Below are 56,383 nucleotides of genomic sequence, written 5' to 3'. Positions count from 1 at the left end.
TCCAGGACCCTTTTCTGTGCGAGGCCGGCCAGCATCACCAGGATGTCAGCTTCGATGACGGCCGGATCGGCGTCGTAGGTTTCGCCGAGAGTCCGGGCGATCTGCGACACGCTGCTGGTGCCGTCGACCAGCTTGAGGACCGCGACCGCGTTGTCGTCGAGGTCGAAGGTGCGCTCGGGCGCGAGCAGGACGTGCTTGTCGCGCACCTCATCGAAACGCAGGCGCACGCCCCGCGGCAGCCGCGGCACGTCGCCACCCTGGAAGGGAGCGGGCGCCCCTGCCGGGCTGCCCGCCGAGACGAGTCCCTCGCCCGGCTGCCACGCATCCGGCGGGATCATGCCCGGTGCCACGTAGGAGAAGTACAGGGCGTCGAGCTGCGTCCAGAGCACGTTGCACTTGAAGGTCAGCGCGGCCATGGCGGCGCGCTGCAGCTCCGGCGTGGTGGCGTGCCGCTTCACGTAGTCGAGGGCGAAGTCGGCGTCGCGCGGCGCCTGGGTGAGACGCTTGTCGAAATAAGCCAAGGTCTCCTTGGTGATGAAGTCGTAATTCTTCAGCATCCCGGCGACGCGCTCCGAGATGATCGTCGGCGAAAACATCTCGGTGAGCGAGGAGGCGATGGCCTCCAGCAGCGACCGCTCCGAGACGAAATGCACGTAGGCATCGACCGAGAAGCGCGTCGCCGAGAGGATGCCCTTCGTGGACAGGATGTACTCGCGTTCGAATCCCACCCCTTCCGCCAGCTTCAGCCAGCGCTCGATGCCGCCGTCGCCCTCGTGGTCGCCATCGTGATCGACGATGCGCTGACGCCAGATGCGGCGCAGCTGTGCGTCCGGCAGGCGGGCGAGCACCGCCGCGTCCTTCACCGGGATCATCGCCTGATAATAGTAGCGGTTGAGCGCCCAGGCCCGAACCTGATCCTTCGACAGCTTGCCGTCATGCAGCAGGCGGTGGAACGGGTGCAGGTTGTGATAGCGGCGGGCGCCGATATCGCGGAGCGCCGCCTCGAGCTCCTCGTGGCTCAACAGCCGCTGCTCGGCTTCAGGGACGGGGGGCGGAAATTGGGCGGTCATGGCGTCGGACTCTCCCCGGCTTGGTCGCGTTTCCTGGAGCTTTTTTAAAATGGGCAACCGGGTCCTCGAAGGACAGGACGGCCACCGCACGATTGTATCGTGCAAAATATATTAGGTCGGGGCCCAAACTTCCAGGCCCACCACCGCCCACTTCGGCTCAGAGGTCGAGCGTCAGACCGTCATGGGCTACGGTCCAGTCCCGTGCCTCGACGCTCGCGCGCTCGGGCGAATCTTCGACGAGGACCGGATTGGTGTTGTTGATGTGAACGAAGACGCGCCGCCCGATCTCGACATCGGCGAAGGACGCGATCGAACCGTTCTCACCGTTCATCTGGATATGGCCCATGCGCCAGCCGGTCTTGGTGCCGACGCCGGCGCGGATCATGTCGTCGTCTTCGAGCACCGTGCCGTCGAACAGCAGAGCATCGACCCCCGCGACGCGCGTCTTGAGATCGTCGGTCACCCGGGCGCAGCCGGGAATGTAAGCGAGGCGCTTGCCCCCGGCCTCGATCATCGTCCCCACGGTGGTCTCGGTCTCGGCCCCAATCTGCATCGAGGCATCCTCCAACCAGAGCGGCACCTTGCCCGGGACGGAGAACAGCGTGACCCTGAGGCCGGGCACCGGCTCGAAGGTCTCGTTGAGCGAGATCGTCTGCCGCTTCACCACGTCGGCAGCCATCACGTCGAAGACGCGGTTCTCGGAAACGGAGCCGAGGATGCCGGGCGTGGCGTAGAGGGTGAACGCTTGCCCCTCGCGCAGGGTGAGAAGACCCGCGACGTGATCGACGTCGCCATTGGTCAGCAGCACGGCGTGGATCGGCGAGTGGCGCAGACCCTCCCGCGGATGCATCTGCGGGTTCGCCTGGATCTGCTGGCGGATGTCGGGGGAGGCGTTCAGCAGGAGCCAACGTTCCCCGTCGGGGGAGACCGCGATGCTCGACTGCGTGCGAGGCTTGACCCTGGGATCACCGGCCCAGGCCAGGGAACAGATGGAGCAGCGGCAGTTCCACTGAGGAACGCCGCCGCCCGCCGCCGAGCCGAGGATCACGACATGCATGGTAGCTACCCGCTCGTCCGCGATCGCCCAGGCCCGGCTCCAACCTTCTTAGTTGAAGGTATCGATCTCAGCCGACTCGTAGCTCGTGACTTCCATGCCGACGCAGATCTCGGAAACGACCGGGGCAGCCCACTTCATGGTGTCTCTCCTCGAAAATTATAGGACGTCAGAGCCTCGCGATCACCACTCTAAGAAGATCGTAAGATACTGACGGTGCACCGATTTTCAGCGCGGGAGGTATATCGCCCAGTCCGGCTCCGCCCGCAAGACCCAAATTGCCGTTTTTTCCCAAGAAGACGTGAGCGATGTTGCCAATTCCCTTCTCGGACGCCCCTGTGCGGTTGCCGTTACGGGCGTAACATCACTCTCAGGGCATTGCCCCGCATCGGGTTTTTCAACTGACCCGCGGCCGCCCGCCGCAGGACGAACAAAAATGCCCACCGTCTCCGACGGCGGGCATGGGGAAAGGAAGCCCTGAGGGAGGCTGGGAGGGTGCGTGGACGGGGCGACGGCGTTACCCGTGCCGCACCTTCTCCGCGATGTGTGCCGGGCGATGACGGCGATCGGCGGCCACGAGGGCCAGGAAGCGCGGGATCGTGTGAATGTAGCGACCGGTCAGCCGGCGCGGCTCGCGCAGCAGGCGATAGGCCCATTCGAGGCCGATGACCTGGAATGCCTTCGGTGCCCGCGGCACGCGCCCCGTCAGGACGTCGAAGGCGGCGCCGACGCCCATCGCCACGGTGCCGGGCAGGTGCGGGGCATGCTCGGCCATGAACAATTCCTGCTTCGGCGTACCGAGTCCGATCCAGAGGATCTGCGCCCCCGAGGTCCGGATGCGCCGGTACATGGCGGCGGTCTCGACCTCGTCCAGCGGGCGAAAAGGGGGGGTCTCGACGCCGACGACCTGCAGTCCCGGCAATCGTGCCGCCATCGTCTCCGCGAGCGCGCCCGCGACGCCCTCGCCGCCGCCGAGGAAGTAATGGCGCCAGCCCGCCGAAAGGCCGGCCCGGCACACGGCCTCGACCGATTCGATGCCCGGCACCTGTCCGATGCCGTCGATTCCGCGCAGGCGACCGAGCCAGTAGAGCGGGCGCCCATCCGGGCAGACCAGCATCGCTGCCTCGTGCGCGGCGCGCAGGCGCTCGTCCTCGGTGGCGCGCACGATGCCGTGGGCATCGCGGAACACCACGAAGGTGCCGGGCCGCGTTCGCCCGCATTCGAGGCGGCGCCGGATCGAGGCGACCAGGCCCTTCATATCGATGGCGGAGATGCCGGTGCCGGCGAGGCGGAACCGGGCGACCGCGGGGTCGTGGCTCATCGGACGATTTCCAGAACGGACGGCGAGAGGGGGAGGGGAAGGGCGGCGCGGGCGGTGCAGGCGCGCCGGTAGATGGCCAGAAGCGAGGCCGTCGTCGCCTCTTCGGTCCAGTCGCGCAGATAGGCTGCCCGCGCGGCGAGGCCCATCCGGCGGGCCGCCGACGGATCGGCGAGGATACGGTCCATGGCCCGCGCCAGATCGACCGGGTCGCCGGGCGTGACGAGGAGGCCGGTCACGCCGTCCTCGATGAGGTCGGCGAGGGCGCCGATGCGCGAGGCGATCACGGGTGTGCCGGCGGCGTAAGCCTCGGCGACCACCATCGGCAGGCCCTCGTACCAGAGCGAGGGCACCACGAGGGCGGCAGCACGGGCCATCCGCGCCTGGATTTCGGCGCCGGGCAGGCTGCCGAGCAGGGCGAGGTTCGGTGCTCCGTCCAGCGTCCCGCGCAAGGGGCCTTCGCCCGCGACGTCGATGGTCCGTCCGAGCCGGGCCGCCGCGTCCTTCAGGATCTCGACGCCCTTCTCGCGGCTGAGCCGCCCGGCGAACAGTATCCTGTCCCGCGCGATCTCGGAGGGGGGGCCGGGATCGGGAAGACCGTTCGGCTTCACCACGATGCGCTCGGATGGCAGGCCCGCCGCGACGAAGCGGCCCCGTGCGAAGGGGGTCAGCGCGACGAAGGCGTCGACATCGCGGGTCCAGGTGCCGATGCGGCGGTGGCGGTCGATCATCCGCGCGACCGCGAGGCTGCCGAGGCGCGAGCCGCGGTAGCAGCGGTGGCGCACCGCCGCGTAGGGCGAACCGGTGACGCAGGTCTCGCAGGGCTGCCCGTCGCGCATCAGCATGGCGCCCGCGCAGGTCAGGCGGAAATTGTGCAGCGTCTGGACCGTGGCCACCCCCTCCGCCCGCACCGCGGCATGCATGCCGGGGGAGACCAGCGGAAAGGTGTTGTGGGCGTGGACCACATCCGGCCGGAAGCGCCGCACCGCTTCGACCACGCGCCGGATCCCGCGCCGGGCATGCGGTGCCTCGACGGCCGCACGCAGGCGATCGACCGGCCCCTGGATGTCGTCGTTGGAGAAGATCAGCGTCTCGACCGCGCAGCCCGCGCGGGCGAGGGCCGCGGCCTCGCGCTCCACCACGGCATCCTCACCGCCGCGAATCTGGTACTGATTGTGGACGATGAGGATGCGGGCGCTCATCGGTTCCGGCCTCCGCCCGAGACGAAGTCGGCATAGGCGCGGCGCAGGCCCTCCTCGAGACCGGTGCCGGCCCGCCAGCCGAGACCGGCCAGGCGCGACACGTCGAGAAGCTTGCGGGGCGTGCCGTCCGGCTTGTCGGCATCGAACACGAGCTCGCCCTCGTAGCCGACGACGCGGGCCACGGTTCGGGCGAAATCCGCGATCGTCACATCCGTGCCGGTGCCGACATTGAGGATGTCCTCGCTCGACCATTCCTTCATGGCGAAGACGCAGGCATCGGCGAGGTCGTCGACGTAGAGGAATTCGCGGCAGGGCGTCCCCGTGCCCCAGATCGTCACGCTGGGCGCTCCCGCCGCCCGCGCCTCGTGAAAGCGGCGCAGCAGGGCGGCGGCGACGTGCGAGTTCTCGGGGTGATAATTGTCGCCCGGTCCGTAGAGATTCGTCGGCATCACCGCGATGAAATCGCTGTCATGCTGCCGGCGATAGGCTTGGCACAGCTTGATCCCCGCGATCTTGGCGACCGCGTACCACTGATTGGTCGGCTCCAGGGGGCCGGTGAGCAGCGCGTCCTCGGTCATCGGCTGGGCGGCGTGCTTCGGGTAGATGCACGAGGAGCCAAGATAGAGAAGCTTCTCCACGCCCCGGTTGTGGGCGGCATGGATCACGTTCGCCGCCATGGCGAGATTGTCGTAGAGGAAGGTCGCCGGGTAGCGATCATTGGCCTGGATGCCGCCGACGGTGCCGGCGGCATGGAACACCGCCTGCGGGCGGGTATCCGCGAAATAGGCCTCGACCGATCCCAGATCGCGCAGATCGACGCGTTCGCGGCCGTGGTCGAGAACCTCGCAGCCTTCCTGCGCGAGACGGCGCACCAGGGCCGACCCCGCCATGCCGCGCGCGCCCGCGACGAAGACCCGCTTGCCCGAAAGTGCGTAGCGCATGGTCCCGCTCGCCATGGCTCGGCTCACTCGGCGGCCAAGCGCAGCGGCACGCCGTGATGACGCGGACGGCGCAAAGCCGTCTCGGCCTCGAACCGCGCCTCTTCCAGATCGGCTTCCACCATCTCGCGCACGAGTTCCTGGAACGTCGTACGCGGGGTCCAGTTGAGGGCCTCGCGCGCCTTGGTGCCGTCGCCGACGAGAAGCTCGACCTCGGTCGGGCGGAAGAAGCGCGGATCGATCCGCACCAGGGCGTCGCCGGTGCGGGCATCGCGCCCGACTTCATCCACGCCCGTGCCTTCCCAGACGATGGTGCGGCCGACCTCGGCGAAGGCCGCCTCGATGAAGCTGCGCACCGAGCGGGTCTCGCCCGTGGCGATGACGTAGTCGTCGGCCTTGTCCTGCTGCAGCATGAGCCACATCGCCTCGACGTAGTCGCGCGCATGGCCCCAGTCGCGCTGGGCGTCGATATTGCCGATCCAGAGGCAGTCCTGGTGACCGGTCTCGATGCGGCCGACGGCACGGGTGATCTTGCGGGTCACGAAGGTCTCGCCGCGGATCGGGCTCTCGTGATTGAACAGGATGCCGTTGGAGGCATGGATGCCGTAGGCCTCCCGGTAGTTCACCGTGATCCAGTAGGCGTAGAGCTTGGCCACGCCGTAGGGCGAGCGGGGATAGAACGGTGTCGTCTCGCGCTGGGGCACGGCCTGGACGAGGCCGTACAGCTCCGAGGTCGAGGCCTGATAGAAGCGGGTGGACTCGGTCAGTCTCAGCTGGCGGATGGCTTCGAGAATGCGGAGCGGGCCGACCGCGTCGGCATTGGCGGTGTATTCCGGCGTCTCGAAGCTGACGGCGACATGTGACTGCGCGGCGAGATTGTAGATCTCGTCCGGTCGCACATCCGCGATGATGCGGGTGAGGGCGGCCGAATCGGTCATGTCGCCGTAATGCAAGTGGAGGCGCACGTCCTCCTCATGCGGGTCCTGATACAGGTGGTCGATGCGACCGGTGTTGAAGCTCGAGGAGCGGCGCTTGATGCCGTGCACCTGGTAGCCGCGGCCGAGAAGCAACTCTGCCAGGTACGCGCCGTCCTGACCCGTGATGCCGGTGATGAGAGCAGTCTTCATCGTAGTCCTCGGTACGCGCCAACTCAGGATACTGCGAGCTCACCTGCTCGTCTCGGATCAGCGGGACGGGATGATGAGATGGATGACTCTTCAGCAAGCGGCGTGCCCTCGAACTCTGTGCCGAAACGGGATGTTTGGCTCATGAAAGGACGAGACCGACTACGGGAGACTCACCTGAGAGACGACGAGAGGGGAAGCGACCTGTTATGAGCCGCGAAAGCCCGCCTCACGCCGAAACATGAGACCGACCTTCGCAGTCTTGGACTAAATTACGGTGTAACAACAGCCTTTATCGACTCGTAATGAATTACATAGAACCGACCCGGCGGCGGAGACCCCTCGTCGACGATGCCGCGATGCAGTGCCGTGTTCGCCGCTCGTCGCGCACGTGCCGGATGGATCGCAGGGTTGAGCGGCGGGAGAGGATGTCGAGGATTGCGACCGGGTGCCGTCGCCGTCGCTCAGCGCTGGGCCAGGAAGGCGGCAGCAAGGGAGCGCACGAGGCGTGAGCGCCCGTAGAGCCAGAGCGGCGTGCTCTGGACGACGCGCCGGCTGATCCCGCGCTTGAAATCGAACACCCCGCGATCGCCCGCCGGATCGATGCCGCCGAGGTCGTAGATCGGGCAGCCCTCGTCCTTCGCCCGTTCAATCGAGCTCCAGACCGAGAGGGCGGCGGCGTTGGTGGCCCGTCCGCGCTCGTTGGAGGCTGCGAAAAAGTCGGTCCAGCGCGCGGCGGCCCGGTGGGCGATCCGGACCATGATCGGTGATCCGTTCTCGCGCACTTCGAGGATGACGAGGCGTGGGTCGGTGGCGGCGATGTCCCGGAACGCCTGCGGGTCGAAGGTGGTCGAGAAGCCCTTACGGTTCCGGAGCGCGGCATACATCTCGGTGAAGACGTCGAAGGCGCGCAGTCGCTCCTGTGCTCCGGTCAATATTCGCGTCTCGAGATCGGCATTGCGCCGGGCCCTGGCGAGCTTGCGCCGCCATTTCGGGTCGAGCTCGGCCTCAATCGTCGCGATCGGGCGGGTCAGATCGAGTTCGAGCGTGTGCTGGCGGGCGGAGACGACAGGGACGAAACCGAGTGCCAGCAAGGCCGACATCGCCTCGTTGTCCTGGAATTCCTGGAAATTGACGCCGAAGAGATCGAAGAGGCCGAGATCGAGGTGATCGCGCAGGGCGCTCAGCGCGGCTTCCGCCCGCGTTCTTCCGGCCGCGGTCAAAACGGGGCAGCCCTGTGCCAGGACGAAGCGCGCGGGCCCGATGCAGCGCTCTTGTACCTGCACGAAAGCGAGGGGACGTCCGATGCCGTCCTGGACCGCGATGCGCCGGACCGTCCAGTTCAGCCGAGCCTTGTACGTGCCCCAGGGCTTGGCGGCGTAGAAGTTGCCGCCCGACTCCGCGTCGATCCAAGCATCCCAGTCCGGTGCGTCGGTGTGATCGACGATCACGAGGCCCTCGGCGCTCTGGCGATGGCCGATGACGTGTGCGGGCGTCAGGCCGCGGCGGCTCTCCGGGCGGGACGAGGGTGGTCGGATTTTCGGCGCCGAAGCCACAGATCGTGCAGGGGGCGTGGCCTCCTCAGGCGCTGCGAACAGCGCGGCGATGAGTCGACGTAGACCGAACCGTTCTGCCAGCAACGCGCCGGGCTCCCAATGGCCCCGATAGGGGCGTGATCGTCGCCGCGCAGGCATGGTTGTGCCGAAAGTCGTTTCCGAGAATCGGCCCGCTGCTCTGTCGGCTTCGGTGCGATCTCGCCATAGCTGAACGCAACCGCGACGGGCACTATTCCCGATAAAATGCTGGCGCCGCCTCAGTCGATAGGAGCCGGGCGGCACAGCCCTTCTACGTTCCTGAAAGGAATCTCATCCATACCGGGACGTTGAGCCGCGCCACGGTTTCCCGGCGGCGCCGCGTTGTCGGTTTGCTTGGCACGCCGGATGGATGGCGCGATGCGGGGCACGAAGGGAAGCGGATGACGTCGCATCGATCGGTGGAACGGGCGGACCGCGAGGCCACGCTGGAGCGGCAGCGGGCGCTCAAGATGGCGAAATCGGCCCATGCCTATGTCCGCGGGAACACCCTGAAGTTCTATCAGTGGCTCGACGGCCTGCCCCGCGGCACGCTTCCCGAGGGACCGCCGATCTGGATCTGCGGGGATTGTCATCTCGGCAATCTCGGGCCGCTGGCCGATGCGGAGGGGGCGGTCGCGATTCAGATCCGCGACCTCGATCAGACGGTGATCGGAAATCCGGCGCACGACCTCGTCCGGCTGGGGCTCTCGCTGGCCAGCGCCGCCCGCGGCTCCAACCTGCCCGGCGTCGTCACCGCGCGGATGCTAGAGGAGATGGTGCGGGGTTATGCCGAGGGTCTCGCGGCGCCGGACGGCGACGGAGAACCGCCGGAGCCCGATGCGGTCCGCACCGTCCGCCGCCGGGCGCTCGGCCGGCACTGGAAGCACCTCGCCCGCGAGCGGCTCAGGGATGTGGAGCCGAGGATTCCCCTCGGTCGCCGCTTCTGGGCCCTCGATGCCGACGAGCGCGACGCCCTCGAGACCTTGTTTCGCGAGGAGGGGGTGCGGGACCTCGTCCTGTCGCTGAACGGCCAGGCGAGCGAGGCCCGCGTGCGCCTGCTCGATGCCGCGTACTGGATGAAGGGATGTTCCTCGCTGGGCTTCCTGCGCTACGCCGCCTTGCTGCGCATCGACGAGCGCGGCGAGAAGCCGAGGCTGGCGCTGGTCGATCTGAAGGAGGCGGTCGCCGCCGCGGCACCGCCGGCGCCCGGCGTCGAGATGCCGAAGAACCCGGCCGAGCGCGTCGTGGCGGGCGCCCGGGCGCTGTCGCCGAATCTGGGTGAGCGCATGCTGCCCGCGCGGATTCTCGGGAAGCCGGTCGTGGTGCGCGAATTGCTGCCGCAGGACCTGAAGCTCGATGTCGATCAGTTCGGTCGCGGCGAAGCGGTGCGGGCGGCGCGCTACCTCGCCCACGTGGTCGGTGCCTCCCATGGCCGTCAGATGAAGGCGACCGTTCGCACAAACTGGCGGCGCGACGTCACCCGCGGCATCTCGCAAGCCGAGGGCGCGCCCTCCTGGCTGTGGTCGAGCGTGGTCGATCTCGCTGGTCGCCACGAGGTCGGCTACCTCGAACATTGCCGCTCCTACGCGGATGCCGAGGCGGCCTGACAAACCTAGGACGAGGATGCGCCTGAATGCGCGCCGCCTCGTCCACGACGGCAAGCCGGCACGGCGCTGACCGAGCCGATGGGCCCGGTGCGTCTGGATAGAAGGCGTTCAGGCAAAAAATAAGCCCCGTCAGGGGCTTGTTCGACCGGTGGCGCTCCCAAGGGGAATCGAACCCCTGTTTTCGCCGTGAGAGGGCGACGTCCTAGACCGCTAGACGATGGGAGCTTCCGGGCCGGCGAGGGGTGCTATAGCGAGGCCTCCGCGCCCGGGCAAGCCGTTTCGGGCGCTGCAGCGAGAAAAGTTCGGTGACTCACGATACGACCGTCCGCAGCCTCGTCGTCGAACCGGGGGCCGCACCCGAGCGGCTCGACCGCGTCCTGGCCCGGGGCTTCGAGGATCTCTCCCGTGCCCGCCTTCAGGCGCTCGCCCGCGATGGCCACGTCCGCTGCGACGATGTGGAGATCCGCGACCCGTCGCGCAAAATCGCGGGTGGGAGCCGCCTCGAGGTTCTGGTGCCGGCGCCGCTTCCCGCCGAGCCCCAGGGCGAGGCGTTGCCGCTCGTCGTCGTCCACGAGGATGACGACCTGATCGTCATCGACAAGCCCGCGGGCCTCGTCGTCCACCCGGCGGCGGGGCATGAGGACGGCACGCTGGTCAACCGGCTGATCGCCCATTGCGGGGACAGCCTCTCGGGGATCGGCGGTGTGCGGCGGCCCGGCATCGTCCATCGGCTCGACAAGGATACGAGCGGGCTCCTTGTCGTCGCCAAGAACGATCGCGCGCATCAGGGGCTCTCCGCCCAATTCGCCGACCACGGCCGCAGCGGGGCGCTGGAGCGGGCCTATCTCGCCCTGGTCTGGGGCGTGCCGGAGCCCCGCGCCGGCACCATCACAGCGTCCCTCACACGGTCACGCCATAACCGCGAAAAAATCGCGGTGGTGCGGGACGGAGAGGGGCGCCATGCCGTCACCCATTACCGGGTCGAGGATCTGCCGGGCGGCGACGGGCTCACGGCCCTGGTGCGCTGCCGTCTGGAGACGGGGCGAACCCACCAGATCCGGGTGCATCTGAGCCATCGGGGCCATCCGCTCCTCGGCGATGCCACCTACGGCGCCGCTTTCAAGACCAAGGCGGCCCGGCTGAGCGAGGCGCCGCGGGCCGCCCTGGCCGCCCTGGACCGCCAAGCGCTGCACGCGGCCGAACTCGGATTTCTGCATCCGCGCACCGGCGAACGGCTGAGGTTCGAGAGCCCTCTGCCCGAGGATTTCTCAAATCTGCTCAGAGCGTTGGAGGCTTGATCCGGTCGAAGGCGAAAAGGTGCGTTTCGGCACCGCGATGGGTGCGCCCGCGTGACACGTTAAACCCGGACTCCGCTTCGCGCGTTGGACCCCGCGTGAACAGCGTTGGTCGCTACCGGGCATGGCGGAACCCGTCTAAGATGGGATGCGGCATGGCCGGCTCAAGAGGAGCGGCCGCGCTTGGAGCCCGCCCGACAGGGGGGCTGTTGAAGGAGGTGCACATGGCTGGCGCACTACCCGTGCTTGCCAACGAGGGAGGCCTTTCGCGCTACCTCGACGAGATCCGCAAGTTCCCGATGCTGGAGCCGGCGGAAGAATTCACCCTGGCCAAGACCTGGCGCGACCACGGCGACCGCGAGGCCGCGCACCGGCTCGTCACCTCGCATCTGCGCCTCGTCGCCAAGATCGCCATGGGTTACCGCGGCTACGGATTGCCGATCAGCGAAGTGGTGTCCGAGGGCAATGTCGGCCTGATGCAGGCGGTCAAGCGCTTCGATCCGGACAAGGGCTTTCGCTTGGCCACCTACGCCATGTGGTGGATCAAGGCGGCGATCCAGGAATACATCCTGCGCTCCTGGTCGCTCGTGAAAATGGGCACCACCGCCAACCAGAAGAAGCTGTTCTTCAACCTGCGCAAGGCCAAGGGTCGTATCTCGGCCCTCGACGAGGGGGATCTTCGCCCCGATCAGGTCAAGTCGATCGCCACTTCGCTCGGGGTGCCCGAGCAGGACGTGGTCGACATGAACCGTCGCCTGTCCGGTGATACCTCGCTCAACGCGCCCCTGCGCGAGGAGGGCGAGGGCGAGTGGCAGGACTGGCTGGTCGATAACAGCCCGAGCCAGGAGACGGTGCTGGCCCGCGAGGAGGAGGGGCGCAACCGCCTCTCGGCCCTGCGCGACGCTCTCGGCGTGCTCAATGCCCGTGAGCGCCGCATCTTCGAGGCGCGGCGGCTCGCCGACGACCCGATCACGCTGGAGGATCTGTCCGGTGAGTTCGGCGTCTCCCGTGAGCGCGTGCGTCAGATCGAGGTGCGCGCCTTCGAGAAGGTGCAGGAAGCGGTCAAGCGCAATCTCGCCACGCGCGAACTGCCCCGTACCGAGGCACGGGCGTAAGGTTTCGGGAAGGCGGGGGGCAACCCCCCGCCCCGCCAGCGGGGCGAGCCCTTCGGAAACCCGGACTTCTCAGTCCTTCCAAGCGTCGAACGCGGCCTGCATGGCGCGGGCGCCCGCGCTGCCCTTCTCGAAGGTCAGGATCGCCCGCGAGCCCGATGCGTAGGAGACAGGAAGGTCGAACCAGTTCCGGTGCAGCAACAGATCGGTGTTGCGGTCGACGTCGCTCTTGAGTGACGACAGGCCGATCAGGAACAGGTTCTCGCGCACCCGCACCGGAAGGCCTGACACAGGCGAGCCGCGGGCCGATTCCTCTTCCTTGGGCTGAAGCAGGCCGACATTCTGCACCGAACGCTTGGCGCCCGAGCCGTAATTGGTGAAGGCCAATTCGATCGTGTGCGAGGCCGGAAGGGTCGCGTCGCGGTTGCGCCGCAGGGTCATCGTCAGCGTGAGCCCGGCTTCCGGATACTCGATCGTGGCGCGCAGTACCGTTTGCAGCGGCTCACCCTGCTCGCCACTCACGGTGTCGAGCCGCCAGACCGCGTGGCCGCCGACGGCATTGGGCTGGGCGCGCGGATCGGCGGTGTTCTCCTCGTAGAGAACCGCGCGCTGCGAGACCGTCATCTCCGGCTGTGCCGGTGCTGCGCCGGGGGCCGCCGGCTTCGGACGCAACTCCGCCTCGCCGCCGACCCGGTCGGCGAATTTCGCGTCCGGCGTCTCGGCGGGGGTCCCTTCCTGGGTCTCGGCCGTGTTGCGCTGTAGCTCGGACGGCTGGTCGCGCAGGAAGAAGGCCGCGACGGCGATCAGGGCAATCACGCTGACCAGCACCGCGCCGACGAACAGATTGCGCAGGAGGCGCGATCGACCACCCGACGGCGCCACCACGTCGATACGCGGCCGCTGGCGGCCGTTCGCGGGATCGCTCGACGGGGTTTCGTCGCTCTCGGCATTCGCCGCGACGGGAATGAAGCCCGGCGTCTCGGGCCGCTCCTCGACCTTCGGTCGGCGCGGGGGCGGCACGAAGGGTTGCGCGTCGACCGGCGGGCCGGGCTCCGGCAGATGATCGGAGGTGAGCGCCGCCTCCGGCACCGGCTCGGGCGCGCGCAGCTCAGCGGGCGGCAGTATCGGCGTCGCGGGCTCGACAGAATCGGCCTGCAGCGGTTTCGCCTCGACGGGCTTGGGCGAAGCGGCCTCGGGCCGAGGCGGCGCAGCGGGCGCCACCGCCGGCATCTCCGCTCTGGGCTCGGGCCGACCCGACGGCTCTGCCGGAGCCGGTGCGGGCGCCGCCGATGGGGCCGCGGGCGTGGTGCCGTACTCGATCTCCAGCCGCCCGATCGCCGCGTCGAGCGCCTTGCGCTCCAACTCGATATCGGCTTCCGGCACCGGCGGATCGAGATTGCGCAACTGCCCGATCAAGGCGCTGCGGGCCCGGTCGTAGACCGCCTTGCGCAAGGCCGGCGTACGATCGGGCAGGGCTTCGAGCGCGCGCGCGAGCAACGGATAATAGTCGGCCATCGTGCCCGGATCCGCCTGTCCTGTCCGCCGGCTCTACCGGTCCAATCCTGCGCTCAATCCTCGAAGGGATTGTGCATGAGGATCGTGTCGTCGCGCTCCGGCGAGGTCGAGAGGAGCGCCACCGGTGCCCCGATCAACTCTTCGATCCGGCGCACATACTTGATCGCCTGGGCCGGCAGGTCCGCCCAGGACCGCGCGCCCGCGGTGGTGCCGGGCCAGCCGGGAATCGTCTCGTAGACCGGCACCGCGCGCTGCTGCGCGGCCTGGCTCGCCGGCAGGTGCTCGTAGCGTTTGCCGTCGATGTCGTAGGCGGTGCAGACCTTGATCTCGTCGAAGCCGTCGAGCACGTCGAGCTTGGTCAGCGCGATGCCGTCGATGCCCGAGGTCTGCACGGTCTGGCGCACGAGGCAGGCATCGAACCAGCCGCAGCGGCGCTTGCGCCCGGTCACCGTGCCGAATTCGTGGCCGCGCTCGCCGATGCGCTGGCCGATCGCGTCGTGGAGCTCCGTCGGGAAGGGACCTTCGCCGACGCGGGTGGTGTAGGCCTTGGCGATCCCAAGGACGTAGCCGATCGCCCGCGGCCCGAGCCCCGAACCGGTCGCGGCCTGACCCGCCACGGTGTTGGAGGAGGTGACGAAGGGATAGGTGCCGTGATCGACGTCGAGGAGCGCGCCCTGGGCGCCCTCGAACAGGATGCGGCTGCCCTTGCGGCGCGCCTCGTCGAGCAGGTGCCAGACGGTGTCCTGATAGGGCAGCACCCGGTCGGCGATGCCGGTCAGCTCGTCGAGAATCGTCTGTTCCGCGATCTCCTCGAGGCCGAAGCCGCGGCGGAGCGCATTGTGGTGGGCGAGCAGGCGCTCGATCTTCGGCGGCAGGGTCTCGGGCTCGGCGAGATCCATCAGCCGGATGGCGCGGCGACCGACCTTGTCCTCGTAGGCCGGTCCGATGCCGCGCTTGGTCGTGCCGATCTTGGTGCCCGGAGCCCCATCCTCGCGCAGGGCGTCGAGTTCGCGGTGAAGCGAGAGGATCAGCGTGGCGTTGTCGGCCACGCGCAGATTCTCCCGCGTGACCGTGATGCCCTGTCCGGCCAAGCGATCGATCTCGGAGGCGAGGGCGTAGGGATCGAGCACGACGCCGTTGCCGATGACGCCCAGGGTATTCTCACGAACCACGCCCGAGGGCAGCAGCGACAGCTTGTAGACCGCGTTGCCCACCACCAGCGTGTGGCCCGCATTGTGGCCGCCCTGAAAGCGCACCACGATGTCGGCCTGCTCGGAGAGCCAGTCGACGATCTTGCCCTTGCCCTCGTCGCCCCATTGGGCGCCTACGACGACGACGTTCGCCATGCGCGTGTGACCTGTCTCGTAATCGCCGGCGCCTCGCCCCGAAACGATTCCGGAACGGTGCCCCGGCCTGTCGATGCCTTGCCGCGGCCGTAAGCCAAGCCGGCAATCACCCTTCGGGCCGATATCGCCGCGCGAGCGCCAAGCGGGTGCGCCACGCGCGAAAACCCCGGCGTTGCGCCGGGGGATCAAAGATACGGGGCGTCTTCGGCGATCTGCGCAGGCCCGTCAAGCGAAGCGGCCCGTTCCGGCTGGGGACCGGCCCCCCGCTGCCCGCGGGGCTGCCGTGCTCGAATGCGTCTCCAGCGACTACTTGGCGTTGCCCGGCGGCTTGATGACCGGCGTCGAGTTCGGGGTCGGATCCGGCGCGATGGTCCGGATCTCGGGATCGACGCCGGCCGGCGGCTTGATCACGCCATCCGACTTCTCGAGCTTGTCGCTCAGCGTGGTCCCGGTCGTATCGCCCTCCGGCCGGACCTTCTCGGGGACCCGGTCGTTGGGGGCCGGCAGCTTGGGGTCGCTGTCCTGCCCGCGCTGGGGCACGGAGGGATCCTGTGCGAGCGCCACCGTGCCGGCGAAGGCGGCAAACAGGGCGGCGGCACCGAACATCGTCTTTCCGAAAGTCATAGCGTCCTCAGTCGATCCTACCCGGACCAACGGGGGCGCCCCCATGGACGTTCCTCTTCGCGGTCCTCTTCGGATCTCCGCACGCCTATCCCCCCCGGCCCTCGGCGAAGGCGAAGTAGAGCTCGCGCAGGCGCCGCGCCACCGGCCCCGGCCGGCCATCGCCGAGCGTGTGGCCGTCGATCTCGACCACCGGCATCACGAAGGCCGAGGCCGAGGTGTAGAAGGCTTCCGCCGCCTCGGTGAGTTCGCGGGCGTTGATGAGCCGCTCCTCGAACGCGAGGCCGGTCTCGGCGGCGAGGGCCAGCACGGCGGCCCGGGTGATGCCCGGCAGCAGCGCGTGCGAGAGCGGGCGCGTCACGATCGCGCCGGCCTTGGTCACGATGAAGACCGAGGAGGACGACCCCTCCGTCACCACGCCGTCCTCGACCATGAAGGCCTCCGCCGCGTCGGCCTCCGCCGCCTGCTGCTTGGCGATGACCTGCGCCAGCAAAGCCACCGACTTGATGTCGCGGCGCTTCCAGCGGAGATCCGGCACGGTGATCGCCTTCGCCCCGGTTTCGGCCAGGGGATTGGCGACGATGCTCTTGGCCTGGGTGAACATCATCACGGTCGGCGCGACGTCCTCCTTCGGGAAGGAGAAGTCGCGCTCGGCCACGCCCCGCGTGACCTGGATGTAGACGAGCCCCTCCGTGAGCCCGTTGCGGGTCGCGAGCTCCGTCTCCAACCGTTCCCATTCCGGTGCGGAATGCGGATTGCGGATGCCGATCTCCGACAGCGAGCGGTCGAGGCGGGCGAGATGCGCGGCGTTGTCGACGAGCTTGCCGCCGAGCACCGCCGCGACCTCGTAGATCCCGTCGGCGAACAGGAAGCCGCGGTCCATCACCGGAATGCGGGCCTCGTCGAGGGGCAGAAACTCACCGTTGAGGTAGGCGGTGCGGGTCATCGGAGGTCTCGGGCGTTCCGTCGTCGCGTGGAGAAGCAGATTCCGTGCTGGACAGCCCCGCTCAGGCCGCCCCGAACACGCGCGAGAAAATCGTGTCGACGTGCTTGAGGTGATAGCCGAGGTCGAAGCACTCCTCGATCTGCTCCGGCTTCAGCACCGCGGTCACCTCCGGATCGGCCTTGAGCAGCGTCAGGAAATCGCCCTCGCCGCGCCAGACCGGCATCGCGTTGCGCTGGACCAACCGATACGAATCCTCCCGCGAGACGCCGCCCTGGGTGAGGGCCAGCAGCACCCGCTGCGAATGGACGAGGCCGCCGAGCCGGTCGAGATTCTTCTGCATGTTGGCCGGGTAGATCAGCAGCTTGTCGATCACCCCCGTGAGCCGCGCCAGCGCGAAGTCGAGGGTGACGGTGGCGTCCGGACCGATCATCCGCTCGACCGAGGAATGGGAGATGTCCCGCTCGTGCCAGAGCGCGACGTTCTCCAGCGCCGGGGTCACGTAGCCGCGCACCATGCGGGCGAGACCGGTGATGTTCTCGGTGAGCACCGGGTTGCGCTTGTGGGGCATGGCGGACGAGCCCTTCTGCCCCTCGGAGAAGAATTCCTCGGCCTCCAGCACTTCCGTACGTTGGAGATGACGCACCTCGATGGCGAGCCGCTCCATCGAACTCGCGATCACGCCGAGCACCGCGAAGAACATGGCGTGGCGGTCGCGCGGGATCACCTGGGTCGAGACCGGCTCCGGCTGGAGTCCCATCTGTTCGGCGACGTATTCCTCCACCCGCGGATCGATGTTGGCGAAGGTGCCGACCGCACCCGAGATCGCGCAGGTCGCGACTTCCTTGCGCGCCGCGATCAGGCGCTCCTTCGCACGGTCGAATTCGGCATAGGCCTGGGCCAGCTTGAGGCCGAACGTGACCGGCTCGGCATGGATGCCGTGCGAGCGGCCGATGGTCGGGGTCAGCTTATGCTCGAAGGCGCGCCGCTTCAGGGCGGCGAGCAGCGCGTCAAGATCCTTGATCAGGATGTCGGCGGCCTGCGTCAGCTGCACGTTGAGGCAGGTGTCCAGCACGTCCGAGGAGGTCATGCCCTGGTGGACGAAGCGCGCCTCCGGCCCGACGATCTCGGCCAGGTGCGTCAGGAAGGCGATGACGTCGTGCTTCGTCACGGCCTCGATCGCGTCGATGCGGGCGACGTCGAAGACCGCGTCGCGGCCCTTCTCCCACACCTTGTCGGCGGCCTCCTTCGGGACGACGCCGATGTTCGCCAGCGCGGTGGTGGCATGGGCCTCGATCTCGAACCAGATCCGGAACCGGCTCTCCGGCGACCAGATCGCGGCCATCTCGGGGCGGGAATAACGGGGAATCATGCTGTTCGAGGCCTCGTCCGGACGCGCGATTTGCGACGGCGCCTAGCATGGGGCGGGAGGGAGCGTAAACGCGTTCCCCGGCGCCCCTGCCGTGCCCGCCGGACATTCACGGGACAAGTCGACAGGGCGACGCCATATGCGGCAGCATCCGCCGTGAACGCCCGCGAGACGCCGATGTCCGACTCAAAACCTGCCCGCTCCTTCATCCCCCTCTCGATCGCCGTGCTGACGGTGTCCGACACGCGCACGCTCGCCGACGACAAGTCCGGCGATACGCTCGCCGCACGGTTGACCGAGGCCGGGCATCGGTTGGCGGAGCGGGACATCGTGCCGGACGAGGTCGGCGCCATTCGCGAGCGGGTCGGGGCCTGGGTGCGCGATCCGGGGATCGACGTGATCCTCACCACCGGCGGCACCGGTTTTACGGGTCGCGACGTGACGCCGGAGGCCCTGGAGCCGCTGTTCGAGAAGCGGATGGACGGGTTCTCGGCGATCTTTCATCGCATCAGCTACGAAAAAATCGGCACCTCGACGCTGCAATCGCGGGCGACCGCGGGGGTGGCGGGCGCCACTTACATCTTCGTGCTGCCGGGCTCGCCCGGCGCCTGCCGCGATGCCTGGGACGGGATCCTGGCGAGCCAGCTCGATTACCGCCACCGCCCGTGCAACTTCGTCGAGATCATGCCGCGCTTGGACGAGCATCTGCGGCGGGGTGCGGCGGCCACGATCTGAGCGGCTCAGGGATGGGGCTCGCGCCGAATTCGTGTTGCGGCGCAGTGACAAGGCGGTCGGTCCGCGGGCGGAACCTCGGCCGCAGGACCTCGTTGTCGTTGCGGTTCGGAAGTCTGCAACGACAAATCGGGAGACGCCCCATGAAGCACGCCATCGCTCTCTCTGCCGCCATCATCCTCGGTGCGGCGGCGATCACCACCCCGGCTTCGGCCCAGAGCGGCAACACCGCACAGATGACCGGCTCCAACGCCACCGGCGTGCAGCCCGACAGCAAGATGAGCGGAAAGATGTCCGGCAGCGGCCCGATGAAGTCGAAGAAGATGAAGTCCAAGAAGAACCGCATGTGAGACGCGTCACCGTGACCGACACGACGATGTGATCGGTCCCGGTCTTGCGTTCGGGGCGCCCCAGGGCGCCCTTTTTGTTGCGGCGGCGCGGGCTGCCGGCACGAACCATCATCGTCCGGTCGCTCCAGACGGATGCGGCTGCCTCTTCCGATCGGCTCTATCGTTTCATTCTCACGGGCCGGCTTCGAGCCCGGCCGCCGGAGTGGTGTCGCGTGGCGTTCCGTTTTCTGACGCGCTGTTTCGTCCTGTCGCTCCTCGCGCTGCCGATGCCGCCCGCGGCGGCGGCACCGCGGGTCGATGCCAAGGCCCGCGCCTGGGTCGCCACCGTCGTCAGCCGCATCGGTGCGGCGGACCGGGTCGCGCCGGGGCGCGGCGGCCCGGTGACCCTGCGGGTGCGGATCGGCGCCGACGGCGCCCTCGACGGGGTGGCGATCGAGGAGGGGAATCCGGCCCTGGGCGAACGGGCGCGCCGTGCCGTCGAGGCCGCGGGTCCGTTCGCCCCGCCGCCGCCCGGCCTGCTGACGCTGGAAGGCTATACCGAGCTCAGCTTTCCGCTGACGCTTCGCTGAGCGTCCGGGCCGGGATCCGTCAGGCGACGTCGATGCGTCCGTCGAGACCGATCACCCGGCCGAGGCCGCGGACGCGGTTGAGAAGGCGCTCGCCGTTCAAGGCCTCCCATTCGCGCGGCAGCCGCAGGACGACCTTCCCGTCCTCCACTGCCACCGGCATCCGCGCGAGGGGACCGGCCATGCCGGCCGAGACCGGGAAGGCGACCCGCAGGAGCGCACCGATCAGCCGGGCGCGGTCGAAGAGGCGCGGCCCGGCAAGCCCGCGCAGCATCGGGCTCGCCTTTTCCGGGGCGACGCCCTCGTGGCGGAAGTAGCCGGAGAGGGCGAGGTAGGCCCGTCCCGGATGGTCGATGCCGGTGAAGGCGGCGTTGGCGATGACGTTGAGGCTCTGCTCGCCGCGATAATCGGGATGGGCGCGCCAGCCGATATCCGACAACAGGCAGGCGGCGTGGCGCAGGCGGCGCTCCCCCGCAGTCTCCGGCCCGTCGAGGGTCTCGACGAAGCGGTCGGTCCAGGCGCGCAGCTCCTCGCCGTGGCCGGGAGAGCGGGCGCGCTGGTCGTTCAGTTCCTGGGCCGAGACGATCAGCGGATCGAGGGCCCGGGCCTCGCGGTCGAGTTGCTCGAACAGGAGTCCCTCGCGCACGCCGCCCGCCGAGATCGCGATCTCGCGGGGCCGGCCCAGGCGGATGATCTCCTCCAGCACCACGGCACCGTAGGCCAGCAGCGGCCGGCGCGCCTCGGAGATGGTCTCGACTTCCTGGAGCGTCGCCGTATCGGTCGTCTCGACCATTTCGAGGAAGCTCAACTCGTCGGACGGCTCGACGGTGTAGCCGTGCATGACGTGGAGCGGGTAGCCGCGCGCCGCCTGATGCAGCCGCGCCAGAGCCCGCCACGTGCCGCCGACGGCGTAGAAGGTGCGGCCGCGCAGAGTCTCCAGCTGAGGCTCGGCCTTTCGCAGGTGGTCGCGGGCGATCTTCCGCGCCTTCTTGGGGGAGTTCTCGGACAGGTCCTGGAGCGCCAGCCCGCCGAGCGGCATGGTCACGCCCAAGCCGACGGTGACGCCGTGGACATCGACGAGTTCGAGCGAGCCGCCGCCGAGATCGCCCACCACGCCGTCCGGGGCGTAGAAGCCGGAGACGACGCCGAGCGCCGACAATTCCGCCTCGCGTCGGCCCGACAGGAGCTGGATCTCCTGCCCGAGCGCGGCGCGGGCCGCGTCGAGAAAGGCCGGACCGTTGGCGGCGTCGCGGGCCGCCGCCGTGGCGAGCACGAAGATGCGCGTGATCCGCATGGTGTCGCACAGGACGCGGAAGCGCCGAAGGGCGGTGAGCGCCCGCTGCACCGACTCGTCGTTGAGCCGCCCGGTGGAGAAGACCGCGCGGCCGAGGCCGCACAGGACCTTCTCGTTGTAGAGCGGCGTCGGGGCCCGCTGCAGCCCGTCATAGGCGACGAGCCGCACGGAGTTCGAGCCGATATCGATGATCGCGACGGGTGCGGTCATGGTGCTCGTCATGGGCCCCGGCCGTTCGGCATCGTGGGCGAGCGTCAGGTGCGAACGGGGCGGACCCATGCGATCCCCTTGCCAGGGAGGCACCCCGGGGCGAGCCCGGCGGCGCGCTCGTCGATGGTGACGCGCCGGGGCGTGGTTGCTCCGGCACGGAGCCTGTCGGTCACGAGCGATGTGCGCGGCGGCTGAGCGCCCGCGGGCTCGACTTCTTCGACGACTTGCCGCGCCCGGACAGGCTCGGATTCGTCATGAAATACTTGTGCGCGTTGAACGGCTCTTCCCCTTCGGCAGGGCCGATCCGCTCGCAGGCACCTGAGGCCAGTACACGCCAGCTCTGCCGGTTGTCGAGGAGGTTGGCCAGCATGATCTGGTCCAACACCTGCTGATGCACAGTCGGATTGGTGATCGGCAGCAAGGCCTCGACGCGGCGGTCGAGGTTGCGGCTCATCAGATCGGCCGACGAGATGTAGACGGTCGCCTTCGGATGCGGCAGCCCGGCGCCGTTGCCGAAGGCGTAGACGCGTCCGTGCTCGAGGAAGCGCCCGACGATGGATTTCACCCGGATCGTCTCGGAGAGGCCGGGGATGCCGGGGCGCAGGCAGCAGATGCCCCGCACCACGCAATCGATCTGCACGCCTTCCTGGCTGGCGTCGTAGAGCGCGTCGATGATCTGGCTGTCGACCAGCGAGTTGCACTTGATCCAGATCGCCGCCGGTCGCCCGGCCTTGGCGTGGGCGATCTCTTCCTCGATGTGCTGGAGCAGGCGCGGCTTGAGCGTCAGCGGCGAGACCGCCATGCGCTCCAGTTCGGCCGGCTCGGCATAGCCGGTGACGAAGTTGAAGATGCGCGACACGTCCCGGCCGATCGCCGGATCGGCGGTGAAGAAGGACAGGTCCGTGTAGATGCGTGCGGTGATCGGGTGATAATTGCCGGTGCCGACATGGCAGTAGGTGACGAGCCGGTCGCCCTCGCGGCGCACCACCATCGACAGCTTGGCATGGGTCTTCAGCTCGACGAAGCCGAACACGACCTGCGCGCCCGCCTTCTCGAGATTGCGCGCCCAGCGGATATTGGCCTCCTCGTCGAAGCGGGCCTTCAGCTCGACCAGGGCGGTCACCGATTTGCCGGCCTCCGCCGCCTCGGCCAAAGCCGCGACGATCGGTGAGTTCGAGGAGGTGCGGTAGAGAGTCTGCTTGATCGCCACCACGTTCGGATCGCGGGCGGCCTGGTAGAGGAACTGCACCACCGAATCGAACGACTCGTAGGGGTGGTGGACGCAGAAATCCTTCTGGCGGATCGCGGCGAACACGTCGCCGCCGGACTCGCGGATGCGCTCGGGGAAGCGCGGATTGTAGGGCTTGAACTTCAGGTCCGGCCGGTCGATCCCGACGATCTGCGACAGCTCGTTGAGCGCCAGCGTCCCCTCCACGAGGAAGATCGCGTCGGGGGCAATCTCCAGCTCGTCGGCCACGAAGGCGCGCAGCTCCTCGGTCATGCCGGCCTCGACTTCGAGGCGGATCACCACGCCGCGGCGGCGGCGCTTGATCGCCGATTCGAAGTGCAGGACGAGGTCCTCGGCCTCTTCCTCGATCTCGAGGTCGGAATCGCGCACGACGCGGAAGGCGCCCTGCGCCTTCAGGGTGTAGCCGGGGAACAGGCGCGCGGCGAACTTCACGATCACCTGCTCGATGGCGATGAAGCGCGCCGTCGCGTCGCCGTCCTGATCGGGCAGGCGGACGAATCGGTCGAGCACCGCCGGCATGCGGATCAGCGCCCGCAAGGTCCGCCCGTCGCGGGGGCGCACCAGCATGAAGGCGATGGTCGAGCCGAGATTGGGGATGAAGGGGAACGGGTGGGCCGGGTCGATGGCCAGCGGCGTCAGCACCGGGAAGACATGGGCCAGGAAGTAGTCTTCGAGCCAGGCGAGGAGTTCGGCCGACAGCTCCGCCGGCTCGGCGAGGTGGATGCCGTTGACGTTCAGCTCCGCGCGCAGCTGGCGCCAGCGTTCCTGCTGGTCGAGGGCCAGCCGCGACACCTCGTTGCCGATCCGCACGAGCTGCTCGGCGGGGGAGAGCCCGTCCTGCGAGGGCACGGTGAGGCCGGCGCGAACCTGATCATGCAGGCCGGCGACGCGCACCATGAAGAACTCGTCGAGGTTGTTGGCCGAGATCGAGAGGAAGCGCAGCTGCTCCAGCAGCGGATGGTTGGGGTTGGAGGCCTCTTCCAGAACCCGGCGGTTGAATTGCAGCCAGGACAGCTCGCGGTTGACGAAGCGCTCGGGCGAGTGCCGCAGGGCGCGGCCCGCCTCGATCACCGGTTCGCGGGCGGCCACGGTCGCCGTGGGATCGGTGCCGGCTTCCGGCTCCGGGGGCTTCTCGGCGGCCTTCTCGGCGGCAATGATGCGCGCGGCCCGCGCCGTGCGGGCGCGCGCCGTCTCGCTGCGAACGCCCCTCTCCGTGGCGAGGCTGGTCTCTTCGGCCTCCAGCGCCTCGGCGTCCTGCACCAGACCGTCCGTCTCGGCTTCCGACAACGCGCGGGCTCCTCTCCGTTTCGATCGCGGCCGGCTCCGTAGCATGAGCGGCCCGCGCTTGTTTGACAGTTTCGTGACGGCGGCGGCCGGACTGACCGGCGCGGCCTATTCCGCCTCGCGTCGCGCCTCCTCGGCGAAGATCGTCATGGCTGCGCCGAGATTGCGGGCCTTGATGCGGGGGCCGTTGACGTAGCTCAGATGGATCAGCGTCTCGCCGAGCAACGCCTTGAACCCCGGCGTCAGCGGCGCGGGCAGGCAGCGCGAGAACGGCGCGTAGGCCGCGTCCGAGAAGCGTTTCTGCGCATCCGCATCCCCGGTCAGGCGCTTGCCGACCACGCGAGGTGGACCCCGCATGCCGCCATCGGGGGCCAGCAGGAACTGGAAGGCGATCAGCGAGCCTTCGGTTCCTTTCGGGACCGTCCAGCATCGCACGAACAGGTTCCGCAGGTCGGACCAATTGTCGATGCCGCCGGGCGGCACACCCCCCGGAGCCGCTCGCGCGGTTGCCGGCCCGAAGGCCAGGAGCGCGAGCAGCAGGTGCGCCGCACGCCGCATCACGGCCCGTCCTCCTCCATCGCGGGCTCGCCGCCGATCCGGTCCAGTACGGCGAGCGCGAGCGGCTTCGAGATGCGGCGCCGACGGCCGAGGGCGTCGCGATCGAGCTCGGCCACCACCTCGCGGGCGCGGGCCAGCGAACGGTCGATGCGAAGCGCCAGGGCCTCGACCACGGACAGATCGACCACGAGCTGACGATCGACGAACAGCTTGACGATCACCGCCTTGAGCAGCGCGTCGTCCGGCGGACCGATCTCGGCACCCGGTGCGAGCCGCAGGCGCGAGCGCAGATCCGCGACCTTGAGTCCGAAGCCGTCCACGGGCCCGGAGGCGGTGAGGAGCACGGGGAAGCGCCGCTCGCGGGCCAGATTGAGCAGGTGGAACAGGGCGGCCTCGTCGCGGCCCTCCGCCCGGTCCACGTCCTCGACCACCAGGGCGCCGTTGGAGATCAGGTGGGCCACGTCGCCGCTCCCGACCGACGCGGCGGTCACGGTCCAGGCCTGGGCCCGGCTCGCCCAGATCGAGGCGAGATGACTCTTGCCGCTGCCCGGTGGGCCCTTGAGCAGGAACACAGTGTCCGGCCAGTCCGGCCACGCCTCGATCAGGCCGTAGGCCTCCTCGTTCGAGGGGCTGACCAGAAAATCCTCCGCGCCGTAGCGCGGGTCGAGCGGCAGGTCGAAGGTCAGCTGCTTCGGGGGGGCGGTATCGCGCATGGGGACAGCATATAGCGCGCCGGGCCGCACGCCGAGTGACGGACCTGTCAATCGCGGATCGGCAGACGGGCGGCCTCGGTCTCGCCGATCAGCACCGGCCCGTCGCCGCGATAGAGACGGCTCTCCAGGTAACGCTCGATGCCGAAGCGGACGAGCACGCCGAGGGAGGCGGCGACCGGCACGGCGAGCAGCAGGCCGAGGAAGCCGAACAGCGAGCCGAAGGCGAGCAGCGCGAACATCAGCCAGACCGGATGCAGGCCGACCGAGTCGCCGACGAGCTTCGGCGAGATGACGTTGCCCTCGAGGAATTGGCCGATGACGAACACGCCGACGGTCAGCCCGATATGCAGCCAGTCGCCGGTCGGCCACCATTGCGCCAGGGCGACGCCGACCGACAGCATGAAGCCGGTGAGCGTGCCGACATAGGGGATGAAGGTGAGGAAGCCCGAGATCATCCCGATCAGGACGCCGAAGTTCAGCCCGACGAAGAACAGGCCGATGGCGTAGAACGAGCCGAGGATCAGGCAGACGAGGCTCTGCCCGCGCACGAAGCCGGTCACGGCGCCGTCGATCTCGCCGGCGAGCCGTCGCACCGTCGGGCGGTGGCGCGGCGGCACCCAGCGGTCCAGCGCTGCGATCATCCGATCCCAGTCGTGCAGCAGGTAGAAGGCGACGACCGGCGTGACGACGAGGAGCGAGGCGATCGAGACCAGAGCTTGGCTGCCGGTCCAGAGCGACTTGAGGAAGGCGAGGAACCATGTCCCGCCCTGGCCGACCAGCGTGCCGACGGAGGATTGCAGCTCGCCCACCACCTCCTTGCCGCCGAGCCGCTCCAGCAGCGGCCCGGCCCTCTCGACCAGGATCGATTGCAGCCGCGAGACGGTGCCCGGCAGGGTGTTGACGAGGGCCGCGATCTGTCCCGCGGCGAGCGGCACCACGAGGATGAGCAGCACCACGAAGCCGACGACGAAACCCGCCAGGATGATGAGCGTGGCGGCGAGCCGCCCGAGGCCGAGCCGCTCCAGCCGATCGGCGAGGGGATCGAGCAGGTAGGCGAGCGCGAGCCCCGCCACGAAGGGCAGCATCACCTCGCGCAGCTCGTAGAGCAGGAAGATGAGGACCGCGAGAATCGAAAGCCCGATGATGGCCCGTGCGCGCATCGAGGCTCCCTACGTCTCGTCGCCGTGGCAGAAGTGTGGGAAGCGTGGCCCTGTGGGTCAAGGCGCCGCGTCCTGGCCACATCCGGTCGATGTCGGATCCGGTGCAGGATGCTGTGCCCGAATGCGGTGCTTTGCGCGCGCGGTAGTGGCCATTCGCGCCGCGATGTGGCAGCGCATGTCCATGAATCGTGGATGTGCGACGGGACGGCGATGACGGCGCAGGACGGGAACGGGCTCACCTACGCGCAGGCCGGCGTCGATATCGACGCGGGCAACGCGCTCGTGGAGACCATCAAGCCGCTGGTGCGCGCCACGCGCCGGCCGGGGGCGGATGCGGAGATCGGCGGCTTCGGCGGCCTGTTCGATCTCAAGGCCGCGGGCTTCAAGGATCCGATCCTGGTCGCCGCCAATGACGGCGTCGGCACCAAGGTGAAGATCGCCATCGAGACCGGGCGACACGCCACGATCGGCATCGACCTCGTGGCGATGTGCGTCAACGACATCATCGTCCAGGGCGCCGAGCCGCTGTTCTTCCTCGACTATTACGCCACCGGCAAGCTCGTTCCGGGCGTCGGCGCCGACATCGTGCGCGGCATCGCCGAGGGCTGCCGACAGGCGGGCTGCGCACTGATCGGCGGTGAGACCGCTGAGATGCCGGGCCTCTACGACGGCTCCGATTACGACCTCGCCGGCTTCTCGGTGGGCGCGGCCGAGCGCGGCACGCTGCTGCCGCGGCCGGGCATCCTGCCGGGTGATGCGGTGCTGGGACTGCCGTCGTCCGGCGTCCATTCCAACGGTTTCTCGCTGGTGCGCCGGATCGTAGCCAGGACCGGCCTCTCCTACGATGCCGACGCGCCGTTCGCGCCGGGCCGCTCGCTGGGAGAGGCTCTGCTGGAGCCGACGCGGATCTACGTGAAGCCGCTGCTGGCCGCCCTGAAGCGCGCGGGCGGCATCCGCGCCCTCGCTCACATCACCGGCGGCGGCTTCCCCGACAACCTGCCCCGCGTCCTGCCCGAGGGCGTCGGCATCGAGGTCGATCTGTCCGCGATCTCCGTGCCGCCGGTTTTCGGCTGGCTGGCACGAGAGGGGGGCGTCGCCGAGCCGGAGATGCTGCGGACCTTCAATTGCGGGATCGGCATGGTGGTGGTCGCCGCCGCCGATGCGGCCGATGCCGTCGCCGCCGCGCTCGCGGAAGCCGGCGAGGCGCCGGTGCGTCTCGGACGGATCACCGAGCGGGGGGCGGAGCCGGTGACGTTCACGGGGCGGTTGGCGCTGTAGCCGCGCAAGGCCGCCTGCTCCCATCCACTCACCTCGTCCTGAGGTGCCGTAGCGAAGCGGAGGCCTCGAAGGAGGGCTCCAAGAGTCCCGCGATTCCTGGATCCCGCCGTTGAGGCCGCTGACGCGGCACCTCAGGATGAGGGGGAATGATGGGATGACCGGAGATTGCCCGGAACGCCCATGTCCGCCCAAACCCAGAACACACGGAAACGCGTCGCGATCCTGATCTCCGGCCGCGGCTCCAACATGGTCTCGTTGATCGAGGCGGCCCGCGCTTCGGACTACCCGGCCGAGATCGTGCTCGTCCTGTCGAACCGCCCCGATGCCGCCGGTCTCGACCGTGCCCGGGAAGCCGGCATCCCGGCGCGTGCCATCGACCACAAGGCCTATCCCGATCGCGCGGGTTTCGATGCCGCCCTGCAACGGGAGCTGGAGGCTGCCGGCATCGAGCTGATCGTGCTTGCGGGCTTCATGCGCATCCTCACCGACGCCTTCGTCGAGTCTTGGGCCGGGCGGATGATCAACATCCACCCCTCGCTGCTGCCGCTGTTCAAGGGCACGCATACGCACGAGCGCGCCCTCGAAGCCGGCGTGCGGCTCCATGGCTGCACCGTCCACTACGTCGTGCCGGAGCTCGATGCCGGGCCGATCGTCGCCCAGGCGGCGGTGCCGGTTCTGCCCGGCGACGACGCGGACACGCTGGCCGCCCGCGTCATCGTGCAGGAACACCGGCTCTACCCGGCGGCGCTCGCCCTGATCGCGGGGGGAGGGGCTGTTCTGGATGGCGGCCGTGTGCGCCTCGCGGAGGCCGCGCGCGACGCGAGCGCTGCGCTGCTCTCGCTCTGACGACGCCACTCCCACCAGGGCCCTCATCCTGAGTTGCCGCGCAGCGGCCTCGAAGGGGGGCTCCAGGGATCGCATCGCGAGCTGGAGCCCTCCTTCGAGGCTGAGCTGACGCTCATCACCTTAGGATGAGGGGGTGTGAAGGGAGATGTCCTAGAAAAAGATCGGCCGCGCGCTCGCGTTGTGCTCCACGAGCACCGCGCCGCTCGCCGGGTCGACCTCCTTGAGCACCGCGTCGTAGCCCCATAGGTCGGCGAGGTGCTGGAGCACGCGCCGTGCGTCCTCCTTTTGCAGGGTGATGCGGTTGAGCGCCTTGTGGTGGAGGATGAGCTTGCGGTCGCCCTCCAGATCGACGTCCACCACCTCGATATCGGGATCGAGCCACGCCACGTCGTATTGCCGGGCGAAGGAGCGGCGCATCTTGCGGTAGCCGCGCTCGTCGTGGATCGCCTCGACCCGCATCTCCGGCTCGTCGGGGTCGTCCACCACGTGGAACAAGCGCATGTCGCGCATGAGCTTGGGCGAGAGGAATTGCGCGATGAAGCTCTCGTCGCGGTAATTCTCCCAGCAATCGCGCAGCACCGACATGGCATCGCCCGTGCCGGCGATGTCGGGGAACCAGTCGCGATCCTCGTCCGACGGGTTCTCCACGATGCGGGCGATGTCCTGCATCATCGCGAAGCCCAACGCATACGGATTGTGGCCGCCGAAGGAGCGGTCGTCGAAGTTCGGCTGACGGATGACGTTGGTGTGCGAGGTCAGGAACTCGAGATAGGCCGCCTCGCTGAGCTGCCCCTTCTGCGAGAGCGCGTTCATGATCCGGTAGTGGCAATAGGTGGCGCAGCCCTCGTTCATGACCTTGGTCTGGCGCTGCGGGTAGAAATACTGTGCCACCAGCCGAACGATCCGCAGGATCTCGCGCTGCCACGGCCGCAGGCGCGGGGCGACCTTCTCCAGGAAATAGAGGATGTTCTCCTGCGGCAGCTCGAGCAGCGCCTTGCGCCGCTCCAGGGCCGGGTCGCCCTTGGCCGCGCCGGTCTTGGCCGGCAGCGTGCGCCAGAGGTCGTTGTAGATCTGCTCGCCGTGCTCCTCGCGCTCGCGCTCGCGGCGCTGCTCGCTGGCGAGGTCCGGGCGCTTCTTGCGGGGATAGCGGTGGACGCCCTGGCTCATCAGGGCATGCGCGGCGTCGAGCACCTGCTCGACGGCCCCGTGGCCGTAGCGCTCCTCGCAACGGGCGATGTAGCTCTTGGCGAAATCGAGATAGTCGAGGATGCCCTCGGCGTCGGTCCACTGCTTGAACAAGTAGTTGTTCTTGAAGAAGTGGTTATGGCCGAAGGCGGCGTGCGCGATCACCAGCGTCTGCATCGTCGCCGTGTTCTCCTCCATGACGTAGGAGATGCACGGATCGGAGTTGATGACGATCTCGTAGGCGAGCCCCATCAGGCCGCGCCGGTAGCTCGCCTCCTGCTGGGCGAAGTGCTTGCCGAATGACCAGTGCTTGTAGAACAGCGGCATGCCGATCGAGGCATAGGCGTCGAGCATCTGCTCGGCGGTGATGATCTCGATCTGGTTCGGATACCAGGACAGGCCGAGTTCCGGTCCCGCCACCGCTTCGCAGGCGTCGTGGATGCGCCGGATGGTGTGGAAGTCCCAGTCATTGCCGGTGAACAGCAGCTCGCCCGGCTGAGGGGCGGCGGATTTCGTGCGGCTCAGGCTCGCGACCATGTCGGCCCTTTCCTCGACGCGTTCGTCCCTCCCCGCAAGGGGAGGGGACATAGCTCACGCTTCCGCCTTCGCGTCCTTGCGGCCGAACAGTTCGCGGAAGACAGGGTAGATGTCGCGGCGGTGATTCACCTTCCGCATGGCGAGCGGCTCGCCCGCCTTGGCCAGGGCCTCGTAGGTCCGCCACAGGGTGGTGCGGTGCTCGACGAAGCCGGCGCGCGGGCCGTTCTCGTCGCCGACCTCGAGATAGGCGAAGTGCTGGCAGGCCGGCAGGATGTGGGCCCGCAGCAATTCCGTCGAGGTCGGCCCGTCGGAGGAGACGTTGTCGCCGTCCGAAGCTTGGGCGGCGTAGATGTTCCAGTCGTCCGGCGAGTAGCGCTCGGCCACGATCCGCTTCATCTCCACCAGGGCAGAGGAGACCAGGGTGCCGCCCGTCTCGCGGGAGCCGAAGAACGTCTCCTCGTCCACCTCCGTCGCCCGGTCGGTGTGGCGGATGAAGACGATCTCGACATGCTTGTAGCGGCGCGTCAGGAAGATGTGCAGCAGGATGTAGAACCGCTTCGCCAGATCCTTCATGTGCTCGGTCATCGAGCCCGAGACATCCATCAGGCAGAACATGACGGCCTGGGCGATCGGCTTCGGATAGGGCTCGAAGCGGCGGAACCGCAGGTCGATCGGATCGACGTAGGGGATGCGCTTGGAGCGCTCGCGCAAGGCCTCCAGCTTCACCAGCAGATCGGGCAGGGCCGGATCGCCCGTTTCGCGGGCCTTCGCGACCTCTTCCTCCAGGGCGGTGACTTCTTCGAGCTTCGGCCGCTTGAGGGCGATGCGCCGGGACATCGAATTGCGCAGGGTGCGCGAGAGCGCCAAGTTCGCGGGCGACCCGGAGACGGTGTAGCCGGCCCGGCGCAGTCCCTCCGTCTCGACGATGGCGAGACGCCGCTTGGCGAGATCGGGCAGTTCGAGATCCTCGAGGAAGAGGTCGAGGAACTCCTCCCGCGTCAGCACGAAGTGGAAGGCATCCTCGCTGTTCTCCGACCCGTCGCCGCCTTCCCCCGCGCCGCCGCCCCCTCCGCCGCCGCCGGGCGGACGCTCGATGCGGTCGCCCTCCACGTAGGTCTTGTTGCCCGGCAGGATGTAGTCCTGATGGCCCGTGCCGGGCTGGCGCGAGAAGCGCGGTTCGCGCACGCCGTCGCCCGGCACGGTGATGCGCCCGTCCTTCCCGAGATCCTTGATATCCTTCTCGCGGGCGGATTCGCGCACCGCCCGCTGGGCGACGTCCTTCACCCGGCGCAGGAAGCGCTGGCGGTTCGGGAGGCTCTTTCCGCCTGGATTGAGCCGACGATCGACGATGTGCATCCGGTGTCGCTCAGCGCCTGGTGTCACGTCCCTGGTTCAAGGACAAAGGTGCGGGAGTGCGGCGGATGCGTGAGATGGGGCGGCCCGCCTCACCCCGCCTGTTTCACCCGCATGTACCATTCCACGAGACGCCGAACCTGACGCTCGGTGTAGCCCCGGTCGGTCATCCGGTCGACGAACTCGCCGTGCTTCTTCTCGGTCTCGCTGTCCTTCTTGGAGCCGAAGGAGATGACGGGCAGCAGCTCCTCGACCTGGGAGAACATCCGCCGCTCGATCACCTCGCGCAGCTTTTCGTAGGAGGTCCACGACGGGTTCCGGCCGCCGTGCTGCGCCCTGGAGCGCAGAGCGAACTTCACCACCTCGTTCCGGAAATCCTTCGGATTGGCGATTCCGGCGGGCTTCTCGATCTTGGTCAGCTCTTGGTTCAGGAGTTCGCGGTTGAGCAGCTGCCCGGTTTCCGCGTCCTTGAAATCCTGATCCTCGATCCAGGCGTCGGCGTAGTCGATGTAGCGATCGAACAGGTTCTGGCCGTAATCGTGATACGATTCGAGATAGGCCTTCTGGATCTCGTGACCGATGAACTCGGCGTAGCGCGGGGCGAGTTCCGTCTTGATGAACTCCATGTACCGCTTCTCGGTTTCCGGCGGCAGCTGTTCGCGCCGGATTGCCTGCTCCAGCACGTACATGAGATGCACCGGATCGGCCGAGACCTCGGTGGTGTCGTGGTTGAAGGTCGCGGCCAGCACCTTGAAGGCGAAGCGGGTCGAGATCCCGTCCATGCCCTCGTCGACACCGCCCGTGTCCTTGTATTCCTGCATCGAACGGGCGCGGGGATCGACCTCGCGGAGCGACTCCCCGTCATAGACGCGCATCTTCGAGAACAGGTTGGAATTGGCGTGCTCCCGCAGACGCGAGAGAACGGAGAAGCGCGCCAGCATTTCCAGCGTCCCAGGGGCGCAGGCCGCCTGCGACAGTTCGGAGCTCGAGATCAGCTTCTCGTAGATGCGCTGCTCCTCCGTGACGCGAAGGCAGTAGGGCACCTTGATGACGTAGATCCGGTCGATGAAGGCTTCGTTGTTCTTGTTGGTCTTGAACGATTGCCATTCGGCCTCGTTCGAGTGGGCCAGGATCACGCCGGTGAAGGGGATCGCGCCGATATTCTCGGTGCCGACATAGTTGCCCTCCTGCGTCGCCGTGAGCAGCGGGTGGAGCATCTTGATCGGCGCCTTGAACATCTCGACGAATTCGAGAACGCCCTGGTTCGCCCGGTTGAGGCCGCCCGAATAGGAATAGGCATCGGGATCGGCCTGGGAGAGGGTCTCGAGGCGCCGGATGTCGACCTTGCCGACGAGGGACGAGATGTCCTGATTGTTCTCGTCGCCCGGCTCGGTCTTGGCGATGGCGATCTGGCGCAGGCGCGAGGGCCGCACCTTGATCACCTTGAAGCGGGAGATGTCGCCGTCGAACTCGTCGAGCCGCTTGAGGGCCCAAGGGCTCATCAGGCCGGTGAGGCGGCGGCGCGGAATGCCGAAGCGTTCCTCGATCTCGCGGCCCATGACCTCGGGATCGAACAGACCGAGCGGGCTCTCGAAGACGGGCGAGACCTCGTCGCCGGCCTTGAGCACGTAGACCGGATGGACCTCCATCAGGGCCTTGAGGCGCTCCGCGAGGGAGGATTTGCCGCCGCCGACGGGGCCCAGCAGGTAGAGGATCTGCTTGCGCTCCTCCAACCCTTGGGCGGCGTGGCGGAAGAACGAGACGATCCGCTCGATCGTCTCCTCCATCCCGTAGAACTCGGAGAAGGCCGGGTAGACCCGGATCGTGCGGTTCATGAACACGCGGCCGAGGCGCGCGTCCTTGGCGGTGTCCACCATCTCCGGCTTGCCGATCGCATCGAGGATGCGCTCGGCGGCGGAGGCATACATCAGCGGATTGTCGCGGCACGCCTCGAGATATTCGGAGAGGGTCATCTCCGTGTCGCGGCGCGCTTCGTAGCCGCGCGCGAAGCTCTGGAACAGGTCGTTCGTCGAGTGCAGCGGCATTCGAACACCCCCTTCAGGCTGATGACAGCTTCATCCTGTCTCGCCTCGGATGCAACTGACATTGCGGGTTTTGTCGCAGCGCGAATATGCGTAGAGGCCAGCGTCGCAAACGGGTCACACTCTAACCCAGGCTACGAGTTAGCAGCCGACGAGCCTGTCCGTGATCGCCGCCGGCACCCCTCAAACCATGCCTGTCGGGCCGGCGGAGACCGCCGGCTTTTCGCGCTGCAGCATGCGCCACGTCACGGGACGTGGGCAGGATCACCTCACAGGTCGGTGGTGTCCTTCTTGTCCTTGGCCTTGTCGTCGCCCTTGCTGGATTCGACGGTGATGCGGATATCCCGCTTCTCGATCTCGCCGTCGGAGTTCTTGACCTCGACCACGACCGTATCGGGGCCGGTATAGCCAGCATTCGCCTGGTAGAAGATCGCCTGGGCCTCGGCGTCCTTGTTCGGACAACGGTACTTGGCCGGGGTCTTCAGCTTGCCGCCCTTGGTGATGAGCGAGCCGAATTTCGGTGGCGTCGTCACGCGAATCTCCGGCATGGGCCCGGTCGAGCAATCCTTCTTGAGGTTCGGCACGATCACGAGGCGGGCCCCCTTGCCGGCCTGGACCGTCTCGCTGCGGGTCACGGTGGTCTGCGCCGCGGCGGCTCCGGCAAGGCCGAGCGATGCCACGAGCACGAGGGCTCGGGTCGCGGCCGGAGCCGGGCGGAGGGCGGAGATCGTCGCAATCATCGGCGTTTCCTCGTCGTCGCGCCGCGCCCGATCCGGCATGCGGGGAATCCGGCCCGATGCGGGCGCAGGTTTGCATCGGCAAGGGCGCATGTGGGAATGGAAGCCGCTTGCGTCGAGGCTCCTCACGCAAAGGTTCGGGTGGAGCCGGCTCAGTGCTGGATCGCGGCGGCGACGGCACCCGCCACGCGGGCGATCTGGGCCGCGCTCAATTCCCCCGCCAGCGTCTGGGACAGCACGGCCTCGATCCGGGCGCGCTCGCCGAGGTCGGCTCCGGGCATCGCGGGTATGTCAGCGTCGGACAAATCGCAGGCCCGGCGAATCGTTTCCGCAGCCTTGAGAAGGGCTTCCCGGTCGGCCGGACCCATTTCCCAAAGGGGCGCCCGCAAGCGACTGATGACGCGGCGGGCGTCGCGATAGTCCCGGTCGACAGTGGTCGAGGCTTCGATCTGGCTGACGAGGAACATCAGCTCCAGCACCTCGTTGGCGGCCTCCGGGCAAGCGCGCACGATCCGCATCATGCGGGCGATCAGTTCCTGGGTCGGCGACATCCGGGCGCGTGGGGGCATGGCGCCTCAACGTCCCTGTGCCGATAAAGTTCGCGCAACATTGGCCGCGCGGACACAAAACCGCGAGATTCGGCAATAACTTGCGCACAAGGGAGTTGATCCGGGCGCCAGCCGCCTCGTTTCGAGCGCACGGGCTGGAATGGTAAGGCCTACGCCTCCGGAATCCGGCGATGTCTTGGATCGTTGTAGCGCACCCGCACCTGCCATCCGCCCACGTCGAGTCGCGCAGCCTTTCGACGAACCGGATCCGCTTCGTCGCAATGCGCCCTAGACGGCCTCGTGCGGCTCCGGATCGGCTTGGTCGAGGTCGGCCAGCAGCGCCCGGCAGGAGCGCAATTCCGACAGGACCGCCTCCAACGTGGCCCGGCCGGACACCAAGCCCACCGTAGCATCCTCGTCGCGATCCTGGGGCAGGGGCGGGCCGGGCTCGGCCTCGCCCCGGCCGATCGCTTGGACGAAGCGGACGCCGTGCTCCTTCAGGATGCGCTGCGCCCCCCGGATGGTGTAGCCCTGCCCATGCAGGATCCGGCGCACACCCTTGAGGAGATCGACGTCGTCGGGCCGGTAATAGCGCCGTCCGCCCGCCCGCTTGAGCGGCCGAATCTGGCTGAACCGGCTCTCCCAGAAGCGCAGGACATGCTGGGGTACGCCGAGTTCCTCGGAGACCTCCGTGATGGTCCGGAAGGCGCCGGGACGCTTCTCGGTGCGGTCGTCCTCGGATGCGAGCGGAAGCCCCATGGGCGGATCCCTGTGACGGCCTGGATCGAATGGAGTGCGGGATCGCGTCGGCAGCGGCGCCCGCGCGAACCACCGGGCTTCAACGAAGGGGTCAATCCTCGTCGGTGTCGTGACCGTTGACGGTCCCGCCATTGATGCGTGCCTTGAGCACGTTCGAAGGCTTGAACACCATGACCTGGCGCGGCTCGATCTCGACCTCGACGCCGGTCTTCGGATTGCGGCCGATCCGCTTGCCCTTCGAGCGAACGACGAAGGAACCGAAAGAGGAGAGTTTCACCGTCTCGCCCTGCGACAGACAGGTGCAGATCTCCGACAACACCGTCTCGACCAGCGCCGCCGATTCGGAGCGGGAGAGGCCGACCTGCTGGTAGACGGCCTCGCTCAGATCGGCGCGTGTGACCGTCCTTCCCGCCATGCGCTCCCCTCCCGGCCGTGTTTCGGCCTAACGCGTATCTCTATGATCGGACACGCTAATCGGCGAGTCGCCCAGGGTCAACCGAACCTTCGTCTTGACAGCGCTCGATCGCGCGAAGCGATCATGCCGTGTTCTGTCCCGCCCCCCGCCGGCGGCCGTATCCGCCGCCTCGGACGGTTCACTCCGCGAGACGCCTCGGCCAAAGCCGAGGCTCACCCCATCATGCGGTCTTGGCCGCGCTCTACGTGCCCGGCGATCCGGACATCTTGCCGGATCGACCGTGCGCCCCCGCCGAACCGCCCGCTCTACCAGCGGATCAGCGCCGCGCCCCAGGTGAACCCGCCGCCGATCGCCTCGATCATCACGAGGTCGCCCTGTTGGATGCGTCCATCGCGGCGGGCGGCAGCCAGCGCCAGGGGAATCGAGGCGGCCGAGGTGTTGCCGTGGCGATCGACCGTCAGGACCACCTTCTCGCGGGCGATGCCGAGCTTGTCGGCGGAGGCCTCGATGATCCGGCGGTTGGCCTGATGCGGCACGAACCACGTCAGATCGTCCGCCGTGGTGCCGGAGGCGCGGAACGCCTCCTCGATCACGTCGGTGACGGAGCCCACCGCGAAGCGGAACACCTCGCGGCCTTCCATGCGCAGCTTGCCCGTGGTGCCGGTCGAGCCCGGACCGCCATCGACGTAGAGCTTGGCGCGGTGGCGGCCGTCCGAGCGCAGGCAACTGGTGAGGACGCCCCGGTCGGACGCGTCGTTCTCGCGCGCTTCCAGAACGATCGCCCCGGCGCCATCGCCGAACAGAACGCAGGTGGTCCGGTCTTCCCAGTCCAGAAGGCGCGAGAAGGTCTCGGCCCCGATGACCAGCGCGCGCTTGGCCCCACCGGTGGAGAGGAAGCGATCGGCGGTGGCGACCGCGTAGACGAAACCGGCGCAGACGGCCTGGAGATCGAAGGCGAAGCCGCCCTCGATCCCGAGCGCTGCCTGGATCTGGGTCGCGGTCGAAGGGAAGGTGTGGTCGGGCGTCGAGGTGGCGCACAGCACGAGATCGATGTCGGCCGGCGACAGGCCGGCCTCGTCGAGGGCGGCCTGAGCCGCGCGGGTGCCCAGCACCGAGGTGGTCTCGTCGGGGCCGGCGATGTGGCGCTGGCGAATGCCGGTGCGCTGGACGATCCACTCGTCCGAGGTCTCGATCCCCCGCTCGGCGAGGGCCGCGTTGGTGACCACGTTCTCGGGCAGGTATGCACCGCACCCGACCACGACGGAGCGCAGAAGCGCCATCGGATCCGTCCCTTCCTCAATCTCGACGGCTCATCCGAGCCGCATCTTTTCTCAGGCTGGCGCGACGGCGGGCGTCTGCTCCAGCATATCCCGGATCGTCCGCATCAGGTCGTGGCGCGCCATGTCGTGGGCGAGATCGACCGCCGACGCGAAGCCCTGCGCGTTTTCCGAGCCATGGCTCTTGATGACGATGCCTTCCAACCCGAGGAACACACCACCATTGGCCCGGCTCGGATTCATCTTCTCGCGCAGGGCCGCGAAGGCCTGGCGCGCGAACAGGTAGCCGATCTTGGCCGAGAGCGTCCGGCCCATGGCGGCCTTCAGGTAGCTGCCGATCTGCTTGGCGGTGCCCTCGGCGGTCTTCAGGGCGATGTTGCCCGTGAAGCCCTCCGTCACGACGACGTCGGTGGTGCCGCGCCCGAGATCGGTGCCCTCGACGAAGCCGTAATAGTGGAAATGGGCGGGCTCCGTCTCGCGCAGGAGGCGGGCGGCCTCCTTGACGGCCTCGTTGCCCTTCATCTCCTCGGTGCCGACATTGAGAAGGCCCACCGTCGGACGCTCGAGATCGAGCACGATGCGGGCCATGGCCGCGCCCATCACCGCCATCTCGACGAGGTGCTCGGCATCCGTGCCGATCGTGGCCCCGACATCGAGCACGACGCTCTCGCCCCGCACCGTCGGCCACAGGCAGGCGATGGCCGGGCGCTCGATCCCCGCCATGGTCTTGAGGCAGATCTTCGACATCGCCATCAGTGCGCCGGTATTGCCGGCCGAGACGGCGGCCTGGGCCTCGCCGTCGCGCACCGCCTGGATCGCCCGCCACATCGAGGACTTGCCGCGGCCCTGGCGCACCGCCTGGCTCGGCTTGTCGTCCATGGCGATGGACACGGTGGTGTGGCGGATCTCCACCGCCCCTTTCAGGCGGGGTTCGGCCTCGACGAGGGGGCGTATGACCGCCTCGTCGCCGAACATGAGAAAGGTGGTTTCGGGGTGGCGCTCACGGGCGATGGCCGCACCGGGCACGACGGTCGAAGGGCCGTGATCGCCGCCCATGGCGTCGAGCGAGATGCAAACGCGGTTCGACATGATTCCCTGGACCGGACGCCGCGGGGCGTCCTGCATGCGGGCGGAGAGGGCCCGACGGGCCCGGTTCGGCGGCGCGCAAAATAGCGAGGCCGCCCCGCCGGGCAAACAAAAACTGAGAATTTTCCGACGCGATGGGCGATTACGCCTTTCCGCCGAGCTTGTCCTTGAGCGCCGCGAGGTCGGCAAACGGCAGCGGCTCCTCCCCCGCGCTGACCGGCTCGAAGGCGACGCCGGGCTTGCGCGGATAGGGATCGAGCCCGAGCGCCAGGAACTCGGCCGTCAGCGCGCCGAAATCGATCCGCCCGTTCATGATCGGATCGGGCAGCTCGACATCCTCGGCATCGGTGTCGTTCAGGATGTCGGCATTGGTGAACTCGACATCGACCGCTTCCTCCACCTTCGCCTCGAACGGCTCCAGCGTCACCGTGCAGACCTGGGTCACGATCGCCTTGACGCTGCCGCCGACATGCAGCCGGGTGAGCGAGCCACTGAGGCGGAAGCGCCCGACGAGGTCGCGGATGGCGGGAATCTTGAAGTCCCGGGCGAGCACGGCGCATTCCTCCGGGCTCGCCTCGACGGTGATCTCGGAGCGATCCTTGTTCAGGCGCTCGACATTGACCCAGCGGGAGAGCGGTCCGGTCGGGGCGGCATTCATCTCAAGCCTCCTGCGGCGCGCGGGCCGGAGCGGCGAAACGGGGACCCTGCGTCAGCAGGGCATCGAGATCCTGCCCGGCGAGGGCATCGGCACTGGCCGCGACGTAGGCCGCGAGCGCCTGGGCGGCGTCCGCCTCGTCCTTCGCCAGCACGTTGCGGGCGAGGGCTGCGGCCAGACCCTGCAGGTCGCCCTCGTCGAGGGCGGTGCCGTAGGCCCCGGCCCGCGCGTAGAACGAGGCGCCAAGCTTCTTGATGCGCTTCGACACGCCCATGTCGCCGACGCCGAGTTCGCGCAAGCTCTCGTCGAGCTGCACGAACACCGAATCGATCAGCTCCTGCGCGACGTCGTCGGCGGGCGGCGGCAAATGCCCGAGGCGACGCAGCACGAGGATGACGTGCAGGCTCAGGGCTTCGAACCGGCCCTCCACGGTGTCGGGCACGCCCAGCGCCTCGTACAGATCGGGCCGGCGCGCCGCCTCGCCGATCCGCTGATGCAGCGTTCGGATCGTCCGGCGGCGCTCCCCGGCACGGCGAAAAAACCCTGCGATCATGCGGTCCACCGGATCGGCCTGGCCTGTGGCCGAGCTTGCCTTGTCAAAGCCATATCACCGCGGTACGGCAACCCTCGACCAGGGTGCAAGTCCGAAGACGCACGAGCGAAATCGTGCCGCGGACCCGTCCCGCATGATGGAAACAGGGGGGCCGATGTCGCGCCGTCTCGTCTCGTCGCTCGCCCGCGTGGCTGTTCTCGGCACGATCGCGCTCGGCGTCTCGGGCTGCATCGGCGAGGAAATCCGCCACGGCTACCAGATCGACCAGGCCGCCCTCGCGACCGTCAAGCCGGGGATGAGCGCCGAGCAGGTGCTGCAGATCCTCGGCACGCCCTCGACCGTCTCCACGGTCGGCAACAAGTCCTGGTACTATATCAGCCAAACCACGAGCCGCACGGTGCTGTTCCTCGGTGAGCAGGTGCAGGATCAGAAGGTGACGGCGGTCTACTTCAATCCCGGCATGAAGGTGGAGCGCGTGGCGCTCTACGGCCTGCAGGATGGACGCGTCTTCGACTTCATCGAGCGCAGGACCCCGTCGAGCGGTGCCGACCGCGCCTTCCTCAGCCAGCTCTTCCGCGGTCTGACCCGCTACGAGCCGTTCGGAAGCGGCGCCGGCACCTCGATCGTCCCCGGCGCCCGCGCCGGTCAGTAGGCCGCTGCGCCGGTCAGGGCCCGGACGATGTCGTCGGGCCCTCCGAACAGATGGGCCGGCGCCCGGGCTGCAAGCGCAGCGGGCGCCGAGTAACCCCAGGCGACGGCGCCGAACGCGCAGCCCGCCTCGGCGGCGGCCTCGGCGTCGCGAATCTCGTCGCCCACCGCCAGCATCCGTTCCGGCGTGATCCCTGCCGCCCGTGCGACCGCGCGCAGATGGCGTGCCTTGCCGAAAAGCGAGGCGCCGCAGGCATAGTGGCGGATGCCGATGCCCGATGACCCGAGCGCCCGGCGCACGGTCGCCTCGCCGTTGGAACTGACCACCGCGAGCCCGATCCCCGCCGCATCGATCGCGTCGAGCATCGCCGGCACGCCGGGAAACAGGGCGATCGCCTCGGCGTGGCGCGCGGCGAGCCCGCGCATGTGCCGGGCGATCAGCGGCACCTTCCAGGCCGGGATGCCGAGCTCCGCGATGATCGCGCGGGCGCCCAACATCCGCAACCGCTCGACCGCGTCGGCCTCGACCCTGCGGAAGCGGTAGCGGTCCGCCACCCCGTTCAGCACCGAACAGAACCAGGGGAAGGTGTCGGCGAGGGTCCCGTCGAAATCGAAGGCGACGAGGCGATAGGGGGGATGGCTCACGCGAACGGCCTATGACGGATGGGCTGCCGGCGGCGCGGACACGACCCCCGGTCCACCGCGCCCGGTGTTGCCGCGTGATCGGATGCGCCTCGCCATGCGGCGATCCCCTCGGGCGCAGAGCTGTCTCTTCGGAAGGTCCGTCCCATGTTGTCGCTCTCCGCACGGGGCCTTCCGTGCCTCGCTGGACTGTCCGTCGTGCCCGGGACTCTGCTGGCTCGATCCGGCAAGCCGCGGGGAGCATGCCCACGGGTTCGCACCGGGAGGGCACGTCGAGCCTTGGGCGAAGCGGGGGCCGCCTCGGCGAGGGCGCCGTGCAAGACAATGCTCCCAGCCGACAAAAAACGGCCCCGCTCGCGCGGGGCCGTCCATTCGATCCACCGATCCGGGGTGCTTAGGCGGCCTGCTTCCCGAGCGTCGGGTAGTCGACATAGCCCTCCGGGCCCTGGCTGTACCAGGTCTTGATGTCGTCCTTGGCGAAGGGCAGACCCTTGGCGATGCGCTCCGGCAGGTCCGGGTTGGCGATGTAGGGGCGGCCGAAGGCGATGGCGTCGGCCTCGCCCGATTCCACCGCCGCCTGCGCGCGCGGACCGTCATAGTCGCAGTTGAGGATCACCGGACCGCCGAAGCGCTCCTTCACGACCGGGGCGACGGGCGCCACCGATGCCTTGCCGAAGGTACCGTCGGGTCCGGGCTCGCGCATCTCGATGAAGGCGAGGCCGACACGCTCCATCATCTCGGCGGCGAGGCCGAAGGTCTCGTGCGGGTTCGAATCATCCACGCCCTGGATGGCCCCGTTGGGCGAGAAGCGAATGCCGGTGCGCTCGGCGCCGACGACGCCGGCGACGGCCTGGGCCACCTTGGTCACCAGCCGCACCCGGTTCTCGACCGAGCCGCCGTAGCGGTCGGAGCGCTTGTTGACGCCGTCCCGGATGAACTCGTCGAGAAGGTAGCCGTTGGCCGCGTGGATCTGCACACCGTCGAAGCCTGCCGCCACGGCGTTGCGGGCGGCGCGCTCGTAATCGGCAATGAGGCGCGGGATCTCGTCCTCACGCAGGGCGCGGGCCTTTCCGTAGGGCTTCTTGCCCTCGTAGGTATGCGCCTCGTCCGGTGCCGTCGCCTCCGAGGCTGAGACCGGCGGTTCGCCGCCCAGGAAATCCGGATGGACGAGGTAGCCCATGTGCCAGAGCTGCGAGACGATGCGTCCACCGGCATCGTGGACCGCCTTCACGATCGGCTTCCAGGCCTCGACCTGCTCGTCCGACCAGATGCCCGGGGCGTAGGGCCAGCCGAGCCCTTCCTGACTGATGCCGGTGGCTTCGGAGATGATGAGGCCGGCACCCGCGCGCTGGGCGTAGTACTCGGCCATCAGCGGGGTGGGCACGTGGGTGCGGGTGGAGCGACCGCGGGTCAGCGGCGCCATGAGGATGCGGTTCGGCAGCTCGATGGCACCGAGGGTGATCGGGTCGAACAGATTCGGCATTCGGCTCTCTTTGAATCAAGGACGACACCGGCGGGCAGCCGGGGACGCGGGTAGATACCCGCAACGTGGCCCCATCGGTGAGGGATGCCAGTGCGCTGGCGCACGTTGTCGGTTGCCGTGCAGCGTGAATGGGGATGAAAGCCCGATCCTGATGGGCGGTTCCCCCTGCGCCGCTTCAGCGCGGGGCCAACACCTTCTCGTAGCACCACGCTTCCATGCCATCTTCGTAATAGTCGGGCTTGGTGCCGTAGCGGGTGTAACCGTGCCGCTCGTAGAGGCGGATGCCGGCTCCGTTGTCGGCCCGCACCTCCAGGCGCAGGCGTCTGCGGTCGTGGTCGAGGGTATCGGTCTCGGCCGCGTCGAGCAGGAGGCTGCCGAGGCCGTGGCCGGCCCGCGCGGGCGAGACGGCGATCGAGGAGAGCCGGGCGACGAGGCTCGTGCGCCGCCGCTCCAGGGTCGCGGCGCCGACGAGGATCTCCTCGCCCGCATCCTGCGCGACCGCCGCCAGCAGGCTCATGCTGGGCGAGCCGAGAGCATGGCGGATCGCCCGACGCTCGGCCCGGTCGGTGGCGAAGGCCGCGTGTTCCAGGGCCACTAGGGCATCGAGATCGGCGAGCCGGGCCGGCCGGATCGTCACGTCGAGCTCGGCGGGGGCATGGCCGTTGCGGCTCACGCGGCGCTCCAGGGGAAGGTCCATGTCTCGGTCAGCGCCTCGCCTCCCTTGTCGCGCAGGAAGGCCCGCAACTCCGTCGTCCCCGGGGCATCGAGGCGTATGTCGACGGCGACGCGGAAACCGCCGATATGCGGGTTCGGCACGATCGAGGTGGCGACGATGCGCCCGAGGCTCGCGCTCGCCACGACCTCCGGCGGCGGGGCTCCTGCGGCACGCCGATCCAGACTGCCCCCGCCGAAATCGATGAGGAAGCGACGGGCGAGGCGGCCATCCGGATCGCCCTCCTTGCGCGGGGCGCCGCTGGCGGCAGGGGTGGCCAGGAAGGTGTTGACCACCTGACCGTTGGGATGGAGATCGCCGGCGCCGATCGCTCGGATCCGGTAGGCGAAGCGTGCCGGCTTACCGGGCGGGAAGGGAATCTTCGGTCGCCAGAAGGCGACGATGTTGTCGGCGGTCTCGTTGTCGGTCGGCAACTCCATCAGGACGACGCTGCCCTCGCCCCAATCGCCCTCGGGTTCGACGAAGTAGCCGGGGCGGCGTTCGTAACCCGCCTCAAGATCTTGATAGCTGGCAAACGATCGGTCGCGCTGCATCAGGCCGAAGCCCCGCGGCGAGGCGATGGAGAACGTGGAGATCCGTCGTCCCCCTGGATTGTCCAGCGGCCGCCAGAGCCACTCGCCGGAGCCCGCCGCGATCTGGAGACCGTCCGAATCGTGCAGTTCGGGCCGGTAATCGTCGCTGTGTCCCCGGTCGGTCTCGCCGATGAAGTACATGGACGTGAGCGGCGCGAGGCCGGCATTGGCCAGCGGCCGACGCGGGAACAGCGTCGCGGTCACCGATACCGTGGTCTGCGCGCCCGGCCGTACGATGAAGCGGTAGGCGCCCGCCTGCGACGGCCCGTCGAGAAGCGCGTGGATCGTGCAGGTGCCCGGCTCGCCGTCCGCCTCGATCCAGAATGCGCGGAAGACCGGGAATTCCTCGGGCCCGCCCGCGGCCTCTGTGTTCACCGCCAGGGCGCGCGCCGAGAGGCCGTAGAGCTGGTCCTGGCCGAGGAAGCGGAAGTAGCTCGCGCCGACGAAGACGATCAGCTCGTCGATCACGTCGGGACGGTTGAGGGCGGTGTGGAGGCGAATGCCGGCAAAGCCGAGATCGCCCGGCAGCGGCGCGTCGAGTTTGGTCCGTCCGAAATCGAACAGGGCCGGATCGTACGTGATCGGGGTCGCGGTTCCGTCGCGCACGAGACTGACCGCCACCGGGCGCGGATACAGGAAGCCGAGATGAAACAGCTGCAGCCGGAAGCGCCCGTCGGCGCCGACCCGGAAGGCGCGGTCCGGCCGGAAGCGGATGTCGCGCCACGCGTCGTAATCGAGTTTGGCCAAGATGTCGGGCAGGGGCGGCACGGTCGCGTCGTAGGGCGCGGCGGCGAGGCTTCGGGCCTCGTCCTCGACCGTGGCGAAGCTGAAGGGCCGTGCCTGCCCCAGAGCGGTGATGGGAAGACCGGCCAAGCCGGCGGCGAGGCCTGAGACGACGGCGCGGCGGGACGGCTCGGTCATGACTCCCTGCAGCTCGGCATGTCGGCCCGTATGACGATGCGGGCCAAGCTTCGGCCCGGTTCAATGGACCGTCCGCGCGTCCTTGGAAAGGGCTGCTACCGAACGCTGCGGGGCCATGCCCATGGATCGGGCGGCAGCGCCGATGTTCGGGCGAGCGCCGCAGCAGCGTCGGCTCTGCCCCGCCGTCGAGCGGAGCGCGAGGCTCTGAGCCGTGGGATGTGGCCGCCGACGCGTGAGCCCAGCGGCGAAACACCGACTGATGCGGGCCGGCCACAATCGCGTGAGGCTGTGGGGAAACGCCGGCTAAAGGTGTGGGAAGCCACTTGTTTCACCCCGCTGCGCTGCGTATATCCGCCTCGCCCAATTTCGCACGTGCCTGTGGCCGCGTGCCGGTTGGTGGGCATCCGGTCAACTGCCGGACAGCCGCCAGGGGTCTTAAAGGATCGATGGTCGCAAGGGGTGGATCCCTACGGCCGGCATCCGGGTGGCAACACCAGACCCTAACAACAACCGGCAGCCGGAGGCGAAACCGGCGAACCCCGCTCTCCACGGGGGACGCAGCTTAAAGCAACGACGAACGGGCTTTTTTGGTCTCGTCGGCCCTCCAAAGGCCGACACCGAAGAGGCTTGTTTCTCCTTGCCCGGCGTGCGGTTGGGGTTTCCCCATCCAATCCACGGCAGCTTCCGGGTGCTCTGCACTCGTGGCCGATCCCGCGTCTCCAAAGCGCGTGGACGGACGCGACGCATCGCCCCCTGACGCCGACGATCCCGACGGGTCGTCTCGATTCGATCTCGCGCCCACGGATGGCGCCTCGAACCTGTGGTGGGGACGACCGATGACCGATCGCATCCGCGATTACCTGCGCGCGCGCCGTGACCTCGGCCGCGACGAGGGTCCGGTGATGGTGCTCGACCTTGAGGTCGTGCGCGAAAACTTCTCGCAGTTCGCCCGCGCCCTGCCGGATACCCGCGTGTTCTACGCCGTGAAGGCGAACCCGGCCCCGGAGGTGCTGCGCCTGCTCGCCGAGATGGGCTCCTGCTTCGACACCGCCTCGGTCGCCGAGATCGAGATGGCGCTCGCCGCCGGTGCTACGGCCGAGCGCATCTCCTTCGGCAACACCATCAAGAAGGAGCGCGACGTCGTGCGCGCGCTGAAGCTCGGCATCCGGCTCTTCGCCGTCGATTGCCAGGCCGAGGTGGAGAAGATCGTCCGCGCCGCCGGTGAGGCCGGCGTGACGGCCGCCGACGTGCAGGTCTTCTGCCGCATCCTGTGCGACGGCGCGGGCGCGGATTGGCCCCTCTCGCGCAAGTTCGGCTGCGAGCCGGAGATGGCGGTGAACGTGCTGGAGCACGCCCACCGGCACGGGCTGCATGCCTACGGCGTCTCGTTCCATGTCGGCTCGCAGCAGGCCAACACGGAAGCCTGGGACGGGGCGCTCGCCTCCGCGTCGATGATCTTCCAGGAATGCGCGCTCCGCGGCATCAGCCTGTCGATGGTCAATCTCGGCGGCGGCTTCCCGACCAAGTACCTCAAGGCGGTGCCGGGCGTGGAATCCTACGGCGACGCGATCTTCCGCGCGCTCACCAAGCATTTCGGCAACCGGATTCCCGAGACCATCATCGAGCCGGGCCGGGGCATGGTCGGCAATGCCGGGCTGATCGAGGCGGAGGTGGTGCTGGTCTCCCGGAAGTCCGAGGCCGAGGACGAGGTGCGCTGGGTCTATCTCGATATCGGCAAGTTCGGCGGTCTCGCCGAGACCATGGACGAGTCGATCCGCTACGCCATCCGAACCGACCACGACGAGGACCGTATGAGCCCCTGCGTCGTCGCCGGTCCGACCTGCGACTCGGTCGATGTGCTCTACGAGAAGAACCACTACCCGCTGCCGGTCTCGCTCTCGATCGGCGACAAGGTGTGGATCGAGGGCACGGGCGCCTACACCACGACCTACGCGGCGGTGGCCTTCAACGGCTTCCCGCCCCTCGAGCAGATCGTGATCTGAGCCCGCGCTCAGCCTCCGTTCACGCGTTCCGCGTCAGAAAGCCCGCGCGTCCCACGGGACGCGCCATCGACGTGTCCCGGACGGCCTGCGCCCCGCGCAGGTGCGAGGGCTGTTTCTTCCCGCCGAACGGCGAGTTTGGGAGGGTACGGCCATGATCCAGATCCGTGATGAGATCGCCTCGGACGTCGCCGCGCGCGAGCGCCTGCTCGATGCCTGTTTCGGCCCGGCACGCGTCCTGAAGACCTCGCAGCGCCTGCGCGAGGGCCGTCTGCCCGCGCAGGGCCTCGCCCTGACCGCGACGCGCGGCGAAACCCTCGTCGGCACCGTTCGCTTGTGGGACGTCGCGACCGGCTGCGGCCGTCCGGCTTTGCTGCTCGGCCCGCTCGCGGTCGATCCGGCTCTCCAGGGCGTAGGCCTCGGCGGCGCCCTGATGCGCAGGGCGCTCACCCGCGCGGCCGATCTCGGCCACGGCGCCGTGCTGCTCGTGGGCGATGCGCCCTATTACGCCCGCTTCGGCTTCGCGCCGGAACGGGTGGCCGAACTCGCGATGCCCGGCCCGTTCGAGCGCGCGCGCTTCCTCGGGCTCGATCTCGCGCCGGGTGCCCTCGACGGCGCCCTGGGCGTGCTGCACGCCACCGGTCGCCTCGCCCCCCTGCCGGAGATCGCTGCCGAGGCCGCCGGAATCGCGGCACGACGACAGGCCGCTTGAGACCGCGCCGTCGGCCTGAGCGACGGAGCTTCGGGCGGGCGGCAGGGCTTCGCTCCGCCCCTTCCCGGCGTCGTGGGGCTCCGCATTGCGGAGCCACCGGATCCGCACCGAATCCCACCCCTCGCTCGACGTTAGCCGGCTTCTATATGGTGGCCCCAGGGTCGCCGGAGGCGCAGGTCGGGAATGCTGGGCTGGTTTCGCGCTTTGATGCCGCGAGAGGATCGCTTCTTCGACCTCTTCGAGCGTCACTCTCACACCCTGATCGCCGCCGCCGAGGCACTGCACGGCGTGTTGCAGGGTGGAAACGACGTGTCGCGCCATTGCCAGACCGTCGTCGAACAGGAACGCGAGGCCGACGCGATCACCGCCGAGGTTCTGCTCGCCGTGCGCCGCAGTTTCATCACCCCCTTCGACCGCGGTGACATCAAGGACTTGATCCAGTCGATGGACGACGCCGTCGACCAGATGAACAAGACGGTCAAGGCGATCCAGCTCTACGAATTGCGGTCGTTCGATCCGCTGATGCAGGAGATGGGCGGCACGGTCGTCGAGGCCGCGCGGCTCACCGTCGAAGTGGTGCCGTTGCTCAGCGCCGTCGGCACCCACGCGGCCCGCATCAACCAGATCACCGAAGCGATCACCCGAGTCGAGGGTCGCTCCGACGACCTCGAGCAGCGCGGCCTGAAGCGCCTCTACCAAGCCCATCGCCAGGATGGCGGGGACGGCGACGCTATGGCCTACATCATTGGGGCCGAGATCTACGGACATCTGGAGGACGTCGTCGATCGCTTCGAAGATGTCGCCAACGAGATCAGCGGCATCGTGATCGAGAACGTGTGACGCGCATGGACACCGCCACGCTCGCGCTGCCCTACCTGATCGCCCTCATCGGGATCGCACTGCTCTTCGATTTCCTCAACGGCCTGCACGACGCGGCGAACTCGATTGCCACCATCGTCTCGACCCGCGTGTTGCGCCCGCAATACGCGGTGCTCTGGGCGGCCTTCTTCAACTTCATCGCGTTCCTGTTCTTCGGCCTGCACGTGGCGCAGACGCTCGGCACGGGGATCGTCGATGCCGGCATCGTCGATCCGCAGGTGATCCTCAGCGCGCTGATCGGCGCCATCGTCTGGAACGTGGCGACCTGGATCTTCGGAATTCCGTCGAGCTCTTCGCACGCCCTGATCGGCGGCCTCGTCGGCGCCGGCATCACCAAGGCGGGTCCGAGCGTCGTCGTCTGGTCCGGTCTCGGCAAGACCGTGGCGGCCATCGTGCTCTCGCCGCTGCTGGGCTTCATTCTGGCGCTGCTGCTCGTTCTCGCCGTGTCGTGGGCCTGCGTGCGGGCGACGCCGTTCGGGGTGGATCGCACGTTTCGCGGGCTGCAATTCGTCTCGGCCTCGCTCTACTCGCTCGGGCATGGCGGCAACGACGCCCAGAAGACGATGGGCATCATCGCGGTGCTGCTCTACGCGCAGGGGCATCTCGGGAACGACTTCCACGTCCCGCTCTGGGTGGTGCTGGCCTGCCAATCCGCGATGGCACTAGGCACCCTCTCGGGCGGCTGGCGCATCGTGCACACGATGGGCTCGCGCATCACCCGGCTCAACCCGATGCAGGGCTTCTGCGCCGAGACCGGCGGCGCCATCACCCTGTTCCTCGCCACCTGGCTCGGTGTGCCGGTCTCGACGACCCACACCATCACGGGGGCCATCGTCGGTGTCGGCGCGGCGCGGCGCGCCTCGGCGGTACGCTGGGGCGTGGCCGGCAACATCGTGATCGCCTGGGTGGTCACCCTGCCGGCCGCCGCGGGAATCGCCGCGGGCTGCTATCTGCTCACGACGCTCGTCGCGCCTTGAGGCGTCGCGGTGCCGCAAGGCGCGGCGGTCGACGGTCGGGCCGCAGGCCGGCACAAAGACAGGGAGAAGACTGTTCCGGCGGGCCGGCAGGGGGAAGCGATGCGGGGCGGCGGATTCTGGGCCATGGGCCTGCTCTCGGTCCTTCTGCTGGCCGGGGAATCCCGGGCCGCGGAGGGGCGGGCCTTCCTGATCGCGGGCCTCGACGGAAAGACGTTCTTCCGGCCCGAGGGCTCCGTGAACGGGCCGAACGGGCATGACGGGCTCGCCGTCATCGACATCTCGGATCCGGCTCGGCCGCGTCTCGCCCACGTGCTGGGGCTCGACACCTCGGTCTACGGGCCGCCGACCAACCTGCAGATCACACCGGACGGCCGCTTCGGCCTGATCACCAGCCCCGTGACCATGCGGCAGGAGGGCGAGAACTGGTGGGCGCAGGCCGATGACCGCCTGCACGTGGTCGATCTCGCGGCCGAGCCGCCGGTGCTGATCGAGACGATCCGCGTCGGCCGGCAGCCCTCGGGTCTGGCGATCGCCAGAGCCGGCGGTGTCGCGCTGGTGGCCAACCGGGAGGGCCGCAGCGTGTCGGTCCTGGCGATCGGTGATCGGACCGTGCGCGTCGTGGCCGAGGTGGATGTCGGGGCGGAGGCCGCCGCCGTGGCCCTGACGCCGGATGGACGGCGCGCCTATGTGGCCAAGAACAAGTCCGGCACGATCGGCGTCCTCACCCTCACGGACGGACAGTGGCGCTACGATCCCGCCCTCGACATGCCGGTGGGGCCTGGCACCTACGGCCTGGAGGTGACGCCGGACGGGGCCTTCGCGCTCTCCGGCAACACCGGCCCCGCGCCGAGCGACGGCCATGCCGACACCGTCGCGCTGATCCGGACCGACCCCGCGCGGCCGGTTGTGCTCGATCACCTCGGGGTCGGCGATACCGCCGAGACCCTCGCGATCAGCCCGGACGGGCGTCATGCGGCCATCGCCGTCGTGAAGGGTTCCGCGGCGGCACAGGCGAGCCCCGCCTACACGCCCGGCAGCGCCGCCGTGCTGGTGGCGATCCGGCCCGAGGGACGGCTGCGCTTCCTCGGCGAGGCCCCGGCCGGTGCCGTGGTCCAGGGCATCGCCTTCGATCCGAGCGGGGAATACGTCTATATCGGCAACTACACCGATCGCAGTCTCGGCGTGTACCGCATCGAGGGGGATGCGATCCGGGATACGGGCTTCCGCCTCACACTGCCGGGCCAGCCGGCCTCCCTGCGCGGCAGGCCTTGAGAGGGAGTGTCGCGGGCATTCCGCACCGCCGAAGGTACGCCCTCCGTTAAAAAATCACGCAAAACGCGTCAGCATCCGTATGGCCGAGACAGACACTGAGCATTTCTTGTTTGCGTGACAGGTTTCGCGGGCTGTAGGCTCAGGACTCACAACCAGTCGCTGACGGTTGCGGCGAGGCCAACGGCGGCAAAATCATTGGTCGCCGAGCGGTCGTAGCGCGTGGCGTGCCCGAAGCGCGGCAAGGCGGCAGGCGCGCGCACGCGTCCTCGACGACATCCTGGCCGAAATCCGGCAGGGGCGCGTGCCACCGACGGATGCGGCCCCTCACCGCGCCGCGATCCACGAATTTAGTCATGCGGTCGTCAGCCGCGCGCTCGACATCGGGTCCATCATCGATCTCTCCATCCACGACGGCGGAAGCGAGTTGATGCTGGAGCTCGCGATCGGCGGCGATGCGACACTGCCGCAACTCGATGCCATCCTCGAAATTGCACTGGTCGGACGCGTGGCGGAGGAGATTGCGTTCGATACCGGTTCGATCGCAGTCGGCTTGGGATCGGGGTCGGATCTCGCGCGAGCGACGAAGATCGCGCGCGACATCGAGTGGCGGTTCGGGCTCGGCAGTTTCGGCCCGATCCATTTTGAGGCCTCGACCAGCGATCTGTTACGGGTCAGTGAGCTGCTTGGGCCGGGGCTCCGCGGCTGCGACCTACCTCATGCTCATCGTCACAAGACGTTGCATCGGCTTCATGATCACGCGGGTCGAACCAGAGAGGCGCACGCCGTTGGTCGGAGCGATCGCACGCGAATCCGACGCGGCCGGGCGGCACGGTCGGCGGTCGAAATGTCCAAATCCCACCCCGGGACAACATCTAGTGATGGACAAAATGTCCGTGAGCAGCGTCTCGCGAAATCTTTTAAGATGTTGGATATATTTCATAAAATCGGAATTGATAGTCTGGCTTGGACATTGCTCACGGGTGTCTCGTGATGCGGCAGAGACCGCACCCGAGAACATACGCCAGGAGGACACATGTCGGTCAGTCTCGCAGCGGGCCCAGGCTTTCTCAGTCGCGAGCGCACGGTCGCCGCGCCGAGCTTCAATCGTTGGCTGGTACCGCCGGCGGCGTTGGCGATCCACCTCTGCATCGGCATGGCCTACGGCTTCAGCGTGTTCTGGCTGCCGCTCTCGCGCGCCGTCGGCATCACCCAGCCGGTTGCCTGCCCGGCCGAGATGGGCTTCCTCGCCGGTCTCGTCGCTTCGAACTGCGACTGGAAGATCAGCCAGCTCGGCTGGATGTACACGCTCTTCTTCGTGCTGCTCGGCTGCTCCGCGGCGGTCTGGGGCGGCTGGCTGGAGCGCGCCGGGCCGCGCAAGGCCGGCCTGGTCTCGGCCCTGTGCTGGTGCGGCGGCCTTCTGATCTCCGCACTCGGCGTCTACTGGCACCAGCTCTGGATGCTGTGGCTTGGCTCCGGCGTGATCGGCGGCATCGGTCTCGGGCTCGGGTACATCTCGCCGGTCTCGACGCTGATCAAGTGGTTCCCCGACCGGCGCGGCATGGCCACCGGCATGGCGATCATGGGATTCGGCGGCGGCGCGATGATCGGCGCGCCGCTGGCCGACTGGCTGATGCGCCAGTTCGCGAGCCCGACCTCGGTGGGCGTGTGGCAGACCTTCGTGGCGATGGCCGTCATCTACGCCATGTTCATGACGGCCGGGGCGCTGGGCTATAGGGTGCCGCGGGAGGGCTGGAAGCCCGCGGGCTGGACCCCGCCCGCGACCGCCAAAAGCGCGATGGTCTCGTCGCGCAACGTCGATCTCGGCGTCGCGACGCGCACGCCGCAATTCTGGCTGATCTGGGCCGCGCTCTGCCTCAACGTCTCGGCTGGTATCGGCGTCATCGGCATGGCCTCGCCGATGCTGCAGGAGGTGTTCGGCGGCCGTCTCCTCGGCCTCGACGTGCCCTTCGGTCAGCTCGAAGCCGCGCAGAAGGCGCAGATCGCAGCGATCGCTGCCGGCTTCACCGGGCTGCTTAGCCTGTGCAACATCGGCGGGCGCTTCCTCTGGGCGACCTCCTCGGACCGGCTCGGTCGTAAGCTCACCTTCGCAATCTTCTTCCTGCTCGGTATGGTGCTCTACGCCGCAGTGCCGACGCTGGCGGGGCTTGGCACGACGCTGCTCTTCGTGCTCGCCATGGGCGTCATCATCTCGATGTATGGCGGCGGCTTCGCGACGGTGCCGGCCTACCTCGCCGACATGTTCGGGACCAAGATGGTCGGCGCGATCCACGGCCGGCTGCTGACCGCCTGGGCGACCGCGGGCATCCTCGGCCCGGTGCTGGTGAACTATCTGCGGGAATACCAGCTAGCGGCGGGTCTCCCCAACGCGCAGGCCTACAATCAGACCATGTACATCCTCGCCGGGCTCTTGGTGCTGGGCCTGATCTGCAACCTGCTGATCCGCCCGGTGGCGGCCCGGCATTACATGGCGGAGGAGACGGCGCCCGTGGCCACCGGCCCCGAGGCGCAGGGTGCGCTCGCCGCCACGCCGATGGCCGAGCGCACGTCCGCGCCGGCTCTCGTCGTGCTGGCCTGGGCCGCCGTCGGCCTGCCGCTCGCGGCCGGCGTGCTGATCACCATCCAGAAGGCGGCGATCCTGTTGCACTGACCCGTGCCTGCGACCCGCCGGCAGGTTGCCGGCGGGTCGGTGATGCTTTGGTTTGTGCCCTGATGGCTCGTCCGTCCGGCATCACACGTAGGATCGATCCAGGTACCACGCCGGCCAGCCGACACCATCTGGAGTTACCTCGACAGACGGAGGCGTCGCTTAGGGCGAACGGCCTCAATTGAGTTCAATGGCGCTCTAACGTGGCGCTCGTCGGCGTTCGAGAGCCGGACGGCCTCTCGGAGTGGAGCCCCTGCCGAACCGGGCACAGAGCGGGCAAGTGTCTCGAGAGGGCCGCATGCACGGCTCGCTCAAACCCATTGACGATCCGGTGATGCGAAGGCTGATCACACCGATGGAGGAGCAGCGACCGGGCTCAGGCAGACTGCGCGCAACATCCGGTCGCTGGCGGGATGGGACCCGGCGAGAGGAAATTGATGGACCAGCCGAAGCCTAGGGAATTGGTCAGGATCGCTCGATCAGGCGCGGGACGGCCGGGTTACGTCACGGTGAAGGGCGCCAGGGAGCACAATCTGCGCGATGTCGACGTAGAACTGCCGCGCGACGCCCTCGTGGTGTTCACGGGCGTCTCCGGCTCCGGCAAATCATCGCTGGCCTTCGGCACGCTCTACGCCGAGGCGCAAAGGCGCTACTTCGAGTCGGTCGCACCCTACGCACGGCGAATGATCGACCAAGTCGGCGTGCCCGACGTCGACGCCATCGAGGGGCTTCCCCCCGCGGTCGCCCTCCAGCAGCAACGCGGCACGCCGAGCGCCCGCTCCTCGGTCGGCAGCGTCACCACCCTGTCGAGCCTCGTACGGATGATGTACTCGCGCGCCGGCACCTACCCGCCGGGCCAGCCGATGCTCTACGCGGAGGACTTCTCGCCCAACACGCCCCAGGGCGCCTGCCCGTCCTGCGGCGGGCTCGGGCGGATCTATCGGGCGACGGAAGCCTCGATGGTCCCCGACCCCTCGCTGACGATCCGCGAGCGGGCGGTTGCGGCCTGGCCGCAGGCTTGGGGCGGGCAGAACCTGCGCGACATCCTGGTCAGCCGCGGTGTCGATGTCGACACGCCCTGGAAGGACCTGCCGCGGGCGCTGCGGGACTGGATCCTGTTCACCGACGAGCAGCCGCAGGAGCCGGTCTATGCCGGACTGACCCCTGCGCAGACGCAGGCCGCCCGCCGACGCCGGCTGGAGCCGAGCTACATGGGCACCTTCACGAGCGCCCGTCGCCACGTGCTCGGAACCTTCACCAACTCCCAGAGTGCGCTCATGCGCCGCCGCGCCGCGCGTTATCTCGTGAGCGAGGATTGCCCGGCCTGCCATGGCAAGCGCCTGAAGCCCGAGGCGCTCTCGGTCACCTTCGCCGGGTACGATATCGGCGAGCTATCGCGCATGACGCTGTCCGACTTGGCGGAGGCGATGCGGCCCGCGGCCGAGGACCGGCTCCCCGACGAGGACGCCACCCCGACGACGCTCGACCGCGACGCCGCCCGGCAGGACCGCGCCCGACGTGCCGCTGCGGGCGCCTCGGCGCACAAAGGCGCGCCGGACGTGCGCGTGACGCCCAATCTCTCGATCGAGAAGCGCCTCGCCGCCCAGCGGCTGGCTGCCGACCTCGTCGACCGGATCGGGACGCTGACCGAACTCGGCCTCGGCTACCTCTCGCTCGACCGGGTCACCACGACCCTGTCCTCGGGCGAGCTGCAGCGCCTGCGGCTGGCGACGCAGCTGCGCTCGCAGCTCTTCGGCGTGGCCTACGTGCTCGACGAGCCGACCGCCGGGCTGCACCCGGCCGACGGCGACGCGATGCACAATGCGCTGGCCGGGCTCCTCGCCGCGGGCAATTCGCTGTTCGTCGTCGAGCACGACATCGGCACGATGCGCCGGGCCGACTGGCTCGTCGATGTCGGCCCGGCCGCAGGCGAGCACGGCGGCACCGTGCTCTACAGCGGCCCGCTGGAGGGGCTTCGGGACATCGAAGCGTCGCGCACGCGGCTGCACCTGTTCGGACTGGCCGAGCCGCCCCGGCGCCCGCGCCGCGAACCCTCGGGCTGGCTGCGCTTGGAAGGCATCGTCCGCAACAACCTGAACGGGATCTCGGCCGCGTTCCCCCTCGGCTGCCTCACCGCCGTGACCGGCATCTCGGGCTCCGGCAAGTCGAGCCTCGTCAGCCAAGCCCTGCTCGAACTCGTCGGCGACCGCCTCGGGCGCCCGGTCGAGACCGACGACGAGCCGGACGATCCGCTCGACGCGGCGCCGGGCCCGACCGAGGGGCGCATCGTCGGCGGCATGGAGGGCGTCCGTCGCCTCGTGAAGGTCGATCAGAAGCCGATCGGGCGCACGCCGCGCTCGAACCTCGCGACCTATACCGGCCTGTTCGACGCCGTGCGCAAGCTGTTCGCCGGCACGCCCGAGGCGCAACGCCGCCGCTACGACGCCGGCCGCTTCTCCTTCAACGTCGCCAAGGGCCGCTGCCCGGCCTGCGAGGGCGAGGGCTTCGTCAGCGTCGAATTGCTGTTCATGCCGAGCGTCTACGCTCCCTGCCCGACCTGCCACGGCACCCGCTACGCGCCCGAGACGCTGGAGGTGACCTGGAACGGGCTCTCGATCGCCGACGTGCTCGGGCTGACCGTCGAGCGCGCCTGCGCGGCCTTCGCGGACGAGCCCTCCGTGCTGCGCCCACTGGCCGTGCTGCGCGATCTCGGCCTCGGTTATCTGCGCCTGGGCCAGCCCGCGACCGAACTCTCCGGCGGCGAGGCCCAGCGCATCAAGCTCGCGACCGAATTGCAGCGGGGCCAGCGCGGGGGCACGCTCTACGTCCTCGACGAGCCGACGACCGGGCTGCACCCGACCGACGTGGACCGTCTGATGCTTCAGCTCAACGGCTTGGTCGATGCGGGCAACACGGTCGTCATGGTCGAGCACGACATGCGCGTCGTGGCGAGCGCCGATCACGTCATCGATGTGGGGCCCGGCGCCGGAGGCCTGGGCGGCACGGTTGTGGCGGCCGGCCGTCCCGAGGTGGTGGCGAAGGCGCGGGCAAGCCGCACGGCAGCGTATCTGCGGGAGGAACTCGAAGCCTACGCAAGCGCGAGCTGACCGCCCCGGCGGCCCTGACGCACCTTGTCGATTCGGTGCGTCACGGCTCCGAGCATCGGTTCCGGAACCGAGAGCAGACGCTTCACGCGGCCCCCCGCTCGCGAGCGTCTAATCGGCAAGCACGAAGGGATTCGCGTTATCGGCCCACTATCCGGTCGACCCCTACGGCGTTCTCCGTTGCATGTTCGGCAAGGTCGTCGGGAGTGGTACCTGCAATAGGCCCAAGGCTGGGCGGCCTACGCCAACCTCTACGCCGCGCTGATCGTGATGGCGCTGATGTGCTCGGGCCTCATCAGC

Annotated in this window: 50 protein-coding genes and 1 tRNA gene (1 of these 51 running past the window's edge); 17 read left to right on the top strand and 34 right to left on the bottom strand. The window is 68.7% G+C overall.

Features of this window, described 5'->3' with window-relative positions; all coding sequences use genetic code 11:
* From pqqC to OWC43_RS04645, 8 genes are all read right to left on the bottom strand, one after another.
* Window positions 1–1,070: the 5' portion of a pyrroloquinoline-quinone synthase PqqC gene (gene pqqC / locus OWC43_RS04680; protein WP_393955879.1), read on the bottom strand. 7 nt of this gene lie to the left of the window's left edge; only the first 1,070 of its 1,077 coding nucleotides appear in the window; it begins with the start codon at window positions 1,068–1,070; the stop codon falls past the left edge of the window.
* Window positions 1,071–1,227: 157 nt separating this feature from the next.
* The gene (gene pqqB, locus OWC43_RS04675) at window positions 1,228–2,127 is read right to left on the bottom strand and encodes a pyrroloquinoline quinone biosynthesis protein PqqB (protein WP_393955878.1); all 900 of its coding nucleotides are present in this window, start codon (window positions 2,125–2,127) and stop codon (window positions 1,228–1,230) included.
* 48 nt (window positions 2,128–2,175) lie between these two features.
* A complete protein-coding gene (gene pqqA / locus OWC43_RS04670) occupies window positions 2,176–2,265 on the bottom strand; it encodes a pyrroloquinoline quinone precursor peptide PqqA (RefSeq protein ID WP_007564431.1) in 90 nt (29 codons plus the stop codon).
* Between the two features lie 376 nt (window positions 2,266–2,641).
* Window positions 2,642–3,445 (bottom strand): WecB/TagA/CpsF family glycosyltransferase, encoded by an 804-nt coding sequence (locus tag OWC43_RS04665; protein ID WP_393955877.1) that lies wholly within the window; start codon window positions 3,443–3,445, stop codon window positions 2,642–2,644.
* Window positions 3,442–4,644, bottom strand: coding sequence for a glycosyltransferase (locus OWC43_RS04660; RefSeq protein ID WP_393955876.1), 1,203 nt, complete (start codon window positions 4,642–4,644; stop codon window positions 3,442–3,444). Before OWC43_RS04660 ends, OWC43_RS04665 begins: the two co-directional genes overlap by 4 nt.
* Window positions 4,641–5,585: a GDP-L-fucose synthase family protein gene (locus tag OWC43_RS04655; protein WP_393955875.1), complete on the bottom strand. Its 945-nt coding sequence runs from the start codon at window positions 5,583–5,585 to the stop codon at window positions 4,641–4,643. The genes OWC43_RS04660 and OWC43_RS04655 overlap by 4 nt, the downstream gene beginning before the upstream one ends.
* 23 nt (window positions 5,586–5,608) lie before the next feature.
* Entirely contained in the window at window positions 5,609–6,709 is a 1,101-nt protein-coding gene (gmd, locus tag OWC43_RS04650; protein WP_137829689.1) for a GDP-mannose 4,6-dehydratase, read from the bottom strand.
* A gap of 461 nt (window positions 6,710–7,170) precedes the next feature.
* Window positions 7,171–8,157, bottom strand: a complete 987-nt coding sequence (locus OWC43_RS04645; protein WP_393955874.1) for a lipid II:glycine glycyltransferase FemX — start codon at window positions 8,155–8,157, stop codon at window positions 7,171–7,173.
* Between the two features lie 524 nt (window positions 8,158–8,681).
* On the opposite strand from OWC43_RS04645, the gene OWC43_RS04640 reads away from it, so the two are divergent.
* Window positions 8,682–9,887: a DUF2252 family protein gene (locus OWC43_RS04640; protein WP_393955873.1), complete on the top strand. Its 1,206-nt coding sequence runs from the start codon at window positions 8,682–8,684 to the stop codon at window positions 9,885–9,887.
* 149 nt (window positions 9,888–10,036) lie between these two features.
* Here the strand turns inward: OWC43_RS04640 and OWC43_RS04635 are convergent.
* Window positions 10,037–10,112: transfer RNA gene (locus OWC43_RS04635), tRNA-Glu, on the bottom strand.
* 80 nt (window positions 10,113–10,192) lie between these two features.
* On the opposite strand from OWC43_RS04635, the gene OWC43_RS04630 reads away from it, so the two are divergent.
* Together OWC43_RS04630 and rpoH are read left to right on the top strand one after the other, a co-directional pair.
* On the top strand, window positions 10,193–11,185 hold the full coding sequence (locus OWC43_RS04630; protein WP_393955872.1) for an RluA family pseudouridine synthase: 993 nt from the start codon (window positions 10,193–10,195) through the stop codon (window positions 11,183–11,185).
* Window positions 11,186–11,406: 221 nt separating this feature from the next.
* Window positions 11,407–12,297 carry an RNA polymerase sigma factor RpoH gene (gene rpoH / locus OWC43_RS04625; RefSeq protein ID WP_137829685.1) on the top strand — a complete coding sequence of 297 codons (891 nt, stop codon included), beginning with the start codon at window positions 11,407–11,409 and terminating at the stop codon, window positions 12,295–12,297.
* A 69-nt stretch (window positions 12,298–12,366) separates the two neighbouring features.
* Here rpoH and OWC43_RS04620 read toward each other — a convergent pair whose 3' ends face one another.
* The 5 genes from OWC43_RS04620 to purB all read right to left on the bottom strand — a co-directional run bounded on the left by OWC43_RS04620 (window position 12,367) and on the right by purB (window position 18,091).
* Window positions 12,367–13,809, bottom strand: a complete 1,443-nt coding sequence (locus OWC43_RS04620) for a histidine kinase (RefSeq protein ID WP_393955871.1) — start codon at window positions 13,807–13,809, stop codon at window positions 12,367–12,369.
* A 53-nt stretch (window positions 13,810–13,862) separates the two neighbouring features.
* A complete protein-coding gene (locus OWC43_RS04615) occupies window positions 13,863–15,155 on the bottom strand; it encodes an adenylosuccinate synthase (protein ID WP_393955870.1) in 1,293 nt (430 codons plus the stop codon).
* A gap of 306 nt (window positions 15,156–15,461) precedes the next feature.
* Window positions 15,462–15,761 carry a hypothetical protein gene (locus OWC43_RS04610; RefSeq protein ID WP_238308449.1) on the bottom strand — a complete coding sequence of 100 codons (300 nt, stop codon included), beginning with the start codon at window positions 15,759–15,761 and terminating at the stop codon, window positions 15,462–15,464.
* Window positions 15,762–15,864: 103 nt separating this feature from the next.
* A complete protein-coding gene (locus OWC43_RS04605) occupies window positions 15,865–16,722 on the bottom strand; it encodes a D-amino-acid transaminase (RefSeq protein WP_393955869.1) in 858 nt (285 codons plus the stop codon).
* Between the two features lie 61 nt (window positions 16,723–16,783).
* Window positions 16,784–18,091 (bottom strand): adenylosuccinate lyase, encoded by a 1,308-nt coding sequence (gene purB / locus OWC43_RS04600; protein WP_393955868.1) that lies wholly within the window; start codon window positions 18,089–18,091, stop codon window positions 16,784–16,786.
* A gap of 174 nt (window positions 18,092–18,265) precedes the next feature.
* Between purB and moaB the strand changes: the two genes are divergently transcribed.
* The 3 genes from moaB to OWC43_RS04585 all read left to right on the top strand — a co-directional run bounded on the left by moaB (window position 18,266) and on the right by OWC43_RS04585 (window position 19,739).
* Window positions 18,266–18,823, top strand: coding sequence for a molybdenum cofactor biosynthesis protein B (gene moaB, locus OWC43_RS04595; protein WP_137829679.1), 558 nt, complete (start codon window positions 18,266–18,268; stop codon window positions 18,821–18,823).
* Between the two features lie 140 nt (window positions 18,824–18,963).
* Window positions 18,964–19,170 (top strand): hypothetical protein, encoded by a 207-nt coding sequence (locus OWC43_RS04590; RefSeq protein WP_393955867.1) that lies wholly within the window; start codon window positions 18,964–18,966, stop codon window positions 19,168–19,170.
* Between the two features lie 212 nt (window positions 19,171–19,382).
* On the top strand, window positions 19,383–19,739 hold the full coding sequence (locus OWC43_RS04585; RefSeq protein ID WP_393955866.1) for a TonB family protein: 357 nt from the start codon (window positions 19,383–19,385) through the stop codon (window positions 19,737–19,739).
* A gap of 19 nt (window positions 19,740–19,758) precedes the next feature.
* Here OWC43_RS04585 and ppx read toward each other — a convergent pair whose 3' ends face one another.
* The 5 genes from ppx to OWC43_RS04560 all read right to left on the bottom strand — a co-directional run bounded on the left by ppx (window position 19,759) and on the right by OWC43_RS04560 (window position 26,204).
* The gene (ppx, locus tag OWC43_RS04580) at window positions 19,759–21,309 is read right to left on the bottom strand and encodes an exopolyphosphatase (RefSeq protein WP_137829677.1); all 1,551 of its coding nucleotides are present in this window, start codon (window positions 21,307–21,309) and stop codon (window positions 19,759–19,761) included.
* Window positions 21,310–21,409: 100 nt separating this feature from the next.
* Entirely contained in the window at window positions 21,410–23,776 is a 2,367-nt protein-coding gene (locus OWC43_RS04575) for an RNA degradosome polyphosphate kinase (protein ID WP_137829676.1), read from the bottom strand.
* A gap of 105 nt (window positions 23,777–23,881) precedes the next feature.
* Window positions 23,882–24,331, bottom strand: coding sequence for a hypothetical protein (locus OWC43_RS04570; protein ID WP_393955865.1), 450 nt, complete (start codon window positions 24,329–24,331; stop codon window positions 23,882–23,884).
* Window positions 24,331–25,044 carry a hypothetical protein gene (locus OWC43_RS04565; RefSeq protein WP_393955864.1) on the bottom strand — a complete coding sequence of 238 codons (714 nt, stop codon included), beginning with the start codon at window positions 25,042–25,044 and terminating at the stop codon, window positions 24,331–24,333. The genes OWC43_RS04570 and OWC43_RS04565 overlap by 1 nt, the downstream gene beginning before the upstream one ends.
* Before the next feature lie 47 nt (window positions 25,045–25,091).
* A complete protein-coding gene (locus OWC43_RS04560) occupies window positions 25,092–26,204 on the bottom strand; it encodes an AI-2E family transporter (protein WP_393955863.1) in 1,113 nt (370 codons plus the stop codon).
* 210 nt (window positions 26,205–26,414) lie between these two features.
* Between OWC43_RS04560 and purM the strand changes: the two genes are divergently transcribed.
* Both purM and purN read left to right on the top strand, forming a co-directional pair.
* Window positions 26,415–27,482, top strand: coding sequence for a phosphoribosylformylglycinamidine cyclo-ligase (gene purM / locus OWC43_RS04555; protein WP_393958491.1), 1,068 nt, complete (start codon window positions 26,415–26,417; stop codon window positions 27,480–27,482).
* A gap of 180 nt (window positions 27,483–27,662) precedes the next feature.
* Window positions 27,663–28,328 carry a phosphoribosylglycinamide formyltransferase gene (gene purN, locus OWC43_RS04550; protein WP_393955862.1) on the top strand — a complete coding sequence of 222 codons (666 nt, stop codon included), beginning with the start codon at window positions 27,663–27,665 and terminating at the stop codon, window positions 28,326–28,328.
* Window positions 28,329–28,478: 150 nt separating this feature from the next.
* Here the strand turns inward: purN and OWC43_RS04545 are convergent, their stop codons facing one another.
* From OWC43_RS04545 to OWC43_RS04495, 11 genes are all read right to left on the bottom strand, one after another.
* A complete protein-coding gene (locus tag OWC43_RS04545) occupies window positions 28,479–30,050 on the bottom strand; it encodes a SpoVR family protein (RefSeq protein ID WP_393955861.1) in 1,572 nt (523 codons plus the stop codon).
* Window positions 30,051–30,104: 54 nt separating this feature from the next.
* Window positions 30,105–31,406 carry a YeaH/YhbH family protein gene (locus OWC43_RS04540; RefSeq protein ID WP_393955860.1) on the bottom strand — a complete coding sequence of 434 codons (1,302 nt, stop codon included), beginning with the start codon at window positions 31,404–31,406 and terminating at the stop codon, window positions 30,105–30,107.
* Window positions 31,407–31,495: 89 nt separating this feature from the next.
* Window positions 31,496–33,448 (bottom strand): PrkA family serine protein kinase, encoded by a 1,953-nt coding sequence (locus OWC43_RS04535; protein ID WP_137828802.1) that lies wholly within the window; start codon window positions 33,446–33,448, stop codon window positions 31,496–31,498.
* A 266-nt stretch (window positions 33,449–33,714) separates the two neighbouring features.
* The gene (locus tag OWC43_RS04530; protein ID WP_393958490.1) at window positions 33,715–34,185 is read right to left on the bottom strand and encodes a 4-aminobutyrate aminotransferase; all 471 of its coding nucleotides are present in this window, start codon (window positions 34,183–34,185) and stop codon (window positions 33,715–33,717) included.
* 149 nt (window positions 34,186–34,334) lie between these two features.
* A complete protein-coding gene (locus OWC43_RS04525) occupies window positions 34,335–34,733 on the bottom strand; it encodes a hypothetical protein (RefSeq protein ID WP_393958489.1) in 399 nt (132 codons plus the stop codon).
* A 285-nt stretch (window positions 34,734–35,018) separates the two neighbouring features.
* Window positions 35,019–35,489 (bottom strand): MerR family transcriptional regulator, encoded by a 471-nt coding sequence (locus OWC43_RS04520; RefSeq protein WP_393955859.1) that lies wholly within the window; start codon window positions 35,487–35,489, stop codon window positions 35,019–35,021.
* 91 nt (window positions 35,490–35,580) lie between these two features.
* Window positions 35,581–35,904, bottom strand: a complete 324-nt coding sequence (locus OWC43_RS04515) for an integration host factor subunit alpha (RefSeq protein ID WP_137828800.1) — start codon at window positions 35,902–35,904, stop codon at window positions 35,581–35,583.
* Window positions 35,905–36,209: 305 nt separating this feature from the next.
* Entirely contained in the window at window positions 36,210–37,184 is a 975-nt protein-coding gene (locus OWC43_RS04510) for a beta-ketoacyl-ACP synthase III (RefSeq protein WP_137828799.1), read from the bottom strand.
* A gap of 51 nt (window positions 37,185–37,235) precedes the next feature.
* Complete coding sequence (plsX, locus tag OWC43_RS04505; protein ID WP_393955858.1) at window positions 37,236–38,270, bottom strand: phosphate acyltransferase PlsX; 1,035 nt, start codon at window positions 38,268–38,270, stop codon at window positions 37,236–37,238.
* A gap of 139 nt (window positions 38,271–38,409) precedes the next feature.
* Complete coding sequence (locus OWC43_RS04500; RefSeq protein WP_393955857.1) at window positions 38,410–38,925, bottom strand: YceD family protein; 516 nt, start codon at window positions 38,923–38,925, stop codon at window positions 38,410–38,412.
* Window position 38,926: 1 nt separating this feature from the next.
* Window positions 38,927–39,475 carry a ubiquinol-cytochrome C chaperone family protein gene (locus OWC43_RS04495; RefSeq protein ID WP_393955856.1) on the bottom strand — a complete coding sequence of 183 codons (549 nt, stop codon included), beginning with the start codon at window positions 39,473–39,475 and terminating at the stop codon, window positions 38,927–38,929.
* Window positions 39,476–39,629: 154 nt separating this feature from the next.
* Between OWC43_RS04495 and OWC43_RS04490 the strand changes: the two genes are divergently transcribed.
* On the top strand, window positions 39,630–40,127 hold the full coding sequence (locus OWC43_RS04490) for an outer membrane protein assembly factor BamE (RefSeq protein ID WP_137828795.1): 498 nt from the start codon (window positions 39,630–39,632) through the stop codon (window positions 40,125–40,127).
* On the opposite strand, the gene OWC43_RS04485 is transcribed toward OWC43_RS04490, so the two are convergent.
* From OWC43_RS04485 to OWC43_RS04470, 4 genes are all read right to left on the bottom strand, one after another.
* Complete coding sequence (locus OWC43_RS04485; protein ID WP_393955855.1) at window positions 40,121–40,768, bottom strand: HAD hydrolase-like protein; 648 nt, start codon at window positions 40,766–40,768, stop codon at window positions 40,121–40,123. The genes OWC43_RS04490 and OWC43_RS04485 overlap by 7 nt on opposite strands.
* Window positions 40,769–41,159: 391 nt before the next feature.
* Window positions 41,160–42,248, bottom strand: coding sequence for an alkene reductase (locus OWC43_RS04480; protein ID WP_393955854.1), 1,089 nt, complete (start codon window positions 42,246–42,248; stop codon window positions 41,160–41,162).
* 175 nt (window positions 42,249–42,423) lie between these two features.
* Window positions 42,424–42,945 carry a GNAT family N-acetyltransferase gene (locus OWC43_RS04475; RefSeq protein WP_393955853.1) on the bottom strand — a complete coding sequence of 174 codons (522 nt, stop codon included), beginning with the start codon at window positions 42,943–42,945 and terminating at the stop codon, window positions 42,424–42,426.
* Complete coding sequence (locus tag OWC43_RS04470; protein ID WP_393955852.1) at window positions 42,918–44,474, bottom strand: glucan biosynthesis protein; 1,557 nt, start codon at window positions 44,472–44,474, stop codon at window positions 42,918–42,920. The genes OWC43_RS04475 and OWC43_RS04470 overlap by 28 nt, the downstream gene beginning before the upstream one ends.
* Before the next feature lie 836 nt (window positions 44,475–45,310).
* Here OWC43_RS04470 and OWC43_RS04465 point away from each other — a divergent pair.
* The 8 genes from OWC43_RS04465 (at window position 45,311) to OWC43_RS04430 (ending at window position 56,086) form a co-directional block, all read left to right on the top strand.
* Complete coding sequence (locus OWC43_RS04465; protein WP_137828790.1) at window positions 45,311–46,477, top strand: type III PLP-dependent enzyme; 1,167 nt, start codon at window positions 45,311–45,313, stop codon at window positions 46,475–46,477.
* Window positions 46,478–46,628: 151 nt separating this feature from the next.
* Window positions 46,629–47,186 carry a GNAT family N-acetyltransferase gene (locus OWC43_RS04460; RefSeq protein WP_393955851.1) on the top strand — a complete coding sequence of 186 codons (558 nt, stop codon included), beginning with the start codon at window positions 46,629–46,631 and terminating at the stop codon, window positions 47,184–47,186.
* A gap of 183 nt (window positions 47,187–47,369) precedes the next feature.
* Entirely contained in the window at window positions 47,370–48,026 is a 657-nt protein-coding gene (locus OWC43_RS04455) for a DUF47 domain-containing protein (protein WP_137828788.1), read from the top strand.
* A gap of 5 nt (window positions 48,027–48,031) precedes the next feature.
* Window positions 48,032–49,042, top strand: coding sequence for an inorganic phosphate transporter (locus tag OWC43_RS04450; protein ID WP_137828787.1), 1,011 nt, complete (start codon window positions 48,032–48,034; stop codon window positions 49,040–49,042).
* A gap of 123 nt (window positions 49,043–49,165) precedes the next feature.
* Window positions 49,166–50,314, top strand: a complete 1,149-nt coding sequence (locus tag OWC43_RS04445; RefSeq protein ID WP_393955850.1) for a YncE family protein — start codon at window positions 49,166–49,168, stop codon at window positions 50,312–50,314.
* A gap of 301 nt (window positions 50,315–50,615) precedes the next feature.
* Entirely contained in the window at window positions 50,616–51,305 is a 690-nt protein-coding gene (locus tag OWC43_RS04440) for a hypothetical protein (protein ID WP_393955849.1), read from the top strand.
* A 42-nt stretch (window positions 51,306–51,347) separates the two neighbouring features.
* On the top strand, window positions 51,348–52,982 hold the full coding sequence (locus OWC43_RS04435; protein ID WP_393955848.1) for an OFA family MFS transporter: 1,635 nt from the start codon (window positions 51,348–51,350) through the stop codon (window positions 52,980–52,982).
* A gap of 434 nt (window positions 52,983–53,416) precedes the next feature.
* Window positions 53,417–56,086 carry an excinuclease ABC subunit A gene (locus OWC43_RS04430; protein ID WP_393955847.1) on the top strand — a complete coding sequence of 890 codons (2,670 nt, stop codon included), beginning with the start codon at window positions 53,417–53,419 and terminating at the stop codon, window positions 56,084–56,086.
* The last annotated feature ends 297 nt before the right edge of the window (window positions 56,087–56,383 follow it).

It is taken from the genome of Methylorubrum sp. POS3 (genome assembly GCF_043352485.1).
In the GTDB taxonomy this organism is placed as follows: domain Bacteria; phylum Pseudomonadota; class Alphaproteobacteria; order Rhizobiales; family Beijerinckiaceae; genus Methylobacterium; species Methylobacterium suomiense.
Note: the sequence above shows the minus strand (reverse complement) of the source record. Positions and strands in the feature narration are given on the sequence as shown.

Bases quoted from the DNA above. Each gene is read 5' to 3' on its own strand.
- pqqB (WP_393955878.1), bottom strand. From the start codon at position 2,127: ATGCATGTCGTGATCCTCGGCTCGGCGGCGGGCGGCGGCGTTCCTCAG.
- pqqA (WP_007564431.1), bottom strand. From the start codon at position 2,265: ATGAAGTGGGCTGCCCCGGTCGTTTCCGAGATCTGCGTCGGCATGGAA.
- OWC43_RS04665 (WP_393955877.1), bottom strand. From the start codon at position 3,445: ATGAGCCACGACCCCGCGGTCGCCCGGTTCCGCCTCGCCGGCACCGGC.
- OWC43_RS04660 (WP_393955876.1), bottom strand. From the start codon at position 4,644: ATGAGCGCCCGCATCCTCATCGTCCACAATCAGTACCAGATTCGCGGC.
- OWC43_RS04655 (WP_393955875.1), bottom strand. From the start codon at position 5,585: ATGCGCTACGCACTTTCGGGCAAGCGGGTCTTCGTCGCGGGCGCGCGC.
- gmd (WP_137829689.1), bottom strand. From the start codon at position 6,709: ATGAAGACTGCTCTCATCACCGGCATCACGGGTCAGGACGGCGCGTAC.
- OWC43_RS04640 (WP_393955873.1), top strand. From the start codon at position 8,682: ATGACGTCGCATCGATCGGTGGAACGGGCGGACCGCGAGGCCACGCTG.
- rpoH (WP_137829685.1), top strand. From the start codon at position 11,407: ATGGCTGGCGCACTACCCGTGCTTGCCAACGAGGGAGGCCTTTCGCGC.
- OWC43_RS04620 (WP_393955871.1), bottom strand. From the start codon at position 13,809: ATGGCCGACTATTATCCGTTGCTCGCGCGCGCGCTCGAAGCCCTGCCC.
- OWC43_RS04615 (WP_393955870.1), bottom strand. From the start codon at position 15,155: ATGGCGAACGTCGTCGTCGTAGGCGCCCAATGGGGCGACGAGGGCAAG.
- OWC43_RS04610 (WP_238308449.1), bottom strand. From the start codon at position 15,761: ATGTTCGGTGCCGCCGCCCTGTTTGCCGCCTTCGCCGGCACGGTGGCG.
- OWC43_RS04605 (WP_393955869.1), bottom strand. From the start codon at position 16,722: ATGACCCGCACCGCCTACCTCAACGGTGAGTTTCTGCCCCTCGACGAG.
- purB (WP_393955868.1), bottom strand. From the start codon at position 18,091: ATGATTCCCCGTTATTCCCGCCCCGAGATGGCCGCGATCTGGTCGCCG.
- moaB (WP_137829679.1), top strand. From the start codon at position 18,266: ATGTCCGACTCAAAACCTGCCCGCTCCTTCATCCCCCTCTCGATCGCC.
- OWC43_RS04590 (WP_393955867.1), top strand. From the start codon at position 18,964: ATGAAGCACGCCATCGCTCTCTCTGCCGCCATCATCCTCGGTGCGGCG.
- ppx (WP_137829677.1), bottom strand. From the start codon at position 21,309: ATGGGTCCGCCCCGTTCGCACCTGACGCTCGCCCACGATGCCGAACGG.
- OWC43_RS04570 (WP_393955865.1), bottom strand. From the start codon at position 24,331: ATGCGGCGTGCGGCGCACCTGCTGCTCGCGCTCCTGGCCTTCGGGCCG.
- OWC43_RS04565 (WP_393955864.1), bottom strand. From the start codon at position 25,044: ATGCGCGATACCGCCCCCCCGAAGCAGCTGACCTTCGACCTGCCGCTC.
- OWC43_RS04560 (WP_393955863.1), bottom strand. From the start codon at position 26,204: ATGCGCGCACGGGCCATCATCGGGCTTTCGATTCTCGCGGTCCTCATC.
- purM (WP_393958491.1), top strand. From the start codon at position 26,415: ATGACGGCGCAGGACGGGAACGGGCTCACCTACGCGCAGGCCGGCGTC.
- purN (WP_393955862.1), top strand. From the start codon at position 27,663: ATGTCCGCCCAAACCCAGAACACACGGAAACGCGTCGCGATCCTGATC.
- OWC43_RS04545 (WP_393955861.1), bottom strand. From the start codon at position 30,050: ATGGTCGCGAGCCTGAGCCGCACGAAATCCGCCGCCCCTCAGCCGGGC.
- OWC43_RS04540 (WP_393955860.1), bottom strand. From the start codon at position 31,406: ATGCACATCGTCGATCGTCGGCTCAATCCAGGCGGAAAGAGCCTCCCG.
- OWC43_RS04535 (WP_137828802.1), bottom strand. From the start codon at position 33,448: ATGCCGCTGCACTCGACGAACGACCTGTTCCAGAGCTTCGCGCGCGGC.
- OWC43_RS04530 (WP_393958490.1), bottom strand. From the start codon at position 34,185: ATGATTGCGACGATCTCCGCCCTCCGCCCGGCTCCGGCCGCGACCCGA.
- OWC43_RS04525 (WP_393958489.1), bottom strand. From the start codon at position 34,733: ATGTCGCCGACCCAGGAACTGATCGCCCGCATGATGCGGATCGTGCGC.
- OWC43_RS04520 (WP_393955859.1), bottom strand. From the start codon at position 35,489: ATGGGGCTTCCGCTCGCATCCGAGGACGACCGCACCGAGAAGCGTCCC.
- OWC43_RS04515 (WP_137828800.1), bottom strand. From the start codon at position 35,904: ATGGCGGGAAGGACGGTCACACGCGCCGATCTGAGCGAGGCCGTCTAC.
- OWC43_RS04510 (WP_137828799.1), bottom strand. From the start codon at position 37,184: ATGGCGCTTCTGCGCTCCGTCGTGGTCGGGTGCGGTGCATACCTGCCC.
- plsX (WP_393955858.1), bottom strand. From the start codon at position 38,270: ATGTCGAACCGCGTTTGCATCTCGCTCGACGCCATGGGCGGCGATCAC.
- OWC43_RS04500 (WP_393955857.1), bottom strand. From the start codon at position 38,925: ATGAATGCCGCCCCGACCGGACCGCTCTCCCGCTGGGTCAATGTCGAG.
- OWC43_RS04495 (WP_393955856.1), bottom strand. From the start codon at position 39,475: ATGATCGCAGGGTTTTTTCGCCGTGCCGGGGAGCGCCGCCGGACGATC.
- OWC43_RS04490 (WP_137828795.1), top strand. From the start codon at position 39,630: ATGTCGCGCCGTCTCGTCTCGTCGCTCGCCCGCGTGGCTGTTCTCGGC.
- OWC43_RS04480 (WP_393955854.1), bottom strand. From the start codon at position 42,248: ATGCCGAATCTGTTCGACCCGATCACCCTCGGTGCCATCGAGCTGCCG.
- OWC43_RS04475 (WP_393955853.1), bottom strand. From the start codon at position 42,945: ATGGACCTTCCCCTGGAGCGCCGCGTGAGCCGCAACGGCCATGCCCCC.
- OWC43_RS04470 (WP_393955852.1), bottom strand. From the start codon at position 44,474: ATGACCGAGCCGTCCCGCCGCGCCGTCGTCTCAGGCCTCGCCGCCGGC.
- OWC43_RS04465 (WP_137828790.1), top strand. From the start codon at position 45,311: ATGACCGATCGCATCCGCGATTACCTGCGCGCGCGCCGTGACCTCGGC.
- OWC43_RS04460 (WP_393955851.1), top strand. From the start codon at position 46,629: ATGATCCAGATCCGTGATGAGATCGCCTCGGACGTCGCCGCGCGCGAG.
- OWC43_RS04455 (WP_137828788.1), top strand. From the start codon at position 47,370: ATGCTGGGCTGGTTTCGCGCTTTGATGCCGCGAGAGGATCGCTTCTTC.
- OWC43_RS04450 (WP_137828787.1), top strand. From the start codon at position 48,032: ATGGACACCGCCACGCTCGCGCTGCCCTACCTGATCGCCCTCATCGGG.
- OWC43_RS04445 (WP_393955850.1), top strand. From the start codon at position 49,166: ATGGGCCTGCTCTCGGTCCTTCTGCTGGCCGGGGAATCCCGGGCCGCG.
- OWC43_RS04435 (WP_393955848.1), top strand. From the start codon at position 51,348: ATGTCGGTCAGTCTCGCAGCGGGCCCAGGCTTTCTCAGTCGCGAGCGC.
- OWC43_RS04430 (WP_393955847.1), top strand. From the start codon at position 53,417: ATGGACCAGCCGAAGCCTAGGGAATTGGTCAGGATCGCTCGATCAGGC.